Below are 57,671 nucleotides of genomic sequence, written 5' to 3' on the forward strand. Positions count from 1 at the left end.
TGACAGGTTGACTGTCACACCAGCAGTTGACGACGCATAGCTCACCGTATTGGAACCGACACCACCATCGAAATTATTTGCTGCCAGGCTCGCTACGAAAGTATCGTTACCGCTACCACCAGTCGCATCCTGGATATTGGTGTAGGTGTCACCGGCTGCCATGCCGCCGGAACCGCTACCTGCCGCTACACCCGATGCGGTCTTGTCGGACAGGTTAACAATAAGATCAGCGCTGTCATTCGTATAGCTGACGCGGTTATGCGCGCCACCACCGCCGTCAAAGGCATTCGCTGCCGCGTTGGCGATGAAAGTGTCATTACCCAAACCGCCTGTGATGTCCTGGATATTGGTGTAGGTATCACCTTGTGCATTACCGCCCTGGCCAATCGCTCCGGCATTAAATAAATCAATCGTCAGATTTGCCGTATCGGTCGCATAGCTGACACGGTTGTGTGTACCGCCACCACCATCGAAATTATTCGCAGCTGCGCTGGCAATAAAAGTGTCATTGCCGAGACCACCGGTAACGTCCTGGATATTGACGTAGGTGTCGCCTTCGGCATTTCCACCTATGCCTGCCACACCGGCATTCAGCAAATCGATCGTCAAATCAGCCGTGTCGCTGGCATAACTAACGCGATTGTGCGAAGTGGCAGTGCTCACGCCACCATCGAAACGATTGACTGCGCCATTTGCAATAAACAAATCATCGCTGGCACTACCAACCACGTTTTGGATTGAAATGTAGCGATCATCTTGCGCATACCCGCCGGTACCCAAACCCGTTAACAAGTTGACCGTCACACCACTATCCGAAGCAGCATAACTGACCGTGTTCGAGCCCAGTCCGCCATCAAAGGTGTTCGCCAGATTGCTGGCAACGAAGGTATCGTCGTAGCTGGTACCCGTTGCATTACGGATGCCGTCATAACGGTCACCTTCTGCATAACCACCGGTACCTACGCCTGCATTCAAATCTACCGTGACGCCATTGCCGTCGGTCGCCTTGATATAGCTGACGGTATCCACGCCACCGTTGCCGACAAAGGAGTTGGCAACATTATTCGCGATGAACAAATCGTTGCTGGTGCTGCCTTTGACGTTCTGGATATTGCTTAAGGTATCGCCATCCGCATAGCCGCCAGTGCCTGTACCGGTAACCAGGTCTACCGTCACACCGACGTCCGAATATTCATAGCTGACCGTATTTGTACCCAGCCCGCCATTGAAGGCATTGGCTACATTGCTGGCGATAAAAGTATCGTTGCCGCTACCACCGGTCGCATCCTGGATATTAAAGAATTTATCGCCGTCAGCCAGGCTGCCTGCACCGGAACCCTGGCCATTCACCAGGTCGACCGTCACGCCCACCGTATCGTTGGCATAGCTGACGCGATTATGATTGCCGCCACCACCATCAAAGGTATTCGCAGCCGCGCTCGCAACAAATGTATCGTCAAATACACTGCCGATGACGTTTTGGATATTAATGAATTTGTCGCCCTGCGCAAAGCCGCCGCTGGTACCGACACCGTTCCCATGGAACAGATCTACCGTCACAGCACCGGTGGTCGATGCACTGTAATCGACAGTATTGGAACCTGCGCCGCCGTCAAATACATTGGCGGAGTCATTAGCGACAAAGGTATCGTTACCGCTGCCGCCTATGACGTTTTCAATATTTGCCAGCGTATCGCCGTCAGCAAGACTACCGGCACCGGAACCTTGCCCGGTTACCAGGTTAACCACTACCCCTACAGTGTCTGCCGCATAGCTGACCGTATCCACGCCACCCAGGCCGTCAAAATTGTCGGCGCGATTGCTCGCGATAAACAAATCGGAGTAAGCAGTGCCGACGAATTTATCGATATTCGCATAGCTGTTGGAGTAGGTTGCGGGGGTATTCCCGACCGCAGGCGTAAGTTCAATGCCACCAACATTACGCGATGCATCGACGACGACACCTGACAAATACCGTTCATAGCTAACCGTATCACTGCCACCCGCACCGCCATCAAAATTCAGGCTATCGGTATCGGCAACAAACTTGTCATCGAAAGAACTGCCGATTACGTTCTGGATATTTTTATAGGTATCGCCGGTTGCATTGCCACCACTACCCTGGCCTTTGTAAAAGTCCACTTCAACACCGGTTGCTGAACCTGCGTAACTAACCGTATTGACGCCACCCATACCATCAAAATTGTTGGCTTCCTGATTTGCAACAAAGGTATCGTTATACGCACTACCGATCACATTCTGGATATTGATGTACTTGTCACCCGTAGCATCGTTGCCACTACCCACGCCGTTCAGCAAATCCACAGTCACACCGGCAGTCGAACTCGATGGGGAATTTGCATAAGAGACGGTATTTGAACCGCCGGCACCACCATCAAAAATATTCGCAACGCTGCTCGCGATGAAAGTATCGTTGTAACTGCTACCGACCACATTTTCGATATTTTTAAAAACCACATTTTGTGCATAGCCACCGGTACCTGTACCAGTAGTCAGGTTCACAGTGACTCCTGCATTCGATGCAGAAAAATCTATCGTATCGTTACCGGCAGTACCACCATCCACCCCTTTGGTGTTGGCACCAACGATGAAGGTATCATCATGTGCGCTACCTATTACTTTTTGGATATTCTGCAGCGTATCGTGTCCGCCGAAACCGTCCAGCGCATTGCCGGTATTCAGGTCTACCAATACACCCGAAGTCGAATTCGTATAGCCGACGGTGTTAATGTTGGTTCCACCAGTATTCACGCCACCGACTATTTTGTCGTCGCCAGCACCGCCCTGGAAATAGGTATTTCCCTTGCCGCCGTACAGCGTGTCATCCCCGGTACCGCCGTACAAAAAGTCATTCGCATTGCTACCGTAAATCGTCGTACCGGCGTTGTCACCGGCGTGTACGACGTGTGACAGACCTTGCGCCGGCAATACCAGCGCGCTTTCACCGGTGACCGGGTTGGCATAGTTCAAGTCATCTGCGGTAGTCGCATCCTTGAGCACGACCTGCCGCACACTATTCAGTACCTGAATGCCATCGGTGGTTGTAACCGTCAATTCAAAGTTCAGTTTGAAATCTTGATGGATAGGTGCATTTGCATTGGGCTCAACCGTTTCGTAACGCAACTCCAGTTTGTAATTTTTGGTATCCGGGGATACGGCAATTTGGTAAACACCATTACCGAGGAAAGTCGCGCCAACGATGGTCATATTGGCCGGCACACCCGATATGGTCAGACTCTGTACCTTGCCGTCACCGGTAATCTGTACATCGAGGACTTTACTAAATGTATTGCTAGGCGTAGTGGCATTCAGCGGTGCCTCACCATTCGCCCAGATCTCCCGCACGTCATTAGCGGCATTGATAATTTGCGGTGCAATTTGCGCGATATTTGAGGTATTCGTATCCGAATTGAAGGCGCTGCTGCCGCCACTACCCTTCAGGGTAGTGCCGTCCTGCGTCGTACCTATCGTATTCGTTAAATGCACAGAAATCGCCGGCGCATTCGGTCCGATCACAAACTCCTGCGGCGTAACACCCGGACGTTCCGGCAATACCTGGGCGACAGGTTTGATCAATGGCTGCTGTTGCGAAGCCTGGCCTTCATAATTCGATTTGAAGTTATTGACCGGTTGCGCATTGCTTTGCACCACGTTCGCCAGTTGCACCATCGCCTTGCTGATAGCGGAAATCGCCGCATTCGCGGCTTGCGCCTGTGCTGCCAGATCCTGTGCACCTTCGGTCTGGCGGTAGGATGCATCTTCCTGCATATTGCCGCGACCATCCGATTCTCGCGGCTCGGTACTCAAGACACGTGGCTGATCGAGTTTTTGCAAAGGAATGATGCCGACCTGGTCCATCATATGGGCGGCACTGTCGCGTCCATTGCTGAAATCGACCATTACACTGTCGTCCATCGCACCGATCGCGCCACCGGCCAGCACCAGCTTGGTGCCGTCGTTCAGGTAGAGCACCATGTCGACGTCGACGATATGGACCTTGGCGATATCGCCCTTGCCAATTTTCAGTTGGAAGTTACCCTGCTGATCCGGCGTGACGACGCGGATAGGAGCGCCATTCTTATCCAGCGCAGGCTGGTTATTAGCGGTTTTGGAAACAGGAGCGGTAGCCATCTGAGTGTCCCTTCATAGTGAGAGCCGGATTTCAACGGCCCGTCAAACTTGTTTACAGCAATATTTGAGCCCGTGGGCCATCGGCAACAATCTTGCCGTCATGAATTACGATGATGCGATCCATCTGCTTCAACAGCACCGGACTATGTGTTGCCACCACCAGCGTACGCGTGGCGGCAAACGCGACCAGTCTTTCGATAATCTTGTTTTCCGTTCCCTGGTCGATCCCAGTCGTCGGTTCATCCAGCAACAGCACATTCGGCGTGCTGGCAACTGCCCGCGCCAATGCCACCATCTGGCGCTGGCCACCCGACAGATTTCCCGGCGCCACCAGCAACTGGTCCAAGCGCAGCTGGCCGCCGGCCAGTAGCTCATCCATGCACGATACATGCAATGCCGTCTGGTAAATCGATGTACTGATGGTGTTATCCACAAAAATATTGGAAGCCAGCGTGCCATCGAACAGGAAAGGATCTTGTGGCTTGTAGGCAATTGAACGCATACGTACCTCTTGCGGATAAGCCGCAACCGAGATGCCGTCCATCAAGACTTGCCCGGTATCCGGCGCATGCACACCTGCGAGACAGCGCAGCAAGGTCGACTTGCCTGAACCGGAACGACCAACCAGACCTACTTTTTCACCAGGATTAATCACAAAGGAAATTTGTTTCAACATTGCCGGCTCACCCGGTTTGATACTGAAACCCAGGTTGGCTACCTGTATCTTTCCTTCTATCTGCTGCCGATCGACTTCATTCGTCGGATTTGTATTCGGTGCTTCAACAAATAACTCCTCAAACGAATTACGTGCCTGTTTAAAAGCATCGATACGTCCCAACACCATCGCGACCGAAGACAACATGGAAGCGGCACGACCAACCAGCATTGAAGAGGCAATCAAGGCACCCACGGTAAGTGCATTGGCTTCCACCATATACACACCGACCACCAGGGTAGCCACGGTCATTAACGTATAACCACTGGATGAAATCGTAAATCCGACGGAAGACCAGAAACGACTTTTTGCCTGCGTTACGCCCGAGTCTTCCGCATCCTTTGTGAAGAGTTCGAATACGCGCTTTTGCAGGGCCGAGGTCTTCAGCGTTTCTATGCCGTATACCAATCCGGCCAGTTTATCGGTCTTCGTCGCGCCTACCATCATCGCGGTCCGTGCGTAGTCATTCGCCGGAATTTTGCACAGCAATTGCGCCGACACCAGCAAAGCGCCGCCGACCAATACCACCCACACGATAGGCCCGCCTATCAAACCGATCGCCAGCAAATACAGCAACAGGAAAGGAAAGTCGATGATGACCAGCATATAGTTCGACGACAATAAATCGCGTGCGCCGGTGATATCGCGGTACTTTGCCAACACCACGCCGACCGGCCAGCTCACGCGTGCAGCGAGCAATTTCTTGACCACTGCCTGGTCGAAATCGATATCGAACTTGCCAGCCAGTTGTTCAACATAGAAAGTACGTATCACGCGCAATACAAATTCCAGTGCGAGGAACAGCAACATGCCCAGCGTCAGTGCCCACAAGGTATCCGGAATATGATTGCCGATTACCTTGTCGTACACCAGGCGCGAATAAATCGGCAGCAACAAACCGAACACATTGATCAGGAAACCGGCAATAACGATTTCCACCAGGCGCTTGCCGTACGCACGCAACATCGTCACATACATAGGATCGCGCGTGATCTCACCCAAGGCTTCGCGCAATACACCAACGTCGCCCTCTGCCGGGGTGGCAGTATTGGCGGCGGGTATCGCGGCGTCAGGAAGATCGGGCAACTTGCTCATATGCTTGGCTGTTTTCTTTATTTGCTATCGCTGCGATTCGACAGTTCGCGCATCGCTTCACGCAATTCCAGGCGCAAATCCTTGATCATGGTCTGGCGACCATTACGCATCTCTTCAATAATGGTTTGCGACATCACGTTTTGACGAACCAATGCTTCACTGATATTCGCCAATGCCTGCGGAATCGCATCCAGGCCCTTGATACGTTCATTTTGCATCGCCATGTGTTTTGCCAGGTCGATCTGCAATTGACGTGCAGCCAGTGCATCGCGGGTGATGTTGGCGGAGTTTTCGCCGATCACGGTACCCAGTTGACCCAGGCGCGTTGCGACGTTCGAATGGATTTCCGCCTGATGCTGGATCGCATTCAGTTCATCGCCGAGGCGTATCGAAACCTGTGACAGCAAGCCCGGCAATTGCGCGATATGTTGCGCAGTTTTTTCATGTACGTTGGCGACGTCCGACTGCTGCGCCTGCAAGGACGACATGGCGGATGACAAGGCGGTTTGTCCGCTTTGCATCGCACCGACGATTTGCGGCAAGACATCGAAGCTGCGCAAGGCGATATCGCCATTTACGCTGAGGCGCTCATTCAGCAGCGACAGGCTTTGGGTAATATCCTGCGTCGATTCCAGCTTTTGGTTGATCATCTGGCCCAGGCCGCGAATTTCTTCCAGTGTCTGCTGCCCTACTTCATGCATACGCGGTCCGAAGGTCACCAGTTGGCGTATATTTTTTGATTCATCGATGCTTTCCTGGAACAGGCGCGCCACGGTCGACAGCCGTTCATTCATCGCTTCCAGCTTCATGCCGGCCTGCAACGAAGCATCCGAGCTATTACGCGAAGTCAGTACCGATTCGCGCTGCAAGACCATCAGGTCGTGCAGGAACTCGGTCAGGAATGATTCGGAAATGCCTTGGCGTTGCGAGGCACCAGGACCGGACATCTCATGCACCACATGCTCAACCATCACGCTAATGCATTCACGCGCCGCCACTACCAGGCGCTTGCCCGCGCCGCGCAGACACACCAGGGTCAGGCCCAGGGTCAGCGAACCGATCAAACCAAACATCGATGCACTGAAAGCGGTACCCATACTCGCCAACGGCTTGTTCAGGTCAGTCACCAGGGTGGCAAACGATGCATCCATATCGCTACCCTGGGTCGCCTGGCCGAAACCGTTAATCAGGTCAGCCGTACTCACCAGGGTTTCCAGCAAACCGATAAAGGTACCAAGCAAACCCAAGGCAATCATGAAACCGGTCAGGTATTGTGGAAACTCCATACGCGCTTCCAGATGCGCGTGCAATTCAGACAGTGAGCGCTCTATGGTTTCCTGTTCAATACGGGTGGTCAGGCGACCTTTGGTATTGGCTACACTGACCAGCACCTTGGCAATCTCCGTACCGGCGAAAGTCGGATCCTTGACCAGGTCTTCCAGCGCCTCCCCTGCCTGCGAGCGCGCGTAAAACACTTTCAGCTTGTTGTATTCCCAGCTGACCTTGTAGATGTCGTACATGATCAGTGCCACACCGAACACGGCAACGCCGATGATGAACAAGTTCAGCACTGGATTGATATGTATCGCGTGGAGTACGAACTCCCTGAACATTATTCCGCCCGTCAACAAGACTAGGGAGGGAATCAGCGCAAGAACGTAGTATTTGCGTAGCGTTTTCATGGTGCTGGATATTCCGATCGGGTAATTGAAATTAAATTTTTGTTATCAGGATCATCGCGGTTCACGCAAAGCGGTTTGCGTAAAACGATTAATTGGGGACATCAGGTATTGCCATACAGTGCGGCGACCGACCACGATATCTGCGGTGGCCGTCATACCCGGCATCAGGGGCAGGCTATTGCCGGCACTCTTGATTTGTTCCGGATCACGTGTGACTTCAATCTTGACGCGGTAATGACGTTCGCCTTTTTCTTCCGGAACAGTGTCAGCACTGATCTCGGTCACCTTGCCTTGCATCGAACCAAACACACCGTAGTCGTAAGCAGTCACCTTGACGCGTGCCGGCTTGCCGATTGCGAGCTCAGCACGATCGGTAGGATTGATATTCGCTTCCACTACGACCTTGTCATCGATAGGTGTCATTTCCAGGATAGGGTCGCCCGGCTTGACCACACCACCTACGGTGTTGACGAAGATGCGATTGACCACGCCATCCATCGGTGCCTTGACCTCGGAACGCAAGACGCGGTCATTGCGCGACTTCATCTCTTCCGACAAACGCGCCAACTCGGTTTCCGCCGTCGTCAGGTCGGCACGTGCTTCAGCGCGGAAGCGCGAAACCCCGTCCGTTACCTTGGCTTGCGCTTCGGAAATGGCGGCACGCAAACGCGGGATCATGGAGCTTGCGGCATTCAGTCGGCTGCGCACATCCTGTGCACGCGATTGCGCCTGGATATCTTCCAGTTGCGAAGCAGCACTCTTCAAATACATCGCATGTACCAATTGGTACTGCTGCTGTACCAATGCATATTCATCGGTCAGGCTTTTTTGCCGGCTGATGGTTTCATTCAATTCGGCCTGGCGCTGCGTCGTCTGTTCACGCAAGATGCTCAACTCGCCATTCAGCTTGGCCTGGCGTGCCGTGAATGCAGCCTGCTCGCTTTGCCCCGCAGGATCGGCCAGCATATCGGCAGGCAGGTTCAGTTGCGCGGAACCGCTGGCCTCCGCCGTCAGGCGCGCCACCCGTGCGCGCAAGCCCAGCAGTTTGACGCGACCTTCACCCTGGTCCGAGCTCGCACGTACATCACGTATCGTGATCAAAACCTGATTCTTGCGTACCGCAGCGCCTTCCCGTACCACGATCGCGGAAACGATGCCGCCTTCCAGATGCTGGATGATCTGGTTGTGATCCGAAGGCACGATACGACCCTGTCCGCGCACCACCATATCGATAGGGGCGAAGTAAGCCCATATCACCAATAACAACATGGCAACTAACAAGGCCAATACAAACACCTTCGGCCCCGGCATGTCGCGATACGCATCTATCCCGCGATCCAGCGCAGGCACGGCCTTACGCGTCGAAGTTTCGACGCGCTTCAGGCACTTGCCTATAAAGCTGGATAGACGGGTAAATTTCATTTGGCCGATGCTGAGTATTGGATTACGACGCTTGAATCACTTTCCGCGTTTTCATTGCCTGGCACCACGCGACTGATCACACTGCTGGGTGCCACACCCTGATCAATCAGATAGTTACGCACGGCGATAGTCCGGTAATAGGCGCGACGACGGCCTTCGGTGTATGCCAGCGTACCGACCACGCCGGTCACCACCAGCTTGCCCTGGCGCGTTTTAATTTTTTCAGTCCAGCCCTTGAGATTGGCTTCCAGCGCTGCCGTCGCCTTCTTGTCGAGTTCAACGCCATCGGTATCAAAATGCAGGGTCACTGCATCATTGCGACCATCCAGCTTGAGTCCGGCGAGCGTATCACTCGCAGTCGAAGTACGCGATTTTTCAATCTGGATCGCCTTGGTCGGCGCACCCTCATCGCTACGCAAACTACCTTGCAATGAAGTGCTGCTATTGTTCAGCTTGGCTTGCAGCAAGGCGACCTGCCCTTTCAGCGCTGCGATTTCCTTGATCTGTTCCTGGCTTTCCTGTTTCAGGCGCGCAGCATCAGGATTCTGGCCATCATCCAGGCGGCTGATATTCGGCTGGTTCTTGGATGGCGTTACCACCTGTTCCTGCAATTCTTTTTTCTCGATGAATTTCACTGCCTTGAATGCCGCCAGCTTTTGCGAATAATAGAACAGCGTGACCACGAAAACGACGACGACGAAAATCATCACCAACACAACGTTGGATAGCGCGTCTACGAAGCCCGGCCAGAAATTCTGCTCCCTTCCTCCTCCACCTTCCATCTTTCCCCCTGGGTTACTGCATTAAGGCTGCTGCATGCCTTCCACGAAGGAAGAAGCGCGCCCGGTGTTGCGTAAAATTTGATAGCTGATATCGGCCTGCAGGAACAGCAACTGCGACAATTCGACCCGCGACAGATAAGCCTGTTGATAAGCATCCAGCACGTCCAGCAATTGCTTGTTGCCGATCGCCAGTTGCTCGAGGAAGACGTCTGCCACGTCGGCATTGGTCTGGTAAGCCTGGCGCGCAACGGCGATACGCTTCCTGACCGCATCCAGCGTACGGTAGTTGATCTCGATCTGTTCTTTGAGCTTGCGTTCGATATCGGATGCGGTATTCGCTTTTTCCACGTACTTGCTGCCAATTTGCTTTTGGTAGTAGTAATCGGAACCGCCATTGAGCAGGTTCATATTCATCACCAGCATGTAACGCCTATCCGTGGTGAGCCTGCCATCGCCGCCGGCATTATCGGTTCGTGCTTGCGATACTTCCACCGAAAAGTTGGGCGAGAAACGCGAACGTGCTGATTTCAACTCTTCGTTCGCAGCAGCAGCGTCCTGGCGTGCCGCCCGCACCGCCGGATTGTTTTCATAAATTTGTTCGAGCGCGAGGCGTGATGACGTCGGCACTATCGGCATCATCTTTGAAGGGATACCAAGCTGCTGCGAGCGTACACCTGTCAACTGAGCCAGCGTTACCATCGCACTTTCGAGCACACCTTCCGCTTCAATCATCGTCGAGCGGGCAGTCAGCGCACGACCGCGCACCCGTTCGAAATCAACCTTGCTCGCACCGCCGCCCTGCATGCGTTTGTTCATGTAATCCTGCAAGGTATCCATGCGTTCGGTGTAACTACGTGCAAACGTCAGGCCGACATAACTACGCAACAGATCGTAGTAAGCCTTGATCGTTGTGTAATACAGCGCTTCGCGTGCATCTTCCTTGCGCAAATCGGCTGCATTCGCCAGCGAAGCCTGCTTGCGGTATTCATAGTAAGAAGCCGGGGCGAACAGCGGCTGGCGCAGAATGACGCTGTTATCCCAACGGATATGCGTATCGCTGCTATAAGCACGACCAGTGGCTGGATTGATCAGGGACGCCGGTGCCGAATATTCGCGACCACGTTGCGCACGCACATCGAGGGTCGGGCCAAGTTGGCCCAAAGCTGCGTTCTTGCCGTAGACCGCGCCTTCGGCCACTGCACTGGCGGCCGCATAGCTGTAGCTGTTTTGCAGCGTACGCGCGAGCGCTTCTTCCAGCGACAACATGTTTTGCAAAGGGCCGTCGCTCAGCGCGGCAATACCATCCGGCAGAGGCACGGCGGGACTGGAGAAAGCCTTGTCCGACTGGCGCAGCAACTGCAGGATTTCGTCATCGCGTGAACCATCCGACTGGATATTCTCGGATGCTTTGGCGGCGTTGCTGTTGTCGTTCTTGGTCCGTTTCGGTACATCGGAAGGTATGCGCAACACCGGTGGGGTCGCGATCGGCGCCAGCTCTTCAGTCGGCGTCGGCGTCTGGCGCGGTATATCTTGCGTGAAAGGTTGCTCGCCTGAACCAGGACGTGAGCGAAATACATTCGATTGGGCAAGGACATCTGAAGACGGCGGGGCCGCAAATGCCAACTGCGATGCAATTAGGAATGGAAGACTGGAGTGAAATCTGAATTTCAAGATACTGGTCATCTAACAACTGCCGATCAATGCCGCCAACCGGCGATTGTGCTGCAAAAGAATGCATGCAATGCATTACTGCATCTTGCCCCTGGATATTCTAAAAAACACATATTTTTTTTGTATTTATATGCGGAAATCATTATATGGGAACTTGCCTCTGACCCGAGCAGCCAAAATACAATAAGTTGTAGCTTCACAACTGTAAATTTGCGCGATAAGCCCTTGATTTAACAATTGTTTTCATTATGACTAAAGTTTCAATTTTGAAATTTAACAAGAAAAAACCTGTTGCCCGCCGGGAATCCATTGCGTCGCAACAAATTTCACAGGAAAAATAGTCAAAAGCATAGACAAATATTTAACAAATAATTGCCCTGAAAAAAATATCTGAGGAAATCTGAGAAAATTTCCACAAGGCAAGTATTTGATTTCTATGGAGAAATAATAATTTCCATGAGGAAATTAAATTCCGACTTTGCGTCGGAACGTCCATGTTTTTTCATTTGATGCACCTGCATCAAATGCATAGCCGTCAACATCAAAGGATTTCAGTTCTTCCGGACGTTTTATTCCCTTGGTTGCGGCATATCGCGCCATCAATCCGCGCGCCCTTTTTGCGTAAAAAGAAATGATTTTGTATTGCCCGTTTTTCCAATCCTGGAACACCGGTGTGATCACGGGAGCCTTGAGCAGAGCAGGCTTCACAACTTTGAAATATTCTTCCGAAGCCAGGTTGATCAATGCTTCCGATTGCTGTTCGGCGATGCGCTGATTCAGCGTATCCGTGACAGTATTGCCCCAGAATGCGTACAAGTCCTTGCCGGCGGGGTTGGTCAAACGGGTACCCATTTCCAGCCGATATGGTTGCATCAGGTCCAGCGGACGCAATACACCGTACAAGCCGGATAAAATACGGATATGCGATTGCGCATACGCCAATTGCCCGGCATCCAGGCTGGCTGCATCCAGTCCTTCATACACATCGCCGTTGAATGCCAGCATCGCCTGCTTGGAATTTTTCTGTGTAAATTTGGGCGACCAGGCGGCAAAGCGATTAGCATTCAGGCTCGCCAGCGGATCAGAGATACGCATCAGGCTCGCAATTTGGGCCGGCGATGACTGCCGCAGGATATCGATCAATGCTGCTGATTGTTTGATGAAGTCAGGTTTGCTGCTGATTTCGGTATGGGCTGGCGTGTCGTAATCAAGGGTTTTGGCAGGCGATAAAACAATAAGCATTTCTAATCCGGGCAAGAATAATTTTGACAATGATACCGAAGCTGATTCCTCAGCGCATCGTACTCGACACAAATGTCTGTCTCGACCTGTTTGTCTTTCGCGATCCGCGTTGGACTAAGCTGCTGGCGGCAATGCAAAACGGCCAGGTCGAAGCCGTCACGCGCGATGACTGCCGCAAGGAATGGAGCATCGTGCTCGGCTATCCGCATTTGAAACTGGATGAAGCTGCACGCGTACAAGTCAGCGCAGAATTTGATGCACTGATACGCTGCCATCCGATGCCGGATACAGATGAAGTTCCCGTCAGGCTACCAGTCTGCAAAGACAGGGACGATCAAAAATTCCTGGAACTGTCGCGCGATGTCAAAGCCGATGTGTTGATCACCAAAGACAAGGCACTATTAAAACTCGCACGAAAAACTCACCGTGATGGCTTGTTCGCTATCATGACGCCGGAAGCGTGGATGCTGGCAGCAAGCCAGCCGTCACAAGCGCTAGAATAAGCAGCTTCACCTATTCCAGCGCCCCTCAGCCATGTCCAGCCAGCCAGCTCCTGCATACCCGACGCCCGTCATCCAGAGCAAACTGCCGCAAGTCGGCACCACCATTTTCACCCTGATGTCGGCCCTCGCTGCCGAAAAAAAGGCCGTTAACCTGGGCCAGGGTTTCCCCGACTTCGAATGTGATCCGGCGTTAATAGCAGCGGTTAACAATGCGATGCAAAGCGGCCTGAATCAATATCCGTTAATGACAGGTGCGCCTGCCTTGCGCGATGCAATCTCCAGGAAAATTGCGACGCTATACGGCCACCACTACCATCCGCAAAATGAAATCACGGTGACCGCAGGCGCAACACAGGCATTACTGACTGCAATACATTGCTGCATCCGTCCGGGCGATGAAGTCATCGTGATTGAACCTGCTTTTGATAGCTACTTGCCGGCGATCGCACTGGCCGGCGGCACGGCGGTTTGTGTGCAAATGGAGCTGGGCGACAATGGCTATATCGTGCCGTGGTTCAAAGTTGCCGCTGCCGTGACTGGCAAGACGCGTCTTATCATGATCAACTCACCGCACAATCCGACCGGCTCTGTCCTGCTCCCCGCCGATATGCAGGCATTGGCCGACATCGTACGCGGCAGCGATATCCTGCTGCTGTCGGATGAGGTGTATGAACATATGGTGTATGACGGCATCCCACATGAATCCGTCAGCCGCCACCCGGAACTGGCGGCACGCACCTTTGTGGTTTCCAGCTTCGGCAAAACCTATCACGTGACCGGGTGGAAAATCGGCTATGTCGCTGCCCCTGCCGCCCTCACTGCAGAATTCCGCAAGGTGCATCAATACAATGTGTTCTCGGTCAACACACCGATGCAACATGCGATCGCGCAGTACATGGCTGATCCGACGCCCTATCTGAACCTGCCGAAGTTTTACCAGCGCAAGCGCGACCTGTTCCGGGATGGTTTAAAAAACACGCGCTTCCGCCTCTTGCCGGCAGACGGCACCTACTTTCAATGCGTCGACTATCGCGCCATATCCGATTTGCCGGAGAACGATTTCGCGCAATGGCTGACAGCGGAAATTGGTGTTGCCGCGATTCCTGTTTCCGCTTTCTACGAGAATGGCAAAGACGCCGGCATCATACGTTTTTGCTTTGCGAAGAAAGATGAGACCTTGCACACCGCACTGGAGCGGCTCAACAAACTGTAATATCGCCGGATCGGTGCACGGATAGACAGCAGGAACAGATACGAGTGGCCGGTGCCGGATTTACGCCTCCCGGCGGCGCTTCCTGTATATTCTTATGCAATTCCATCCACTTCTCACGACCGCCATGTCTGCAGAAATCCAAGCATCCCGCCACGAAGCGACACTGATCCTTACCATTTCCAATCCGGGTGCAAAGAATGCATTGCACCCGGATATGTTTGCCGCTGCCGTAGAAGTCCTGTCCACTGCAGAACGCGACGATTCGATACGCGCAGTCATCCTCACCGGTGCCGACAATTTTTTTTGCGCCGGTGGCAACCTCAATAAGTTGCTCGAACATCGCGCCATCGATAAAACCGGGCAAGGTGATGCGGTCGATAGCCTGCGCAGCTGGATAGAAGCAATACGCGATTGTCCGAAGCCTGTGATCGCAGCAGTTGAAGGTGCTGCGGCCGGTGCCGGCTTTTCGCTGGCACTTGCGTGCGACCTGATCGTCGCCGGCAGCAACAGTAAATTTGCCATGTCTTATTCCAAGGTCGGCTTGACACCGGATGGCGGCGCGTCCTGGTTCCTGACTCAGGCTTTGCCGCGTCAACTGGCAACCGAGATCCTGCTGGAAGGCAAAGCGGTCGCGGCAACACGCTTGCATGAGCTGGGACTGATTAATCGTCTCGTACCTGATGGCAGTACGCTCGACGCAGCACAACAGTGGGCCGATGAACTCGCCGAACTGTCGGGCCATGCGGTTGAACGCATCAAATCGCTGGTACGCGAAGGCGGCAGCAATTCACTCGCCCAACACTTCGAATCAGAAAAATTCCATTTCGTTGAAAGCCTCAACCATCGCGATGCGCTGGAAGGTATCAATGCATTCCTTGAAAAAAGAAAACCGCATTACAAATGACAAGTACGAAGAGACGGCGTATCTATCTGATGCGCCATGGCAATGTCACTTACTTTGATGCGGATGGCACCGCCTATCCGCCAGACGAAGTACCACTGAATGAAAAAGGTCGTGCGCAAACCACGGCAGCCGGCAAAGTATTTGCCGAACTGGGCATCCGGTTTGACCGTGTCATCACTTCCAATCTGCCGCGCACCATAGAGTCCGCGACCCGCGTGCTGGCAGCAACCGGACAGCACATCGAAATCGAACCGTGGCCCGAATTCCAGGAAGTACGTGGCGGTGTGCTCGAAGTTATCCATGACGATGACCTCGAAGCGGCTTTCACGCACGCCTTCGCCAGCATGGCTGCCGAACACAAGAAATTCCTTGACGGTGAAAGCGTAGGCGAATTACTGGATCGTATCCATCCGGCCATAGACAAGCTGCGTGCCGATCCGGGCTGGGATACTGTCTTACTGGTGCTGCACGGTGGTGTGAACCGTGCCTTCCTGTCGTATGCCATCACCAGCCAGCGCATCTTCCTCGGCAATATCGAACAGGCCCCGGGTTGTATCAATGTGCTGGACGTCGGCGCGCGCAACAATGACTGGGTCATACAAAGCATCAATTACTCGCCGCTGCTGCCGCTGCAAACCGAATCACGCCTGAGTACGATGGAAGAAATGCTGCATCAATACCGCAAGTCGCGCGTACGTTAAGGCATACCCATTCAGTCGTTGCGGTTTTTCATGCGTCGCGCAGCAAGGAATGCTGAATTTCTGCATAATCTGGTTCGACATATGCATCGTTGCGCACAGCCCTGCACTTACCCTTAGTTTCATCCCTGGAGAAGAAATTGATAGACCTTTATTCCACCGCCACGCCTAACGGCCACAAAGTCCACATCATGCTGGAAGAATGCGGTCTCGCTTACCGCAGCCACCACATCGATATCGGTAACGGTGACCAGTTCACCCCTGAATTCCTGAAAATTTCACCGAACAACAAAATCCCCGCCATCATCGATAGTGACGGTCCGGACGGCAAGGAAATGTCGCTGTTTGAATCCGGCGCCATCCTGGTTTACCTCGCCAGCAAAGTCGGCAAATTCCTCGGTGATACCGACCGCGAAAAATTCACCACGCTGCAATGGCTGATGTTCCAGATGGGTGGCGTTGGCCCAATGCTGGGGCAAGCCCATCACTTCCGCATCTATGCACCGGAAAAAATTGAATACGCAGTCAATCGCTACACCAATGAAGCAAAGCGCTTATATGGCGTGATTGATCGCCGCCTGGCAGAAAGCAAGTACCTGGCAGGCGATAGCTATACCATCGCTGACATCGCGACTTTCCCGTGGCTGCGTTCGTGGGAAAAGCAAGGCATCGTCTTGACTGACTATCCGCATTTGAAACGATGGTTCGATGCAATCAACGATCGTCCTGCAGTCAAGAAAGGCACCACCATGTTTGTCGACGTGCGCAAACCTATCGCCGATGACAAGTCCAAGGAAATCCTGTTCGGCGCGACGCAATACGCGAAACGCTAAATAAAAAAGGCGATGATCACTGCCTGTTTCCAGCAATGATCATCGCCTTCATCCGGGCTGATGAATTTGCTTAGCCGTAATGCCGCAGTATCAGCTCCGCCACACACACCGGCTTAGTGCCGTCCTCCGCTTCTACCGTTACTTCCCACACCATCTGTACGCCGCCCTCGATCTCTTCCAGCGCTTGCAATAGCATACGCCCGCGAATTTTTTGACCTACCAATACCGGTGCCGGAAACCTGACCCGGTTCAAACCATAGTTCACTGCCAGCTTGCATGGCGGGAAAGCCATGGCGGTCGACAGCAACATCGGCAACAAGGATAAGGTCAGGAAGCCATGCGCGACCGGCATGCCATACGGCGACTCCCGCCGGCAGCGCTCCGCATCAACATGTATCCATTGATGGTCGCCACTGGCCAGCGCAAATTGATTGATGCGCTCCTGCGTCATCTGCAGCCAGTCGGATACTGCCACCTCTTGCCCGGCCAGTACCTTCAGTTCGGCCAGCGATGCAATTTGACGCATATCATTTCCGATCGATAATTGGAGTGTCTGTTTAAGGGGAGCAGGCAACGGCAAAGCCACCACGTCTATGCCCTCTTCCGCCAGCTCAGTACATTCTTCTACTGTCGCCACGCCGCGTATGGCCTGTGCGGGTACTTCCTTGTAATGGATGCGCCGCGCTTCTTCGGCAAACTGGTCACCTACGTCGACAGTACTGGCAACGACCTTGAGCGCATACGCCAGCAACTGTTCCTGCACACGCGCAGCACTATTGTCGCTCACGCGCGCGGTCGCACCGGATAAATTTAAACGAGGGGAAGATGGCAGGCGTTTGATCTGGTGATTGCCGCACAACGGGCATGCGATCAATTCCTGCGCGGATTGTGTGAGGAAATCAGCTTCGGAAGAAAACCATCCTTCGAAGCGATGTTCTTGCTCACAACAGAGGTCATAGACTTTCATGAGTATGGTGCCCGGGACCGGAATCGAACCGGTACACCGTTACCGGCGAGAGATTTTAAGTCTCTTGTGTCTACCTATTTCACCACCCGGGCATGTCACGATTCTAAAACAAGATCAAAAAACAAAAGCGCCCGCGGCGCTTTGGAAAAAACTGGAGGCGGGGGTCGGGATCGAACCGGCGTAAACGGCTTTGCAGGCCGCTGCATAACCACTTTGCTACCCCGCCATGGGGCCGTATTGTACCTTGCAAGCAGTATTTCCGCATGCCCGGGACAAAACGAATACAAAATATGAAACTATCAGCGAATAAAAAAGGAAGCTGGACTGCGAGCTTCCTTTTGGAAATCCGGCGTCGGAAAGTTTTTCCGACAGCGCGTATTATGCCCTAGTATGGCGCAGCTTTGCAAGACGTACCGCTACGCAACACCCGGAATCGGCCACAACAGCGCCCTGGCAGGCTCGGCATGACCGTTACCACCATCGCCAGCAGCCAAATACATGCCTGCTGGTCAGGTACAAACTCTTTGCATAGAATGCTGCTTTCTTATCGCGACCGAATCGGAATTGTTTATTCATGAATAGAACACATGCGACGCCGTCCCCGCTCGTACTGGTGGTAGAAGACGAACCCGAGCTGTCCGACATTCTGGTCGCTTACCTGCAACGCGACAACCTGCGCACCATATTGGCGGCGAACGGGCCGGATGCATTGCGCCAGTTCCGCGAACATCAGCCGGCCATCGTGCTGCTCGATATACGCCTGCCAGGCAAGGATGGCGTGGATGTACTGAAAGAGATTCGCCAGGAGAGTGACACACCTGTCATCATGACAACGGCGCTGGCGGATGACCTCGACAAGATGCTCAGCCTGCGTCTCGGCGCCGACGATTACGTGGTCAAACCTTACAATCCGGCCGAAGTCATAGAGCGGGTGCGTGCAGTATTGCGTCGTACCTTGCGGACCCAGCAAACCAGGCAAGAAGCACCGCTGCGCATAGGCCAGATTGAGATCGATGCCCAAGGCTATACCGCACGCGCCTACGATGCGCAGGAAAATCCGATCGCGTTGCCGCTGACACTGACCGAATTCCGTATCCTCGCTTGCCTGGCCAAACGCCCGCGCCGCTGCTTTTCGCGCGCCGAACTGATCGAAGCCTGCCTGCCGGAAAGCGATGCGCTGGACCGGGTGATTGACTCCCATCTCAGCAAACTGCGACGCAAACTCCAGGATGCAGGTTGCGACGATCTGATTGAAACCGTACGTGGGATTGGATATCGCTTATGGCGCGATTCCTAGACCGCATCTGGATCCGTTTCGGTCTCGGCATTGCCGCCACGGTGCTTGTCACCATGGGCGTCATGGCGCTGACCAGTTTCGTTTACGGAAAGATAGAATTCGAACGTTTCCACGCCAGCCTGCCCGAAACAGTCCGCGTTGAATTTGACTTGTTGAATGCCCGCGACCTCGACGACAGCCCGCGCGCGATCGAAATCTATAAGCAATACTGGCAAGGCAATGACTGGGACACCGATATTTATGCCGTCATTATCGATTTGCTGGTGTGCCTGCCCTTCGGCCTGGTGGCCGGTTTATGGACTTCCCGCATGGTGACGCAACCGGTGCAATCGATCGCAGAAGCCGCGCATCGGGTGGCGCTCGGTGACTTCAGCGTACGTGCCCATGCACGTGTTAGCGGTGGTGAAATGGGTAGCCTGGTCAATGACTTCAATCATATGACGGATGCACTGGAGACGCTCGAACGTGAGCGTAAATCCACGATGGCAGCCATTTCCCACGAATTGCGTACACCACTGGCCGTGCTGCAAGCCAGGCTGCATGCCATATGCGACGGGGTCATCCCGGCTGAACCGAAAGAATTTTCACGCCTGCTGGAACAGGTGCGTCACCTGACGCGCCTGGTCGAGGACTTGCATACACTGTCGGTGGCCGATGCCGGTCGCCTGTCCCTGCACCGCAAAGAACTGGATCTGGTGGTACTGACAAAAGATGTGCTGGACAAGTATGCGAGCCGACTGATAGCACATGGCATGCAGGCCGAGCTGACACTGCACGGCGACATTCCGCACATCCATGCCGACCAGGACCGCATGCACCAGATGCTCAACAACCTGATCGAAAATGCCTTGCAATACGCGCAAAGCGGCGGCTGGCTCGGGATTGAACTGCAGCAAGAAAACGATTATGTGGTCCTGTCCGTCAGTGATGCCGGCGAAGGCTTGCCGGAAGACAGCCATGGGGAAGTCTTCAAGCGCTTCCAGCGCCTCGATCCGTCCCGCAACCGCGCTACCGGTGGCAGTGGCCTTGGACTATCGATAGTCCGGACCCTGGTGGAATTGCAAGGTGGCCACATTGCAATTGATAAAGCCGAGCGTGGTGGCGCTCGTTTTATCATTAAATTGCCAATTCTGTAAGCCGGTAAGCATCCCTCCATCATTTCTCCACAATTCCTGCATGGCAGCGCAATCTTGCGCCGCCAGAATCGGGTTTTTGGCAACAAACGGGCCATGTCGCCCCTTGCCACCCTTTTCAAGCGGATATCCATTTGTTGCGCTTTCCTCTCTCCAGATTTGCGGTCCCATGCGTCGTGCTGCTGGTATCAGGCTGCGCACAAGTCGATATGCCGGCGCTGCCCAAGCTATTGCCATCACACTGGACACACCAGTCAAGCACCCCGGTCCCGCCTAAAGACATCCCGGCAGTAGACCTGACGAACTGGTGGAAACGCTTTGGCGACAGTGAGCTCGACGCCCTGGTCGAGCACGCGCTGAATTCGAATATGAGTTTGCAGCAAGCCAAGCTCAGGCTGCAAGCGGCACGCGCCCTGGCAGGCAACGTCAGCAAAAGTTATCTGCCGCAATTGGGCTTTAGCGCATATGGCACCGAAGATGCCGCCGCTATCGACGCCTACTACCAGCTCAGTTTGAATGCGACGTGGAAGCTCGGTTTATTTGGCGACCTGGAAGGCATGAAACGACAAGCCGTTGCTAGTGTGGAGCGCGCTGCTGCTACCGAGCAGGAAGCCAGGGTAAGCCTGGTAGCGGAAATCGTACGCAACTACCTGGAGCTGCGTGCCGCGCAACAGCAAATTGCCAATGCGGACGAATTGCTTGCCATCGACCAGCGTACGCTGGAATTGACAGACGTCCGTATCAAAACACGTTTGGCCGGGCCGGAACAACGCCTGCAATTGCAGGCACGACTGGCGCGCGCGCAAGCTGCTTCTATCGTACCCAAACAAGCCGAAGCCCGCGCCTTGCACGCCCTCGCCGCATTGACGGGCCAAACCCAGCCTGATGCGGCATGGCTCGAGCCGCGTGCCATGCCGTCCTTGCAAGCCGGCAGCATCACGCAGTTGCCGAGCGACCTGTTGCGCAGTCGTCCTGATATGCGCATCGCCGAAGCTGAAGTGTTGCAAGCTGTCGGCGAACTCGGTATCGCCAAATCAGCCTTGTACCCGCGCCTCGCGATCGGTGCCACCTATCTGTACTCCTACAATCTGACGCAGAATCGCCGGGGCTCGCAAAATGGGGTGCCGGCCATCGGCCCGATGATTGATTTGCCACTGTTTGACTGGGGCCAACGCAAAGCCATCGCAGCCGCGCGTCAACACGAGGTTGACGCAACCCTGGCTGCGTATCGCCAGGTCTTGCTCGACAGCGTCGCGCAAGTTGAAACCGGCATGGCGTTGCTGACACTAGCGCAGCAACGCGTACAACATTTGCGCAACGCGCTGGCGGCAACTGAAGCCAGTGCGGAAAAAGACCGTTCGCTCACACGCCTGGGCCTATCCAGCGAATGGAACGGTCTCGAATACAAACATGAAGTGGCACAAGCCAGGCAATCCCTCACCGCCGCCGAGGCTGACTACGGGATTGCATTTGCCACCCTGTTCCGCGCCCTGGGTGGTGCACCGCTGCCAGCCGAGGGTGAGCCGCAATCATGATCCCATTGGCACGCAAGACCATGTTGCATGAATGGCGACGCTTCATCCCGGCGGTGATGGCAGTCGGCTTTTCAGGCGTCTTGCTGGCGGTACAGGCAGCGTTGGTATTGGGTATTTTTGGCAGTGCTGCGGTGTATGTGACCGCGTCTTCAGCGGATCTGTGGGCCGGTTACCCCGGGACACAAAGTGTCAACTTCGGCCGCAGCATCGGTGCCGACGTGGAAATGCGCTTGCGCATGGATCCCGAAGTGACGGCGGTGGAACCCTATATCTGGGTGGATGGCGATTGGCGCGGCAGCACCGGCAGCAGTGGTATCTCGGTCTATGTCTCGGGCATCGATACGCAAGGTTCCATGATGTTTTCACACATCCTCTCACCCGGATTACGCAAGCTGTTGCGAGAACCTGGCGCGGTGATCGTCGACAAGAGTGAACGCGAACAGTTAAACGTCGGCAAAGATGGCAAGGCATGGATCAACGGACAGCCGGTGCATATCATCGCGACCCTGGCCGGCTTGCGCGGCCTCGGCGGCGTCAATGTCATCAGCTCGCTGGATACGGCAAAGATGTTGCAAAGCGATGGCGGCCAGGGTGCGACCTACTACGTCGCCAAACTCAAACACGCGGCGGATGCCGAGACTGTCGCCACACGTTTGCAGCCGGATATCCGCTTCGGGCCATTTTCCGTATGGACGGCTGAAGCCTTCGCCAAACGTTCACAACTGTATTGGCTGTTCGATACCGGTGCCGGTGTCGCCGTCCTGTTCATGGCAGTGATTGTCTTGCTGGTAGGTGCGGTCATCACCAGCCAATCCCTGCTGGGCGTCATCGCTTCTTCTGCACGCGAGTATGCAATGCTGAATGCGCTTGGCGTCAGCCACCGCTCACTCAGCCGCATCGTCATCGCGCAATCCGGCTGGATCGGTGGTGCCGGTTTAATCGTGGCAACGCTGGCATCGGCACTATTGCTAATGGCTGCCGCCGGTTATGGCGTACCGATCCACATGAACCTGCCGGTCGCTTCGATTTGCGTGGCGCTCGTCATCACGCTGGCACTGGTTTCCGGTTTGTTTGCACTGCGCGGACTCATGCGCGCCGACCCTACGCTGCTGCTGAGATAAACCCATGGTGCCTGAATTCCTTAACTCTCAACCCAGCCTCGCGGCGCAGCGTGTCAGCAAATCATTCCTGTCCGGCATGGTGCGCCTGAATGTATTGCAACGATTGTCGATCTCGATTTACCCCGGTGAGCTGACATTGATAGCCGGACCTTCAGGTTGTGGCAAAAGCACCCTGCTGTCGCTGCTGAGCGGCCTGCAAAACCCGGACGAAGGCCGCGTCACGGCACTGGGAGAAGAGCTCGGCAATATCAGCCGCCACGAACTGGAGCGCTTCCGCCTGAAACATACCGGCTTTGTATTTCAGGGCTTCAACCTGTTTCCGGCGCTGACTGCTTGTGAACAAGTGCAACTGCCGCTGGGTTACCTGGGTATGAGCGATGCAGCAGCTTACAAAAGCGCGATGACAGCATTGGAAGAAGTCGGTATGTCACATCGCGCCGACGAACGTCCGGCCAAGTTGTCCGGCGGTGAACGGCAACGGGTTGCGATTGCACGCGCGATTGCAAAGCAACCGCAACTCCTGTTCGCGGATGAACCGACCAGTGCGCTGGATGCAGACAATGGCCAGAACGTGATCGACATCCTGCACAAGATCGCGCACAGCCACCAGGCCACCGTACTGTGTGTCAGCCATGACCCACGCCTGATAAGACATGCGGACCGCGTGCTGGAAATGGAAGACGGCCTGATACGCAAGGACTGGCGTCATGACCGCAATTCCGACTACATACGGCCTGCGTCACTTTACCAAGAAGGACAAAAATGATGAATGCCCCGCGGCATATTTACGCGTTGTTGGCCCTCGGCACCTGCCTTGGCCTGAGCGCCTGTACCGATGACAATCCACCGGCAAAACCAGCCGCTGCGCTTAAGGGCGAACACGCTTATGTCGCGATTGCCCGCGGCAAGATTGAAGCGCAAGGCGGCTTGGTCACCATCCAGCCGGCGCAAGACGGACATATCGTGCGCCTGCCGGTCAGCGAAGGACAACAAGTTGCAGCAGGAGCCGTGCTGGCCGAACTCGACAGTCGCAATGCGCAAATCGAATTAAACGAAGCAGAAGCACGCTTGCAGCAAGCGCAGGCACAAGCACAAGCCGCGAGTCTGCCGCTGGCGGCTGCACGTGACCTCGCACAACGCCTGCGTCAGGCCGCAGAAGCAGGTGCCAGTGATGTACAACGCGCCGACGAAGCGCAACAACGGGCCCAGCAACTGCAGGCTGCGGCAAGCGTTGCCGGCAGCGAACTGGCGATTGCCCGTGAGCGACTGGAGGCGGCCAAACAACATCTGGCGGTACGCACGCTGCGCGCGCCGCAAGCCGGCACCGTCATCCAGCTGGATGCCACCATCGGCACCCAGGTACTGGCGCAAGGCGGCAAACCATTGATGACAATACTGCCGGCCAAGCCACCACAAATCCGCGCCGAGCTAAATGAAAGCTTTGTGGCCCAGGTCAAGCCCGGCATGCGCGCCGACATCAGTATCGAAGCCGATCCGCAACGCAAGCCTTTGGCGGCGCGCGTGCTGCGGGTCGGCCAGGTATTCGTCAACAGCCGTTTAGGCGACGATGGCAATCCACGCAGCAACCTGCGCGTGGTCGATTGTGTGCTGACATTCGATGAAGTACAGGATGTGCGCATAGGACAAAACGTGAGAGTGAGCTTCCATGAATGAGATCAAAACCTCCCGGACTGCCATGTCCGTGCGCCAACAAACTGCTTCCGATGCTGCGGAATGGGCGATCCAGTGCGACTTCGATGGCACCATCAGCACCATCGATGTGACCGATTCCCTGCTCGGCCGCTTCGCCCGTCCTGGCTACGAAGAATTGGAAGAGGCATGGGTCAACGGGGAAATCGGCTCCCGCGTCTGCATGCAAAAACAAATTGCCTTGCTCGATATGAGCATTGAAGAATTGCATACGCACCTGGACAAGATCGAGATCGATTGGGCCTTCCCGTCTTTTGTACAAGTTGCCGCCGCGCAGGGCTTGCCTCTGCAAATCGTCAGTGACGGCATGGATTACGTCATCCGCTATGTGTTGCAACGCCATGGCCTGGGCCACCTGCCGGTACTCGCCAATCACCTGGTGCAAACCGGCCCGCGTAGCTGGCGCCTGGAATCGCCGCACGCGAACGCGGCATGCGGCCGTAACAGCGGCACTTGCAAGTGTGCGCTGCTGGCGACACAAAAGCTCAAACACCCGCGCGTACTCTTCATCGGTGACGGCACCTCTGATTTCTGCGTATCGGGCCAGGCTGACTTCGTCTTCGCAACCAGTCGCCTGCTCGATCATTGCCGCAAAAATGACTATCCGCATATCGCCTTCGCCGACTTTAAACAGGCGATTACGCTACTGCAGCAAGTTGTCAGCAAAGAGGAAGTGCAGGCATGACAGAACATGAATTTTTATTTGAGGGTGGCAGCACCGGCGTGTTGTTGATTCATGGCCTGACCGGAACCCCAAATGAAATGCGTTTGCTCGGCAAAGGCCTGCATCGCGCCGGCTACACGGTGTACGGCATGCAACTGGCCGGCCACTGCGGCAGCGCGGACGACCTGATTGCCACCAGTTGGGAAGATTGGTATGAGAGTGTGCGTGTTGCCGCCGATTTCCTGCGCACGCGCGTCGACCGCATGTTTGTCATGGGACTGTCCATGGGCGCATTGCTATCCCTCAAACTGGCCGCCGAACAACCGGAAAAAGTCAGCGGCGTCGCAGCACTGGCGACCATGTTCCGGCATGACGGCTGGAGTATGCCGCTGTACACCCGGCTGTGTTTCCTGCTGCGTATTTTTAAAACCTTGCGCATCGGTCGCAATGGCTTTTTCACCGAACAGCCACCTTACGGCATCAAGGATGCCAGCTTGCGCCGCCATATCGTTGAACAAATGCAGGCTGGTGACAGCGCGGTTGCCGGACTGCCGGGCAATCCATGGTGGTCGGTTGCCGAACTGTATGCGTTAGCGGCAAACGTACGCCGTCGTTTACCCGCCATCACTGCGCCTTGCCTGCTGGTCCATGCCACGGAAGATGACATTGCGAGCCTGAAAAACAATGCCTTGCTGGTACAAAACAGCGTCAGCGGGCCGGTCCAAACCTTATGGCTGGAAGACAGCTATCACATGGTCACGATAGACCGTGAACGTCGCCTGGTCATACAACGTGCTTGCGATTTTATTGCACAAACACTGGGGGCGAATACCCTCGCACATGATGTGAAACCCGCGCATCTGGTTGCCGCATGAGCGGTACCAGTTTGCCCTGGCTGGCTATCATTCTATGGATCGCCAATGTCATCGTGGATAGCGCCGGCCAATTGGCATTCAAGGCGGCCGCCATCAATGATGCGGATGCCTCCGGCCTGGCCCGCTGGACACGCATGGCGCAGCATCCATGGTTATGGCTGGGCATCAGCTGCTATGTATTCGAATTCGTCCTGTGGCTCGCCTTCCTGTCGCTGGTCCCCTTGTCGCAAGGTGTACTGATGGGTTCCATCAATATCGTCGCGATCATGCTGGCCGGGCGCTGGATCTTCAAAGAGCGACTCACGCGCTTGCGCGTGATCGGCATCCTGCTGGTGTCGCTGGGTGTCGCGATCGTGGGCTTGCCGGCATGAAAACACGCTTTTACATATTCGGCTTCCTCGCCCTGCTCGCCTTCGATACGCTGGCGCAACTGAGCTTCAAATACGCAGCCATCCATGCCTTGCCACTACAGGCGGACCTGGCATGGTTGTTCCGGGTCTTTGGCATGCCGTGGATTTATGGCGCTTTCATAGGCTATATCGGCGCTTTCTTTAGCTGGATGACCTTGTTAAAACATGCGCCTATCGGCCCTGCCTTTGCAGCGTCACACCTGGAAATCCTGTCCGTCATGTTGCTATCCGCGTGGCTATTCAATGAAAAAATCGGCTGGCCGCAAATCCTCGCCGCGATCCTGATCGTCGCCGGTGTAATCTGCCTTGCCTGCAGTGAAAGTGAAGCCCATCCGGCAGAAAATGATAGTGAGGGCCATGCAGTTCGCTGACAATCCACAAGCCTGGCATGAAGTACCACCGACCGCAGGGCTACCGCTACGACTAAGCGATTTATTGCCCGGGCGCGCCAAGCTCGCAACTGCCATCGCAGATTTCCTGCAGATCGAATACGCACAACTGGAAAGTTCGGGGACGGCGGCTTTAGTGATTGCCCTGCATGCCCTGCATGGCATGGCACCACAACGCAATGTCGTGATTATCCCGGCTTATACCTGTCCACTGGTTGCCTTGGCCGTTGCACAATGCGGGCTGAATTTGCGCATCTGCGATTTGCAGCCTGACAGCCTGGCCATGGATCCCGTCATGCTGGCGAGTTTATGCGACAGCAACACGCTCGCCATCGTCCCCACTCATTTATGCGGCAGGATCACTGCCATCGCAACAGCCCAGGCCTGTGCCAGGGACTGTGGCGCCTGGGTCATAGAAGATGCGGCGCAGGCGCTCGGCGCAAAGGTCGGTAGTACCAGCGTTGGCAGCAATAGTGACCTCGCCATTTTCAGCCTCGCCGTCGGCAAAGGTTTGAGTATTTATGAAGGTGGCATCCTGACTGCACGCGACCCGGCAATACGTGCCGCTTGTGCCGCTGCCAGCCAGCGCCTGGCGCCAACACGCCCATGGCTCGAAGTACAACGGGCGAGTGAGCTGGCCGCCTACGCACTGCTGTATCGGCCAGCCCTGCTGCCGCTGGCTTATGGCAGGCCATTACGCCATGCGCTGCATCTGGATGATTGGCTGGCCGCTGCCGGCGATCGCTTTCCCGTCCAGACGATATTGCATCGTCCCGGTAGCTGGCGACAGGCAGTCGGCGCTCGTGCACTGAAGCGACTGCCGGCCTTTCAGGCCAGGCTGCATCAACAGGCAGTGCGCCGCCTGCCGCTTTTGCGTGCCATCAGTGGAATCAAGGTACTGGAAGATGAAGAAGGAAAAGGGGTCTGGCCGGTTTTCACCGTGCTGATGCCGGATCGCACAGCGCGTGATGCAGCACTACAAGCGTTGTGGGGCAGCGGCTGTGGTATCAGCCTGCCCTTCGTACATGCCTTGCCCGATTATTCGTATCTCACGGAAATCATGCCGGCTGCAGCGCTGGAAAAACGCGCATTGCCTAACGCCCGCCACTTTGCTTCCCGCGTGCTAACGATCAGCAATAGCCCATGGCTGGATGAGGCAAGCTTTTCCTATATCTGCGCCAGCCTCGCTGCTATCTGCAAACCAGGCTAAGGCGGCGAATTTTCCATTACCGCCTGCAAACGCGTTACCAATCGTCGGTTCAAGGCTTGCTGTTGCTGCTGCCATTCCAGCAGTGTCGCAGCCGGAATGACCAGGGTCTGCTCATCACCGGCACTTAACCAGCGCTTCCATGCGCTGGGATGACGATACTCCGAAACATCACCGGTAATATCGCTGGCAATCAGCTGTCCTTGCAGCAGGTCTATCATTTGCATCAACTGCGCTTCCTGCAATTGCCCCTGATCCCAATTGGTACGCACCACTTCCGGACTGAAGGCATCCTTGTCGATCGACAAATAGGTATCTTCCCTATTCTCCGCCAGCATGCTGCAAACGGCTTCTGTCAACGTAGCCGCACTATCGAAGTTGCGAAAGGCCTGCTGCATCCCGAGCAGGCGCGACCAGCCGGTATCCACGCCTATGCTCCAATAACTCAGTTTCCCTGCCAACAGGGGCGTCAGGTAATTTTCCCATGCATGGCCACGACCGATATCAGCCGAAGTAATGCCAAGCACATGTACATGGCTGACGTTCGGCAACATCGCGACACGCCGTACCCAGGAGCCACAATGCACACCGAACAGATAACGCATATTGTCGGGATGATTGTCGACCACCAGCAAACGCAAGGGCCGTTGACGTTTTTCCGTCAGGCGTTTGACCAGGGGCAGGCTGAGATGATGGAAGTCACCGCTGCCCATCAATACGGTACCGTATTCTGGCGGCAGCAAGGTGTCGAGGTGACGCTCAAATGCACTCAACACACTACGCCCGCAACCAAAGCGCAAACGCGCTTGCCAATCCTGCAAAGCCAGGTGTATCGCGCCATCCGGGATACCGCTGGAGCCGTCAAGGTCCAGCACAATTGGCGGTTTAGACATGATGCTGTTCACTCCACTGGCGGTCACTCTCAAAATGGGCGGCAAAGCGACGCGCCAGCGCACGCAAAAACCGATTGCGAATATAGACTGCGTGCCGGGTGTAAGTGAAAGATGCCCCCAACTCCGCTTTTACCTGCGGATCAGTCCAGCCCGCCACATAATGCGTCAAGCCGCGCTCCAACGCATATTCAAGATTGACGAACCAACTGACAAAATAAAGATTGTTTTCACGCGCCTGCGGGTAACGGAGGCCGATGTATTTATCGATCAGGCGTCCCTCATGTTCGAAACAAAGGTTGTAACCGATTAACTCACCCGCATGCCGGTACTCAAAGCTGATCCCATTATTCTTCGGGTCACGCAGCATCGCGGCAAAAAATGCCGGCGTCAGCAAATCAAAATGCACTTCACTCTGTTTGTACACATCCAGGTACAGGGCGTAGTAAGTATCTACGATGTTGTCATCGTCAAAAACCGGACTGCCGGTATGAACACGATCAATTTGCAAGCCATCGCGCTTGCGTAATTTGCGACGCAGATTCTTGCGGCGGCTATTCGACAGACGCTGCAGGTAAGCATCTATGCTATCGAAATCAATTGCCACATAGGCCAAAGCCTGCCCCTCGACCAGCAAGAAACCTTGCTCCTGGCACACGGCGACAAACTGCTCTGCACGCGTATTGGCGTAAGCGGCTAACAAGGGCGAGCGCTGCGGAATGTCTTTAACGATGACGAGCTTATGCGCACGTCCGGCCTGGGCGCGCAAATCTTCCAAGAAGAAGCTGGCATCGCAATCCGGCAAGAGCGTGTATTCGGTAACGGTGGTACCGACGAAGGCCGTACGGATATGTAGCCAGGGTAACCAGCGACGCGCGAATGGCAGCGCATGGACACGCCGCCTCAGGGTTTCATCAGCAGTCGTCAATAAATCAAATGAAGCCACGAAAGCCGGGATGCCGCAAGCCGCAGTAAAAGGTACAAAGCCATGCGGCGGATGCGCGTCAAACAGGTTGACCAGCGCATCCGGCTCCAGCTGATTCAGGCGCGTACGGGACACGCCGTCGTGCATATCAGGCACGTTTGGCGCGGGTCAGGAGTTGATCCAGCAACACCATAGCTTCATCAATCTCGTCGCGGCTGATCATCAGCGACGGCGCGAAGGTAATGACGTTTTTGTAGTAACCGCCAACGTCCAGCACCAGGCCACGTTTCTGGCCTTTGTACTCGAGCGACCCTTCCAGTCCCATGTCGACCATCTTGTCGAGCAAGGCACGATTCGGCGTGAAGCCGTCGTCGGTACAAATTTCTGCGCGCAGGGCCAGGCCCAGGCCGTCGACATCACCGATTTCCTTATGACGCTTCTGCAAATCCTTCAAACCTTCAAGGAAGTAAGCACCGCTATCGCAAACCTGTTTACCGAAATCAACTTCATGCGTCATCTTCAACACTTCCAGTCCAATGGCGGTACCGAGTGGATTCGATGCAAAAGTCGAGTGGGTCGAACCCGGTGGGAAGATCGTCGGATTGATCAATTCTTCACGTGCCCACAAACCGCTGAGTGCGTTCAGGCCATTGGTCAGTGCTTTCGCGAATACCAGGACGTCAGGTTGCACGCCAAAGTTTTCAATCGACCACAACTTGCCGGTACGCCAGAAGCCCATCTGGATTTCATCCACGACCAGCAATACACCGTGATCGTCCAACACCTTCTTCATACCCTTAAAGTAGTTCGGTGGCGGAATCACATAGCCGCCGGTACCCTGGATAGGTTCGATGTAAAAAGCGGCGTACTCACACTGGTTGGTCTTTGGATCCCAGATCGCGTGATATTCATTTTCAAATTTACGGGCAAAATCCTTGACCAGCGACTCACCGTACTCTTCCGCAGTCATGCCCTTAGGGCGGCGGAATGGATAAGGGAACGGCAGGAAGTGCGCACGGTCACCGAAATGGCCGTAACGACGGCGATAACGATAGCTGGAAGTAATGCTGGAAGCACCCAGTGTACGGCCGTGATAACCACCTTCGAAGGCAAACATCAGGCTTTTGCCGTTACTCGCATTACGTACCACCTTCAGCGAATCTTCAATCGCTTGCGCGCCGCCGACGTTGAAGTGCACGCGACCTTCACGGCCCCACTTCTGTTCTGCATCCTGTGCAATCCATTTGGCCAATTCAATTTTGGTCGGATGCAGATACTGGCTCGCGATCTGTGGCAACACATCGAGCTGCTTCTTCATCGCGTCTTCCAGACGCTTGTTCTTATAGCCGAAATTGACGGCCGAATACCACATTTGCAAATCCAGGTAGCGCGTATCCTGCGCATCGATCATGTAGCTGCCTTCGCAGCCTGCGAAGATCTTCGGCGGATTAACGTAATGGACAGTGTCGCCGAAGGAACAATATTTTGCTTCGTCAGCCAGCAGGTTTGCGCTCATGCATACTCCAGATTGTGCGTTGAAAAGTCGCTGCAAACATTCAACGCAACGACAACTGGCTTCATTCTGGAATGACAATCTTTAGCGACTGTCGAGGAATTGTGTGGAATTTGTGGAGGAAAACAGGGAGTTTGTTTTCTTGCCGGCGCCAGATGGGCGCGGTGACACTTGATAACACGGGGAAAAGCGAGCGGAAATGAAAAAAGGAGCACTAAGCCCCTTTTTTTACACCTGATGTCTGCACTATCATGCAGTGAATCTGGAGCGGGAGAAGAGTCTCGAACTCTCGACCTCAACCTTGGCAAGGTTGCGCTCTACCAACTGAGCTACTCCCGCATAAACTTTTTACTACCAACTGCTAAAACCATCGAATGACTTTGTCGCTTGTCATTCCGCTTGTCTTCAATAAAAAAGGAAGCTTGTGCAGCTCCCCTTAAAAATCTTTGGAGCGGGAGAAGAGTCTCGAACTCTCGACCTCAACCTTGGCAAGGTTGCGCTCTACCAACTGAGCTACTCCCGCATCGACAGGTGCACATTATAGAGGAATGCCTTTGCATGTCAAGCATTCCACACAGCAAAAATTACAATAAATGTCCTGCGCTTTCTTTAATCAGTGGCCAGGCCTTGCGCAAATAATAAAACATTGACCATACAGTCAGTACCGCTGCGACCCATAACAGGATGTCACCCCAGAATTGCAGATTGATGCCCCAAATGGTTTCGTAATAAAGAAGCATCGGTATCGCCACCATTTGGGCGATCGTTTTGATCTTGCCGAGCGAGCTCACGGCGACCGATTTGGATGCACCGATTTGCGCCATCCATTCGCGTAATGCCGAAATCGTAATCTCGCGCCCGATGATGATGAAGGCAATCACTGCATTCACGCGATTAAGCTCTATCAGTACCAGCAAGGCACCGGCAACCATCAGTTTATCCGCTACCGGATCGAGGAAAGCACCAAAGGCCGAAGTTTGATTCCAGCGGCGCGCGAGGAAGCCATCTATCCAGTCGGTCAGCGCGGCAATGATAAAAATCAGGGTAGCAGCCAGGCCCTGGGTCTTATTAAACGAACCCAGCCAGGCATCCGGAATATACAACACGCCTACCATCAGCGGAATCAACGCGACGCGTAACCAGGTAAGAAGAATAGGAATATTGAAAGGCATATCAAACTTTACATTTTCATGAATGTGCACAGGCATTTGCATGCGCACCCGTAATCTAATGCAATTGCTTGTAAATGTCTTCAGCCAATTGCCTTGAAATGCCCTCGACCGAGGCTAAATCCTCGATACTGGCATCCACCACGCCCCGCAAGCCACCAAAACGCGCCAACAGCTTCTGTCGACGTTTGGCACCAATCCCTTCGATCTCTTCCAGCCGCGAGGTCTGGCGTGCCTTGGCACGCTTGGCACGCATGCCTGTGATGGCAAAGCGGTGCGCCTCGTCGCGGATCTGGGCAATCAGCATCAGCGCCCCCGATTCCTTGCCCAATTCCTGGGCCGGACGGCCATCGACGAAGACCAAAGTCTCCAGGCCCACCTTGCGCCCCTCACCTTTGGCCACCCCGACGATCAGGCTGATATCCAGCCCCAGTTCGACAAATACCTGCCGTGCCATTTCGACCTGGCCTTTACCACCGTCGATCAACACCACATCCGGCATCACGCCATCACCGTTCGCGACCTTTTCATAGCGCCGCAACAGCACTTGCCGCATCGCCGCGTAATCATCGCCCGGCGTAATATCGTTGATATTGTAGCGACGGTATTCGCCATTCTGCATCGCATGATGATGGAATACCACGCACGATGCCTGCGTCGCTTCACCCTGAGTATGACTGATATCGAAACACTCAACACGAAAGCTTTCCAGGTCCGGCACGTCTATCCCGAGTGCATCGACCAGCATACGCGTGCGTGCCTGTTGCGAGCCCTGCTCCGACAACAGGCGCGCCAGCGATATTTCAGCGCCCTTGTGCGCCATCTCCAGCCACTGGCGACGTTGCCCTTGCGGCTGGAACACCAGGTTGATCCGATGGCCGCATTGCTCCATCAGCGCCAGCATCAGCTCTGGCTCATCCAGCTCCGTATTCAGGATCAGCGTACCCGGAATGAATTTTTCTATGTAATGCTGTGCGAGGAAAGCCTTCATCACCTCGGTCGCGATCGATTCTTCCGCACTCGCCAGCGCATTGTCGACATGTGTCGGGAAGTAAGCACGATCACCCAGATGGCGGCCACCACGCACCATCGCCAGGTTGACGCAGGCACGACCACCCTGCACGATCACCGCGATGATATCGATATCTGCATCGCCACCGGTTTCCATGCTTTGCTGGTGCAGGACGCGCGATAAGGCATTGATCTGGTTACGTACCAGCGCCGCCTGTTCGAACTTCAATTCTTCGGCATAGGCCAGCATCTTGCCTTGCAGGGTTTCCAGCACTTCGCTCTGGCGACCACGCAGGAATTTGGCGGCATTTTCTACATCAAGTGCGTAATCGTCCTTGCTGATAAAGTTGACACAAGGTGCGCTGCAGCGATGGATCTGATGCAAGAGGCAAGGCCGCGTACGGTTCGCGAAAACCGAATCTTCACAAGTGCGCAGCAAGAAAACTTTTTGCAATATCTGCATCGATTCCTTGACCGCCCAGCCACTGGGAAAAGGACCAAAGTATTGATTCTTCTTGTCTACCGCGCCACGGTAGTAGGCCATACGCGGATATTCCTGCCCGGTGATTTTCAGGTAGGGATAGGATTTATCGTCGCGGAACAGGATGTTGTAACGCGGCTGCAAAGTCTTGATGAGATTGTTTTCCAGCAGCAAGGCTTCGGCCTCGCTACGTGTCACTGTCGTTTCCAGACGTGCGATGCGCTCCACCATCAACGCGGTGCGCGGACTCGCCAGGTTCTTCAGGAAGTAGCTGGAGACACGCTTTTTCAAGTCGCGCGCCTTACCGACATACAGCAGATTGTCTTCCGCATCGAAATAGCGATACACGCCGGGTAAATTCGGCAGCTTCGCAACCGTTTCCAGCACGATTGCCCGCGGATCTGGTGCGTCAGTCTCGGACATCTTTTTTACACGCTCGGTCAAGGCTTACACAAGTATCGCATTTAAGCCACAGCGAGCGCTTTTGCCGCTTTCTTTGCCGCGATATAACGCGCATCCTGCTGCAAGGCATCCCATGTGAGGGCCGGCGACTGTGGCGTCAATGCGGCGATGCGCACTGCGGACTCCTGTGTCGCCTTGTTATCCTTGAGCTGCAAGCCGGCCAGCAACTGATCGGCTTTATCCGGTGAATTGCAAATCAGCACCATGTCGCATCCCGCATGCAAGGCGGCATGCGCACCATCAATCACTGTACCTGCGACACTCGCGCCTTCCATACTGAGGTCATCGCTGAAGATCAAGCCATCAAAGCCAAAATCCTTGCGCAACATCGTCAGCCATTTGCGTGAAAAGCCGGCCGGATGTTTATCGACTTTCGGATAGATTACATGCGCCGGCATCACGCCTGCCAGGCTCAGGCCCAGCCAGTCGTATGGCGCCGCATCTTCGGCCAGGATTTGCTCCAGCTCGCGCTCATCGACCGGGATTTCCAGATGCGAATCCGCTTTGACAAAACCGTGGCCGGGAAAATGTTTACCGCAATTGAGCATACCCGCCAGCATCAGGCCATGGTTCAGGCTCTTGGCCAGCATCGTCACTACCCGTGCATCGCGATGAAAGGCGCGGTCACCGATTACCCCTGATTCGCCATAGTCCAGGTCGAGTACAGGTGTAAACGACAGGTCAACGCCGCAAGCGCGCAATTCTGCCGCCAATACATAGCCGACATCGGTCGCCGCCTTGGTCGCAGCCAATACATCCTTGTCCCATAAAGCACCCAGCTTGCGCATCGCCGGCAGATGGGTAAATCCATCTGTCTTGAAGCGTTGTACGCGACCACCTTCATGGTCGACCGCGATCACGATGCCCGGGCGTGCTGCATGGATAGCAGCCGTCAACGCTGTCAGTTGCGCGCGGTCGGTATAGTTGCGTGCAAACAGGATCACACCGCCGGTGAGCGGATGCTGGATACGGCGGATGTCATCTGCGCTCAGGGTGGTGCCTACGACGTCGAGCATCACCGGACCGAATTTCCCTGCTGAATCTGAAACTGCTGAATTTAAAACCGCTGCGTTCATTTTTTCTCCACAATCACAAAAGCGACCGCATATTCGACTTCATCCGTAATCGAAACCTGTGCGGTCAGACCGTTTTCCTGCATGAATTCTTCCAGCTTGCCGCTGGTTACCACGATAGGTTTGCCGCTCGGCGCATTCAGGATTTGCGCGGCGCGCCAGGTCATCGGCATGTGTATGCCCAAGCCTATCGCTTTGGAAAATGCTTCCTTGGCAGCGAAGCGCGTCGCCAGGAAGCGCAAGCCGCGTGCTTCCACCTTGGCTTTGCGCCGGTGATATTTCTCCAACTCTTCCTTGCCCAGGATGCGTTCGGCAAAACGATCACCGTGGCGACCAAGTGCCGCTGCTATGCGATCTATTTTGATGATGTCAGTACCGACGCCGTAGATCATTTTTTCATTCCAGCCAGACGCGCGGCTATCATGATCGCCTTCATTTCGCGCACCGCATTTTGCCAGCCAACGAATACCGCATGCGCAACGATGGCATGACCGATATTAAGCTCGGCGATATCCGGAATCGCTGCAATCGCCTGCACATTGGTGTAATGCAAACCGTGACCGGCATTCACCTTCAAGCCACGCGCCATGCCTGCTGCCACACCGCGCCGCACACGTTCTAATTCAACCTGCTGTTGCGCGGCGTCATGCGCATCCGCATAACGTCCGGTATGCAACTCAATCACTGGCGCACCCGCCTCAGCCGCCGCCTGGATTTGTTCGGCATCGGCATCAATGAAGAGGCTCACGCGTATACCTTCAGCTTGCAATTGCCGGATCGCAGCAGCAACCACATCGAAATATTTAACGATATCCAGTCCGCCTTCAGTCGTCACCTCTTCGCGTCGTTCCGGCACCAGGCAAACGTCTTGCGGTTTGATGCGGCAGGCGAAATCAACCATCTCGGTCGTCACAGCCGACTCGAGGTTCATGCGCGTCAACAACTCCGGACGGATCAATTCAACGTCGGCATCCTTGATATGCCGACGGTCTTCGCGCAAATGCAGCGTGATCGCATCGGCACCGGCTTCTTCCGCCAGCAAGGCGGCTTGCAGCGGGTCCGGATAGACGGTACCGCGTGCATTACGCAAGGTGGCAACGTGGTCGATATTAATGCCGAGGTCGATGATGGTTGAAGCCGGTTGAAGAAAGCTCATGAATGTTATTCCGTTAAAGCTGCAGCAAATCGATCAATATTTGACGCGTGTTCAGCGGTGCGCCGTTCAGATGATGCGCCAACAGGAAACGCATCAGGAATTTACTTTGCGTTTGCGTCTGCGCATCTGTGTAATCTTCATTTTCCATGTCCAGCAAGGTCTTGCCCGAGACCCGTGGCCAGACATCTGCCGGACGTGCGGGACGTGGCCCGCGTTCAGGATCCAGTACGTAAATTTGTTCCAGAACGATCGCCTTGCCACTTGCGGTACACACACGCCAGTCGCTGGCGACGCCGGTTTCCTTCAGCAGCGCGCGTTCGAATTTGCGCAATACGATAGCTGCCGGTTCATCATGCGCCAACTGATTCAGCGCGCTTACATAATGATCGAACAAGGCCGGATGCGGGTCATCCCGTGCCAGCAATTTCACCAGTAACTCATTCAGGTAAAAGCCACACAACAAGGCCGATTTTTCCAGCGGCAGCAAGCCACCAACCCACTCAGCTGCTGTCAGCGTGCGCACTTCCGCCTTGCCGCTCCAGCCTACGGACAAGGGCTGGAAGGTTTGCAATACACCGCGCAATTTGGAATGGGGACGCTTGGCACCTTTGGCGACCAGGGCAATACGACCGTGATCGCGCGAAAAAACATCGACGATCAGGCTGGTTTCTTTATATGGGTAACTGTGCAGCACAAAGCCGGGCTGATCGGCGATGCGGAATTCTTTTTCCGGGGTACGGGCGCGGCGTGGCGCCGCTTTGGTCGACTTTACGACTTTAGCAGCAGGTGCTTCTGCTGCGACTTCTTCTGCACGCACCGCCGTCTGTTCTTCGGATGAAGAATCGCTGGAAGAATTGACGTCGGCGATGAGTGCAGCCATTTAGGTAGATATTATTCGTATCCGTATGCGCGCAGACCAGCTTCATTATCAGCCCAGCCTGATTTGACCTTGACCCAGATTTCCAGATACACCGGGCCACCGAACAGGCGTTCCATATCAAGACGCGCCTGGGTGGAAATGTCTTTCAGACGGGCACCCTTGTTACCGATAACCATCGATTTATGGGTATCGCGCTCGACCAGGATCGCAGCGAACACGCGGCGCAGATTACCTTCGACTTCAAATTTCTCGATCAGTACGGTGCTGGTGTAAGGCAATTCATCACCGACGAAACGGAAAACTTTTTCCCGTACGATTTCAGCGGCGAGGAATTTTTCGCTGCGATCGGTAATGTCATCTTCGCCAAAGATAGGCGGGCCTTCAGGCAGGTATTTTTTGATTTCGCCCTGCAAGCCTTCAAGCTGGAAACGTAATTTGGCCGAGACCGGCACCACTGCGGTGAAATCACGCTTGGCGGCGATTTGCTGCGCAAACGGCAGCAAGACCGCCTTGTCCTTGACGCGATCCGACTTATTGATCACGAGGATGCAAGGAACGTTCTTTGGAATCAGGTCCAGTACCTGTTGATCGGCCTGCCCAAAAGTACCAGCCTCGATCACGTACAGGATCACATCCGCAGCTGTCAGCGTATTCGTGACGGTGCGATTCAGGGTTTTGTTCAGCGCATTCGAATGACGGGTCTGGAAGCCAGGCGTATCTACATACACAAACTGCGCATCTTCCACAGTCTGGATGCCGGTGATGCGATGGCGCGTAGTTTGCGCCTTGCGCGATGTAATGCTGACCTTGGCACCGATCAGCTCATTCATCAGGGTCGATTTACCGACGTTAGGGCGACCGACGATCGCGATATAACCGCATCGAAAGTGAGACAGTGCGGCAGATTCAGTCATGCAATTTTGGAATGGGAAGTGGTAGGAGTTTTTGTTGCTGCATCATCGGATGCGACATCAGTCGTTTTCGCGGCATCAGGCTCGGCGATCAAACTTTTTTGTCCATCGTTGACGGGTGTTTCAGTTGCTTCGGCGACGGCTTTTACTTCCGCCTTGGTATTTTTTGCATCAGCTTTACCCGGCGCTTTCGCAACAGCCTTGTCGGCGTCATCGAGCTGCACGGTTGCGATACCGGCCAGCTTCAATTGCGCGGTACGCGGCTTGGCTTTACGGCTGGCGGCCGGTGTTTTGACGAAAGCGGCCTGCACTGCTTCCAGTGCCAGCTTGGCTGCTGCCTGCTCACCGGCACGACGGCTGCCGCCCGTGCCAAACACCTGGATATCCAGTTTAGGAACCAGGCATTCGATTTCGAACTCCTGATTGTGGGCGGCACCGTGGGTCGCCACCACATTGTATTGCGGCAGTGCGATCTTTTTACCCTGCAGATATTCCTGCAACAGGGTCTTGGCATCCTTGCCCAAGGTCTTCGGATCCACACTATCGAGGATAGGAATGTACAAGGCACGGATCACATCACGTGCGGTGTCGAAACCGGCATCGAGGAAAATTGCACCGAACAATGCTTCCAGGGTATCCGCGAGAATCGATGGACGGCGGAAGCCGCCCGACTTCAATTCACCCTCGCCCAGGCGCAGGAAATGCGATAGTTCCAGGCGCTGCGCAATTTCGTACAGCGATTGCTGTTTGACCAGATTGGCGCGCAAACGTGACAGATCGCCTTCATCTATCTTGCTGTAACGATCGAACAGCAGCGATGCAACCACGCAATTCAAAATGGAATCGCCGAGGAACTCCAGGCGTTCGTTATGTACGCTTCCGTGGCTACGATGCGTCAAAGCCTGCTGCAATAAAACAGCATCCTTGAAAGTGTGGCCCAGCCGGTTTTGCAATAACGTTAAATCCATTTTTCTGTCGCTTATTTCTATCGCTTCATCGCCTTAAGGGATAACTTTCTTTGCCCTGCCATTGCTGGTCGAACCAGCGTAATCGATCAGCAAGCTGACCGGCCCGCCGAGCGGGATCACCTTTTGGTAGGCGAAACTGATTTCAGTGCCGTCACCATTCTGCACGATGTCCAAATCCTTACCGTCGATCGCATCGATATATCCGACTTCGGTCTGGCGATTAAACGCCGCGCGCATTTCCGGCACCGATCCACCGTTGGCCTTGACGCTGGCAATCGCTTTCTTGATCGAAAAATATTCGGTAACCGTAGGGGTTACTTTAAGCGCTAATACGGCAATTGCACCAATCACAGCCAGGACCAGAATCAGGCTCACCAAAGTGATGCCTTGTTGATAACGACTGCTCTGCAACGGGTATGCCATGTACGCGCTCCTGATTCAAATTACTGGAAATTACCGATACGACCCAGGTTGCTCGGGAAGTTGTTCAAATTCAACCAAATAAAAAATGCCTTTCCGACAATATTTTTATCCGGAACGAAACCCCAGTAGCGACTATCGAGGCTGTTATCCCGATTATCACCCATCATGAAATATTGTCCAGCAGGGACCTTACAGGTAAATCCCTCTACGTCGTAGTTACACAATTCCCGGTTCGGGAAGTCGTGCGGATTCGCCACATAGGATGGTGCACGCGGATTATTCAGGATTTGATGGGCGACGCCATTCAAATCTTCGCTCAAATGCTTGGAATAGCTCAGCGTCTCTTCATCCAGGTAGTCCGGCAAAGGTTTGTAGGACACCGGCTGGCCATTCACGATCAGGCGTTTGTTGCGGTAGGTCACAGTATCGCCCGGCACGCCGACGACACGTTTGATGTAATCCAGCGCCATGTTTTCCGGATACTTGAAGACCATGACGTCACCACGTTGCGGATTGCCGACATCAATGATTTTCTTGTTGATGATAGGCAGGCGTATGCCGTACTGGTATTTGTTCACCAGGATCAGGTCGCCGACTTGCAGCGTAGGCACCATCGAAGTCGATGGGATCTTGAACGGTTCGTACAGGAAGGAGCGCAGGAAAAACACCAGCGCGATCACCGGGAAGAAGCTGCCCGAGTATTCGATCCAGGCCGGTTGACGCAACAGGCTGGCTTCAAGTGCGGCACGACCGGTGTTATCCGCCTTGATACCCTCGCCTGCCAGTTTTGCATTGCGTGCGTCGAATTCAGCCAATACTGCATCTGCCTTGGCACGACGCTGTTTTTTCAGGTACAGCACATCGAGGAACCAGACGATACCGGTTCCTACCATCAGGATGAAAAGAATCAGCGAGAAATTGCCTAAGATGTCTTGGAACGTCATTTGTCATCCACTTGTAAAATTGCCAGGAACGCTTCTTGTGGAATCTCTACCGAGCCCACCTGTTTCATGCGTTTCTTACCGGCTTTTTGTTTCTCCAGCAGCTTGCGTTTACGGCTGATATCACCGCCATAGCATTTCGCCAAAACGTTTTTGCGCAAGGCCTTCACGTTTTCGCGCGAAATGATATTGGAGCCGATAGCTGCCTGGATTGCGACGTCAAACATCTGGCGTGGAATCAATTCACGCATCTTGGCCGCGACCGCACGACCGCGATACTGGCTGTTGGCACGATGCACGATAATCGCCAGCGCATCGACTTTCTCACTGTTAATCAGCATGTCGACCTTGACCACGTCGGACGAACGGTATTCCTTGAATTCGTAATCCATCGACGCATAGCCGCGCGAAGTGGATTTGAGCTTATCGAAGAAATCGAGCACGATCTCCGCCATCGGCATTTCATAGATCAGCTTGACCTGTTTACCGTGGTAGCTCATATCCATCTGGATACCGCGTTTTTGCGTACACAGCGTGATCACCGACCCCACATACTCTTGCGGCATGTAGAGGTTGACGGTAACGATAGGCTCGCGAATTTCTTCGATCTTCGACGGGTCCGGCATCTTCGACGGGTTATCCACCATCAGGATGGAACCGTCACCCAGGACCACTTCGTAAATAACGGTAGGCGCAGTCGTGATCAGGTCCATATCGAACTCGCGTTCGAGGCGCTCCTGCACGATTTCCATATGCAACAAACCGAGGAAGCCGCAACGGAAGCCGAAGCCCAGCGCCTGCGATACTTCCGGCTCGTACATCAGTGCTGCATCATTCAATTTCAATTTTTCCAGCGAGTCGCGCAAGGCGTCGTACTGGTTGGCCTCGACCGGGAACAAACCGGCAAACACTTGCGGCTGTACCTCCTTGAAGCCAGGCAAAGGTTCGGCGGCCGGACGGCTGACCAGGGTCACCGTATCGCCGACTTTTGCCGCTTTCAATTCCTTGATGCCGGCGATGATGAAGCCTACCTGCCCGGCTGTCAGCGAGTCGCGCGAAATCGATTTCGGCGTGAACACACCGACGCTTTCAACCAGATGCTGCGATTCGCTGGCCATCAGCAAAATTTTGTCTTTCGGACGCAAGGTACCGTTCATCACGCGTACCAGCATGACGACACCGACATAGTTATCGAACCATGAGTCAACGATCAAGGCCTGCAATGGCGCAGTCGCATCACCCTTAGGTGGCGGCACCTTGGTAATCAGTGATTCCAGCACGTCTTGCACGCCGAGGCCGGTTTTGGCCGAGCAATGCACCGCTTCACTGGCATCAATCCCGATCACTTCTTCAATTTCAGCAATCGCGTTGTCCGGATCGGCCGATGGCAAGTCAATCTTGTTCAGCACCGGCACCACTTCCACACCCAGATCCAGTGCGGTGTAGCAGTTCGCCACGGTTTGCGCTTCCACGCCTTGCGATGCATCCACTACCAACAGGGCGCCTTCGCAGGCGGACAGCGAACGGCTGACTTCATAGCTGAAATCGACGTGGCCCGGCGTATCGATCAGGTTCAGGTTGTACACCTGGCCGTCGCGCGCCTTGTACATCAGGGCCGCAGTCTGGGCCTTGATGGTAATGCCACGCTCACGTTCAATATCCATGGAATCAAGGACTTGCGCCTCCATTTCGCGATCAGACAAGCCGCCGCACAATTGAATAATGCGGTCGGCAAGGGTCGATTTACCGTGGTCGATATGGGCGATGATGGAAAAGTTGCGAATGTTGTTCATTAACCAAGTGACAATTACAAAAAAAGCGCTCCATGCTGGGATAATTTCCCCAAGCGAGCGCCTTGTTACAGAGGGATGACGGCCACGGCATTTTACCGGATTTCAGAGGGGAAATCCCGTAAATTCCCGGCTTCGGCATTTGCTGTGACAATTTCGTGCGAAATGGCATTCCCCGGGCGTATCAGCGTCATACAGTTTATTAATCAGCAATAAAGGCCCTGACCGCCGCCTCATCCAGGAAATAGTGGCAAATCTGCCGCGCCGCCTGCCCTTCCCTATGACCTACCAGCACCGGTACCAGTTCATCATATTGCGCCACCAATGCTTCATCGGCATCCACATCCAGCACATTGATCGGGTAGCTGTCCGGCCCGAGCAGCGCCTGCAAGGCGTGCAACATGTCATCGCACAAATGACAGTAGGTCCGGGAGTAAAGGGTGAACTTGATCAAAACAGGCTTTCGGCAGGCAAAAGAAAAGGCTGCAAGCTTTTCAGCAGGCAGCCTCGTCTTCGATTATCGGTTTATTGCGCCAGAGGCTTGATCGTCACGAACTGGGAAGAGTCGCCACGACGTACCAGCAGCAAAGTGGTTTTCTTCGTATCCAGCTTCGCCACCAGCCCGTTGAATTGGCGCGCATCCTTGATGTCCGTGTTATTCAAACGCAAGATGATGTCACCGGCACGCAAACCGGCACGTGCTGCCGCACCTTCCGTTGCTTCGATCAGGATGCCACCATCGATCTTCAGCTCTTTCAGCTGCGCCGCATTGAGGTCACTGACGATCATGCCAAGTGCATTCGCCACCTGCTCAGCCTTCGGTTTCTTGTCCGCCTTCTTCACGACATTGTCTGCTTCCAGCTCAGTCACGACCAGGTTCAGGTCGCGCATTGCACCTTTACGCCAGACCGTCATGACCGAACGCGTACCCGGCTTGGTGCTACCCACCAGCCGTGGCAAATCGCTCGAACGTTCGATACCGACGCCATTGAATTTCAGGATCACGTCACCGGCTTCCACGCCGCCTTTTTCCGCCGGGCCGCCTGGTTCAACACGTTGTACCAGTGCACCTTGCGGACGGCTCAAGCCGAGTGACTCCGCAACATCTTTCGTTACTTCACCGATCTGCACGCCGACCCGGCCACGTGTGACCTTACCGCTAGCGCGCAACTGATCCGACACGCGCATCGCTTCATCGATAGGCACGGCAAACGAGATACCCATGTAACCGCCGGAGCGGCTATAGATTTGTGAATTGATGCCGATCACTTCACCGCGCATATTGATCAGCGGGCCGCCCGAATTACCCGGGTTCACAGCGACGTCAGTTTGAATCAATGGCAGGTAATCACCGGTATCGCGCGCCTTCGCCGACACGATGCCGGCGGTCACGGAATTATCCAGGCCGAATGGCGAACCGATTGCAATCACCCATTCACCGACACGTATCTTGTTCGAATCGCCCATCGTCAGGCGTGGCAAATTGCTGCCCTCAATCTTGACCAGCGCCACATCGGTACGCGTATCGGCACCGATGATCTTCGCCTTGTATTCACGCTTGTCCGTCAAGGTGACATACACCTCGTCGGCACCGTTCACCACGTGCGCATTCGTCATCACATAACCGTCGGCAGAAATGATGAAACCCGAACCGACACCACGCGGCACTTCCTCTTCCCCATCAGGTGCCGCCTTGCCGCGTCCGCGCGGTGCAGGTTGCTGCTGGCGCGGCGGAATCGGTGCGCCGAAGAAACGGCGGAAAAATTCCTGCATTTCCTCATCGTCTGTCGCTGCATTACCTTGCTGGACTTTGGCTTTTTCCGTGGTACGGATATTCACCACGGCCGGACCGGTTTTTTCAACCAGATCGGTAAAGTCGGGCAAGCCTGCCACGGACGGTGCCGCTATCGCTGGTGCGATGCCTGTAACTGCCGGGATAAAGAAGGCACTCGCAACACCGAATAAAACTACGGAGAGCTTTTTGTGCACGAGGGGAATTGTTTTCATAAATTCAAAGATATCTTATTTAGACTTGAACTCTATCGAATTGGCGACTTGCTTGATCGCTGCAGCCGGCACTTCACCCACCACCGTCAACCAGTAATCGCCCTGGCGCTTGCCAACGATGTTCATTGCGCCCTGCTGCATCGAACCTTCGGTCCGGCTTTGCGTACCCGACTCGATAAAGACCGAAATTGCGGCCAGGCCATCCGAATAAACAATTTGCGAAACTTCACGTTGCGTAGGCGGAGTATTTTCCGCTGCGTTCGCAGGTGCCGTATCAGTGATCAGGCGTTTCATTTCGCGTATCTTTTTGAAGCCGGGTGGAATGTCTTTTACCGTCCAGCCGGACAAATTGGTTTCGCTCATGACCGCATTTTCAACGCGCCATCCCTGGGTATTCGGGAAGCTCGATTTCACACGGCTGGGATCGACATGGCCGATCGATAATTGCGTGAAGGCAATCTGCTCGACCACATCATTCTTCTCATTCACGGTTTGCGCCTTGAGCAAGAGGCCGGTCGACTTTTCCGCCCACAGCTTGTAGCCGTAACGCAGCTTGTCTTTCGGTTCCAATATGATGGCCTGGCAGTCATAACCGGCGACACGACCGGTTTCGCCCTTCTTCAGATTGTAGTGCTCGGCCAAATCGGCCGGGCTGGCACCCAGGATGGCCGGGAATACATCCTTCGTTACGCGCTTTTCTACACGTATCGATTTGTTTTCCGGCACATAGCAGGCAATCTCTTCATTATTGCGGATGTACTCGCGCGGCTTGCCGTCGAGGATTTCGAGTTTTTCAAGCTCGTTCTTGCCATTGAAGATATGCGTGATACGCGAAGTGCGGACCTGGCTGCCCTGCTGATACACAAAGGTGCCCGAGTAATTCAACTTCTGTGCTGAAGACTGTATCTTCTTCAGCCACACTTGCGTATCGTGCGCATCATGTTCATGGCTCGCGCCGACGTTTTCTGCCTGGGCTGTAAACGCAATGACGCTGGAAAAAAGCACAACGAATTTAAAAAAACCTAATGTCTGCCGCATATCTATTACTTGTCTGAGTCAACAGCGAACGTAGCTGCGCGCGCATATTGTGCACTGCTGTACACAGAAGGTGAAAAACGTTGGTGGGCCAACAGGTAATCGTCGATACGCGGATCACGCAGCACTTCGCCATCCTTGCTCGCCACGGTGATCGTTTCCGGCGCCACGGCGGCGGTGACCACCGGTGCGTTGGTCGTCATCATTTGCGGCACGGTCAGGAAAGCCGCTACCGCGACTGCAGCGGCCATACCGGCCGGCATCGCAAAGCGCCTGAAAGCAGCATCCTTGGCCACCGCTACACGCTTGTCTGCAGGCACCATGATGGTGGCTTCTGCATCCAGCAGTGCAAACATGCGGGTGTTGAAATCCGCACTCAATTGCGTATTCAAATCGTCAGAACGCAGGGCGTCGCCGATTTGATGATACATATTCCACGTATCGCGTCCTTCTTGCTGGCGCAATGCAGCCAAGGCGATATCGACATGCCCATCAGACAATTCGTTATCGGCAAAAGCTGATATTTGTTCCCGCGTCATATTCGTCGTATTCATCACTACCTCGAAAAAATTAAGGCTACCCCTATATTTGCAGCAAAAAGCGTTTCTTTATTTATTTTTCACCAACGTTTATCGAGTGCCGTATCCAGCAACGGCCTTAATTTTTCCGAAATGGCTTCACGCGCCCGGAAAATCCGGCTGCGTACCGTACCGATAGGGCAACCCATCGATTCAGCTATCTCGTCGTAACTCAGTCCTTCGATCTCTCGCAAGGTAATCGCCATACGTAACTCTTCCGGCAACTCTTCCATCGCCACATTCAAAGTCTGCGCGATTTGCTTGGTTGCCAACAAAGATTCCGGTGTATTGATATCTCTTAGGTGGTCTCCGTCGTCAAAAGTTTCTGCTTCTTCGACATCTGCTTCAGTTGATGTCGGAGCACGACGGCCCTGGGTGACCAAATAGTTCTTCGCGGTGTTGATGCCGATACGATATAACCAGGTATAAAACGCCGAATCGCCGCGAAATTGCGGCAATGCGCGATACGCCTTGATGAATGCTTCCTGTACTACGTCCTCGGCCTCAGCCTGGTCGCGGACAAGCCGCGACACCAGTCGCATCAATTTCCGTTGGTACTTGATCACTAATAGCTCGAAAGCTTTTTTGTCGCCACGTTGTACACGCTCGACAAGCTGCTGATCAATATCGCGTTCTGTCGTCAATCCATTCCCTTGTTATTCTGCAACACGCACGCGGCTCGCCTAATTGACTGGACGAAACTTGTTTGGTTCAAAAAATTCGTAACTAATTCCCGCTGAAACGCCGCTTATCGGCATCCGCATGTCGCATAACGATCCAGCGACAAGCGACCAATAAGGCCCTGAAACCCTCTGCTGAAACCGAATCCGGCAGTATGACCACATTATGCGTCTGCCGCTGCTCATTTTGTAGACGTAAGAGTAACAAACCTGGCCATAAAGTCGAGTCCGGCAGCAATTCAACCAATTCACCTTCATCAAGCGCCCCGGCCTCGGTTTCAGGCCGGACTGCGAGGCGGATCTGACCGCTGCCCGATACGTGAATCTTATATATTTTTCTACTCTTTAGAGTCCGGAAAAACACATAAGATCCAAATGCGAAACATGCCACCGCCAGCAAGCTCCTGGCACCAATAGACAACTCTCCGACCTGCGCAAACAGCAGCAACCCGGCAATCCAAAGCAATCCCGCACACATGAGCATCAGCAGCCCGGACAACAATCTGGACTGCTGGACGACGGTAGATACCGCGATAGACATACGGGGGTGGAAGTAAAAAATCCGATTACCCTTACGGGATAATCGGATTTTGATCAGACTTTACCAAAAATCAAGGTACCGTTCGTACCGCCAAAACCGAAGTTATTTTTCATGGCGTACTGAATCGGAATCTCGCGCGCTGTGTTGGCGCAGTAGTCGAGATCACATTCCGGATCCTGATTGAAGATATTGATCGTAGGCGGCGAAATCTGATGATGCAGCGCAAGCACGGTAAATACCGACTCAAGTCCGCCGGCACCACCGAGCAAGTGACCTGTCATCGATTTTGTCGAGTTGACTGTCAACTTCTTCGCCTGTGCGCCGAATGCGGCTTTCACTGCATCTGTTTCGTTTTTATCGCCCAATGGGGTCGACGTGCCATGCGCATTCAGGTACTGCACTTGATCGGCGGCGATTTCCGCGCTCTTCAATGCATTCGTCATGCTGCGACGTGGGCCATCCATGTTTGGAGCAGTGATGTGATAAGCATCGCCACTCATGCCGAAACCAACCAGCTCAGCATAGATTTTTGCACCGCGTGCTTTCGCATGCTCGTACTCTTCCAGCACCATCACACCGGCACCCTCGCCCAGGACGAAACCGTCACGGTCTTTATCCCATGGACGGGAAGCCGTAGCAGGATCATCGTTGCGCGACGACAAGGCACGTGCGGAAGCGAAACCACCCAGGCCCAGCGGCGAAATCGTCGATTCAGCACCACCGGCAATCATGACATCCGCATCACCGTATTCGATCATGCGACCGGCAGCGCCGATCGAATGCAAACCGGTGGTACAGGCTGTCACTATCGCCAGATTCGGTCCTTTCAGACCGTAAATGATCGACAGGTGACCCGAAATCATGTTGATGATGGACGCAGGCACAAAGAACGGGCTGATGCGACGCGGGCCACGATTGGTCAATTCAGCGTGGGTATCTTCGATCAGTGGCAAGCCACCGATACCGGAACCGACGATGACGCCAATACGTTCGGCATTCTCTTCCGTCACAACCAAGCCGCTGTCTCGCATTGCCTGCATGCCAGCTGCCACGCCGTAGTGGATGAATGTATCCATGTGGCGCGCTTCTTTAGCGGGGATGTAGTCCTCGATATTGAAGTTTTTTACTTCTCCAGCAAAATGTGTGCTGAAGGGTGACGCATCAAACTTGGTGATGGTTGCAATGCCAGATTGCCCTGCAAGAAGCGAATTCCATGCGTCTGCGACAGTGTTGCCGACGGGAGAAATACAACCAAGACCAGTGACGACGACACGACGTTTACTAGAGCGGCTCAAGCAATTCTCCTAGAGTCGTTCAAAACAACTTACGCTTTTACGTGTGCCTTGGCGTAATCAATCGCCTGCTGCACTGTAGTGATTTTTTCAGCTTGTTCGTCAGGGATTTCCATTTCGAATTCGTCTTCGAGTGCCATTACGAGTTCAACGGTATCCAGCGAGTCAGCGCCCAGATCGTCAACGAAGGACGATTCGATTTTGATGTCTGCTTCAGCGACGCCCAGTTGTTCAGCGACGATTTTCTTAACGCGTTGTTCGATATCCGACATGTTTTAACTCCAATGGGTGGTTACAGAAAGTGCGCGCATTTTAGCAGGTTTGCGCACCGAAAATTCATTTTTAGCTTTTGTCATCAAGAAACCTGAAACTTCGGCTAAAAGTGACTAATTACAAATTTAGTTCATATACATACCGCCGTTGACGTGCAACGTGGTACCAGTAATGTAACTCGCCTGAGGCGATGCAAGGAAACTCACTGCAGCAGCGATGTCTTCCGGCACGCCCAGACGTCCTAACGGAACCTGTTGCAGCAAGGCAGCAATTTGCTGCTCGCTCAGGGTTTTCGTCATATCCGTATCAATAAAACCAGGTGCGATGCAATTGACGGTAATGTTGCGGCTACCGATCTCACGTGCCAGAGCACGACTCATGCCAGCCACACCAGCCTTGGCCGCAGCATAATTCATTTGCCCGGCATTGCCGGACGAACCGACAACTGATGTTATGTTGATAATACGACCGGTTTTAGCCTTCATCATGCCGCGCAATACCGCACGCGACAAGCGTCCTACCGCAGTCAGGTTGGTCGCAATGACGCTATCCCACTCTTCGTCCTTCATCCGCATCGCCAATTGATCCTGGGTGATGCCGGCATTATTGACGAGGATGCTGACTGCGCCGAATTCCTTTTGGATTTCATCGATCAGGGCGACCGAGCGCGCGGCGTCATTGACGTCCAGCACGACACCCTTGCCGCCATTGCCCAGGTATTCGGAAATCGCTGCAGCGCCGGATTCCGACGTCGCGGTACCAATTACCTTGGCGCCCAGCTTAGCCAGTTCCTGTGCAATCGCACGACCGATACCACGCGAAGCGCCGGTTACCAGGGCGACCTGGCCACTCAAATCAACTGTAGTCATTATTTCAAAAGCTCCAAAACCGCGTCCAGCGACGCTTGATCGACAATCGCGTGTCCGGTCAACTCACCGTTGATACGCTTGGTCAAACCGGCCAATACCTTGCCTGGACCGCATTCGACGACATCGGTAACACCTTCAGCCGCCATTTTTTGCACCGACTCAACCCAGCGTACCGGATTCGCAGCCTGGCGCACCAGTGCGTCCTTGATACCGTCCACATCGCTGACAATCGCGACATCGACGTTATTGATCAATGGAATCTGTGGCGCATTGAAAGTCAGTGTTGCCATATATTCGCGCAAACGATCCGATGCAGGCTTCAGCAAGGACGAATGGAAAGGTGCGGACACCGGCAGCGACAATGCGCGTTTTGCGCCCTTCGCCTTGGCCGCTTCGCATGCACGTTCGATCGCAGCCTTGTGACCGGCAATCACGACTTGTGCCGGTGCATTGAAGTTGACGGCTTCGACCACATCGCCTTGCGCCGCTTCTGCACACACAGCCAATACATCGGCATCCGACAAGCCCAGGATCGCAGCCATACCGCCCTGCCCGACCGGAACCGCTTCCTGCATCGCTTTGGCGCGGAAACGCACCAGTGGCACTGCATCCTTGAATGCGATCACGCCTGCGGCAACCAGCGCCGAGTATTCACCAAGGCTATGGCCGGCCACCAGTGCCGGTGTCTTGCCGCCGGCGGCAATCCATGCGCGATACATCGCGACGGCTGCGGTCAGCATCACAGGTTGGGTATTGGTCGTCAGGTCCAGCTCTTCCTTCGGACCTTCGGAAATCAGTTTGGCCAGGTCGAACTGCAATGCGTCCGATGCTTCTGCCAGTGTTTGCTGCACCACTGCGTTGTCAGCGAAACCATTGAGCATACCGATCGCTTGCGATCCTTGCCCTGGAAATACGAATGCGAATTTGCTCATGCTTGTTTTCTAGTTTTAATCAAAAAAACGATTGGTGTCCCTATCCCCCGGGATCACATCCGTGCCAGCACCGCGCCCCAGGTAAAGCCGCCGCCCACGCCTTCCATCATGACGTTCTGGCCCGGCTTGATACGACCATCGCGTACGCCAACGTCGAGCGCCATAGGAATCGAGGCAGCCGAAGTATTACCGTGCTGGTCAACGGTCACGATCATCTTGTCCATGCCGAGGCCGAGCTTCTTGGCCGTGCTTTGCATGATGCGGATGTTTGCCTGGTGCGGAATGATCCAGTCGACTTCGGAAGATTGCATGCCGGCGATTTCCAGCGCTTCGTGCGCGACTTTATCCAGCACCGATACTGCCAGTTTGAATACTGCAGGACCATCCATGTACAGGAAAGCACTGCCTTCGACCACACCCTTGCTGACCTTGCCAGGCAGGCACAGGATATCGCCGTAATTACCATTCGCGTGCAATTTGGTCGCCAGTACGCCCGGCTCTTGCGACGCGGTCATCAGCACTGCGCCCGCGCCGTCGCCGAACAGGACGCAAGTAGTGCGATCTTCAAAATCGATAATGCGCGAAAACACTTCCGCGCCAATTACCAGAACGTTCTTGTGTGTACCGGCTTTGATAAAGTTATCGGCAATCGATACCGCGTAAACGAAACCGCTGCATACCGCTTGCACGTCCACCGCAGCGCAATCATTGGTGATGCCGAGCTTGCGTTGCACCACGCAGGCAGTGCTTGGAAAACCGCCGAAGAAATCCGGTGTCGAGGTAGCGAGGATGATCAGGTCGACATCGTCAACGCCGAGCTTGGCCATCTCGAGCGCGCGCTTGGCCGCTTCCACTGCCAGGTCACTCGATTGCACACCCGCATCTGCGTAATGGCGTGCCGAAATACCGCTGCGCGACACTATCCATTCATCCGAGGTTTCTATGCCATTGCTGGCTAGTTGCGCGGTCAATTCCTGGTTGGTCACACGGTTAGGTGGCAGATAGCTGCCTGTACCGATAATTTTGCTGTAAATAGTCATGCGATTTTTCTATTCTATGGTTCTATTGTTGCATTAGGTATTGCACCAGCGGAATCTTCCGGCGTCGCTGCAGACTGCGGCATCAGATCGGCAATCTTGGTCGAAATGCGCGTCAATACATCGTACTTGGCGGCGTCAAACGCACGCTTGATGGCCCACTGATAACCATAGGCATCAGCCCCGCCATGGCTCTTGAATACCAGGCCACGCAGGCCCAGCAAGCTGCCGCCATTGTAGCGAGAAGGATTCATTCTTTGGGAAATTGCTTTCAGGGCACCGCGCGCAATCAAGGCGCCCAGCATATTCAGCGGACTGCTTTTGAATTCGGTGGTCAGCACGCTCTTGACGAAGCGCCCGAGACCTTCGGAAGCCTTCAGCGTGACATTGCCGACGAAACCATCGCAGACAACGATGTCGGTCGTACCCTTGAAGATGTCATTACCTTCCACGTTGCCGTAGAAATTCAAGCGGCCCAATTCATGGTCGGCGCGCAGCAGGACTGCGGTTTGCTTGACCACTTCATTACCCTTGATATCTTCTTCGCCGACATTCAGCAAACCGACAGTAGGACGCGGATTGCCTTCCATCGCCGACACCAGCGCAGAACCCATCAATGCGAATTGATGCAAATGCTGCGGCTCGCAATCGACATTGGCGCCGAGGTCGAGCATATAGGTAGGGCCGTCTTTTTGATTCGGCAGGATGCTGCAAATAGCGGGACGATTCACACCGGGCAAGGTCTTGAGCACATAACGCGAGATCGCCATCAGGGCGCCCGTGTTACCGGCCGAGACGCAGGCGTCGGCATTGCCCTGCTTGACGAGATTGATCGCGACGCGCATCGAAGAATCCTTCTTGCGGCGCAAGGCAATTTCGAGGGGGTCGTCCATCGTCACGACCTCGGTCGCATTCACGATCGATAGACGCGGATGTTCGCTGGCCTTGTGTTTTTTCAGTTCGGCCAAAAGCGTTTCTTCCAGCCCGACTAAAATAAGCTCGGCGTCTGGCTCGCTCTCGACAAACGAAATAGCGGCGGGAATGGTGACTGAGGGGCCGTGATCGCCACCCATACAGTCGATAGATATTTTAATTGTCATTGGATTGACTCAGGGCGTCACTCTAACCGCATTATGGGCCAGATTCAGCTTGATTCAAAATGACGGAATGTGCTGTTTTAGCATATTAAAAAACGGCGCAAAGTCATGAACTTACAGCGCCGCTTTCTTTGCCTGAAAGACGAATGATTATTCGTCGTTTTTGGTTTTCAGGACTTTACGGCCACGATAAAAGCCGTTAGGGCTGATATGGTGACGCATGTGTGTTTCACCGGTGGTTGGCTCAACGCTCAGTTGCGGAGCAACCAGGAAGTCGTGCGAACGGTGCATACCGCGTTTCGACGGTGTCTTTTTGTTTTGTTGAACAGCCATGATAACTCCTAAACCTTAAGTTCTAAAATTCTAACACATCCGTTTTGCAAACTCACGGCAAAACCGATAATCCTTACTACAAAATCTCAATATGCCCGCTTAAGGCCTCACAGCTGCAGCGAATCTATTGCTTCATACCTTTCAGCACGTCGAAGGGCGATGGCTTTCTTGCACTCATCGCACTTTCAACTGCTGCATTGTCGGGACACACATCGTGCTTAGGCGCCAGAGGAATCGCCAACAAAGCCTCATCCTCAATCAGATCGCTGACATTCAATGTCTTCGATCCGACAATCACGTCTATGGTGTCGTCTGCCAGCAACGCGTCTATCTCATCAGCGTGCTCATCGTTTTTCGCAAGAATCAGCACTGATTCCGATGCAATATCGAGTTTCAGTGGCGTCATGCAACGCTGGCACATCAAATGAATTGAGCCGGATACCGACATAATCAGTTGCGGGTGGCCCAGTCCATCAGTACCACCATGCAAAGACCAATGCAGCGATGCAGGCATATTTACGGATTCTGCAGCAAGCCGCGGCAAATCAGCGATTACAACGTCGCCTTCACGCTGCTCTCTATGCCGACTGAACTCGAAGGCGTCAATTACAAAAGCATTCATAGGCTTAGCCGAACCCGGAAAACCTGCGATAATAACAGGCTTTTCCTTTATTCGTCAAAGCCTTAGCGCACTTTTTTTGAGCGCTCATTCAAATAAACGTCAAATAAATGCCCTCTTTATCCCCGCCAGCACGCCTGATCCTCGGTTCCAGCTCGGTTTACCGCAAGGAATTGCTATCCCGGCTGGGCCTGCCCTTCGAGGTCATGTCGCCGGATATCGATGAAACTGCGCTGCCGGGCGAGACTCCGGCCGCCACGGCGTTGCGATTAGCACAACAAAAAGCCACGGCGATTGCCGCCAAGGCACCGGATGCGCTGGTCATCGGGTCGGACCAGGTCGCCACGCTGGACGGCGCACAGATAGGCAAACCGGGCAATCACGCGAATGCCTTGCAGCAATTACAAACTATGCGCGGCCGCGAAGTGATCTTCCATACCGCGCTATGCCTGTTCGATGGCCGCAGCGGTATCTCATCGCCGCAGATCCAGCTGGACAATATCCAGACCTTCGTCACTTTCCGCGACTTGCCGGATGCCGAACTGGATGCCTACCTGCGCATAGAACAGCCCTACGATTGTGCCGGCAGCGCCAAGAACGAAGGTTTGGGCATCGCCATCCTGGAAAAAATCAGCAGCAGCGACCCGACCGCCCTCACCGGCCTGCCGCTGATTGCCTTGACCGGCATGCTGCGTCGCGCCAACATCAGCTTCTTCAACAATTAAAACCGGCCGGCGCCTGCAGCGCCGCCTTCACGACAGATAAAACATGCCAGGCATTCTCTACCTCATACCAAATACGCTGGGCGAGACCCAGGTCGCCGACACTGATCCGCTGGCCCACATCATTCCGCAAGACGTACAAAACATCACCGCCAGGCTGGATTACTTCGTCGCGGAAAACGCCAAGACCACGCGCGCCTTCCTCAAACTGATAGGTACCAGGAACACACTGGCCAAACCGATACAGGAAATACGCATCGCCGAACTCAACGTCAATACCGAAGCGAAAGCACTGCCTGCGCTGCTCGAACCCTTGCTGGCGGGGCAAGATGCTGGCCTGATATCGGAAGCCGGCGTGCCGGCAGTTGCCGATCCGGGCGCGAACCTGGTGCGACTCGCGCATGCGCGCGGCATCCAGGTCAAACCATTGGTTGGCCCGTCTTCCTTATTGCTGGCCGTGATGGCGAGCGGCCTGAGCGGACAGAACTTTGCCTTCAACGGCTACTTGCCCATAGATGCAGCGGCACGCGGCAAGCGCATCAAGCAACTGGAAGATCGCTCGCGCCAGGAAAAACAAACACAGTTCTTTATCGAAACACCGTATCGCAATGCCGGCTTGCTGGAAACGCTAGTCAACACCTGCAATCCGAATACGCTGATCAGCGTCGCCACCAATCTCACCCTGCCGTCGGAAACGATCAAAACGCAAACCGCCACGCGCTGGAAAGCCGAACTGGCATCCGGCAAGACGCCTGACTTCCATAAAAAACCTACGGTGTTTTTATTGCTCGCAGATAGCTGAGCAGAAATGCAAAACGGCGATGTTTCATCGCCGTTTTGCCTGTCTCCGAAGGAGACATTAGGAGAGGTCGAAGACCTTCATTTTTCCAGCATAGACACGCTACCGAAATGCGAGCGGATGCCCCTTAGCAGTTGCAGACGTTGTTGCATTCACATCTCCAGATGCTGATAGCGCATTTCCAATATAGACAAGCGCAAACAGATTTCAAGCTCGGTTACATTCTTGCAGCAACGCACTACTGTCTGCTTTGCTGCACTGCGCATTTCTTGATTTAATACGCAGTGCAGCAATTTTCAATACGGAATTACTTCAGGACAGGCGCTGCACTCTCAGTGATCGCCTTGATGGCCGAAGCACCCGCTGCGGCACCAAACTTGCGCAGTACACGATCCGACAAACCTTCGCGCTGTGTGTAGTCGACGATATTCGTCGATTTGAATTCATCACGCGCCACACTCTCCACCGTACCGAAGCCGTCGGCCAGGCCCAGCTCTATCGATTTGGCACCAGTCCAGACCAGGCCGGAGAATGTTTCCGGTGTTTCTTTCAGGCGCTTGCCACGGCCCTTGCGCACCACGTCGATGAATTGCTGATGGATTTCATTCAACATGTCTTGCGCATAGTGTTTTTGCGTTTCGGTTTGCGGGCTGAACGGGTCCATAAAACCTTTATTACTACCCGCGGTCAGCATGCGACGTTCGACGCCGAGCTTTTCCATCGTGCCGGTAAAGCCGAAACCATCCATCAACACACCAATCGAACCGATCAGGCTGGCCTTGTTGACATAGATACGATCGGCCGCCACCGCGATGTAATAACCACCGGATGCGCACATTTCATTGACCACGACATACAAGGGTTTTTGCGGATACTTTTTACGCAGGCGCGTGATTTCATCATTGATGATGCCAGCCTGCACCGGGCTGCCACCCGGGCTATTGATTTGCAAAATCAAACCGACCGAGCCGGGATCTGCATATGCTTTGGTCAATGCAGAAATGACCGAATCGGCATCGCCGGCACCCTTCGCCTCTATCGTGCCGTCGATCTTGATCAGCGCGGTATGCGGACCGACGTTTTCCATATCGCCGACCGATGGGCCAAAGCTCATCCATAGTGCGAAAGCAATCAGCGCGACTGTGACGAATTTAAAGAAAATGCCCCAACGCCGACGTGCCCTTTGCTCCTTGAGCGTAGCAAAGGCCAGCTTTTCCAACACCTCGCGCTCCCAGCCTTCCTTCTTTGGCGCTGGTGCGGCAGATGCCTGCCATGCGGATGACTGATTCAAATTGTCGTTATCGTTGCTCATGATGTAGTGTGTTTTGTTCCGCGCTGCTTATGCGCGCGCGGGTCTTACGAATTCGTCTGCCTGCCAGAATACCTGATTATCTTTTTCGGTGACGACAATTGTGCGCAAGCGCCCGCCGCGACAGGGCCCTCCTGCGCAGCGACCGGTTTCCGGCAGGTAAATCGCGCCATGCGTGGAGCAAATAAGGTAACGCCCTTCCGTCTCGAAAAATTCGCCGTTATTCCAGTCCAGTTCAATCGGGATATGTGCGCAACGGTTCAGGTAACCATAGACCACACCGTTATAGCGCACCACAAAACCGGTCGCATCTTCGCCGCCCGCCGTCAGCGGGAAACGTACTCCCGTACCGCCGTCTTCCAGGGCCGCCGAGTCACAGATCAGGATGTCGGTAGTCAATCTCGCTTATCCGTTTTCATTGAGCCAGGTGTGCAACTCCGCCACCGAAGTTGCTGAATACAAGGGATTGAGCGCCTGCAACTCGGCCGGGGTATGCGCGCCGTAATGCACGGCCACACCGGCCGCACCGGCATTTTGCGCCAGTAACAAATCGTGCGTGGTATCGCCCACCATCACGGTACGCTTCATATCCTGCCCCAATTCGCGCGTCAGTTCCTGCAACATCGCCGGATGCGGCTTGGAAAAGGTTTCGTCGGCACAACGGGTCGCATCGAACAAGGACAGCAGCTTGGAAACATCCAGCGCGCGATTCAGGCCGACCCGGCTTTTACCGGT

At 54.4% G+C, this 57,671-nt stretch carries 58 protein-coding genes, 4 tRNA genes and 2 pseudogenes (1 of these 64 cut by a window edge); 19 read left to right on the forward strand and 45 right to left on the reverse strand.

All coding sequences use genetic code 11. From position 1 onward, the window contains the following. From ACFQPC_RS07005 to ACFQPC_RS07035, 7 genes and pseudogenes are all read right to left on the reverse strand, one after another. Positions 1–4,152: beta strand repeat-containing protein (locus ACFQPC_RS07005; protein WP_382271082.1), on the reverse strand; the 4,152-nt coding region annotated here is incomplete at its 3' end. A gap of 52 nt (positions 4,153–4,204) precedes the next feature. Further along, the gene (locus ACFQPC_RS07010) at positions 4,205–4,828 is read right to left on the reverse strand and encodes an ATP-binding cassette domain-containing protein (RefSeq protein WP_382271879.1); all 624 of its coding nucleotides are present in this window, start codon (positions 4,826–4,828) and stop codon (positions 4,205–4,207) included. 213 nt (positions 4,829–5,041) lie between these two features. Further along, positions 5,042–5,962: pseudogene (locus tag ACFQPC_RS07015) on the reverse strand (ABC transporter transmembrane domain-containing protein); the annotation flags it as partial. 17 nt (positions 5,963–5,979) lie between these two features. Next, entirely contained in the window at positions 5,980–7,644 is a 1,665-nt protein-coding gene (locus ACFQPC_RS07020; RefSeq protein WP_382271083.1) for a biopolymer transporter ExbB, read from the reverse strand. A 51-nt stretch (positions 7,645–7,695) separates the two neighbouring features. Then, a complete protein-coding gene (locus ACFQPC_RS07025) occupies positions 7,696–9,066 on the reverse strand; it encodes an HlyD family type I secretion periplasmic adaptor subunit (RefSeq protein WP_382271085.1) in 1,371 nt (456 codons plus the stop codon). Continuing rightward, positions 9,063–9,848 (reverse strand): OmpA family protein, encoded by a 786-nt coding sequence (locus ACFQPC_RS07030; protein ID WP_382271086.1) that lies wholly within the window; start codon positions 9,846–9,848, stop codon positions 9,063–9,065. The genes ACFQPC_RS07025 and ACFQPC_RS07030 overlap by 4 nt, the downstream gene beginning before the upstream one ends. A 21-nt stretch (positions 9,849–9,869) precedes the next feature. Beyond that, on the reverse strand, positions 9,870–11,531 hold the full coding sequence (locus tag ACFQPC_RS07035) for a TolC family protein (RefSeq protein WP_382271087.1): 1,662 nt from the start codon (positions 11,529–11,531) through the stop codon (positions 9,870–9,872). Between ACFQPC_RS07035 and ACFQPC_RS07040 the strand changes: the two genes are divergently transcribed. Next, positions 11,502–11,753, forward strand: coding sequence for a hypothetical protein (locus ACFQPC_RS07040; RefSeq protein ID WP_382271906.1), 252 nt, complete (start codon positions 11,502–11,504; stop codon positions 11,751–11,753). The genes ACFQPC_RS07035 and ACFQPC_RS07040 overlap by 30 nt on opposite strands. Before the next feature lie 231 nt (positions 11,754–11,984). On the opposite strand, the gene yaaA is transcribed toward ACFQPC_RS07040, so the two are convergent. Beyond that, complete coding sequence (gene yaaA / locus ACFQPC_RS07045) at positions 11,985–12,761, reverse strand: peroxide stress protein YaaA (protein ID WP_382271089.1); 777 nt, start codon at positions 12,759–12,761, stop codon at positions 11,985–11,987. Positions 12,762–12,790: 29 nt separating this feature from the next. On the opposite strand from yaaA, the gene ACFQPC_RS07050 reads away from it, so the two are divergent. The 5 genes from ACFQPC_RS07050 (at position 12,791) to ACFQPC_RS07070 (ending at position 16,912) form a co-directional block, all read left to right on the forward strand. Then, complete coding sequence (locus tag ACFQPC_RS07050; RefSeq protein ID WP_382271880.1) at positions 12,791–13,264, forward strand: putative toxin-antitoxin system toxin component, PIN family; 474 nt, start codon at positions 12,791–12,793, stop codon at positions 13,262–13,264. 31 nt (positions 13,265–13,295) lie between these two features. Next, positions 13,296–14,477 (forward strand): pyridoxal phosphate-dependent aminotransferase, encoded by a 1,182-nt coding sequence (locus tag ACFQPC_RS07055; protein WP_382271091.1) that lies wholly within the window; start codon positions 13,296–13,298, stop codon positions 14,475–14,477. Between the two features lie 124 nt (positions 14,478–14,601). Continuing rightward, positions 14,602–15,381: an oxepin-CoA hydrolase, alternative type gene (locus ACFQPC_RS07060; RefSeq protein WP_382271093.1), complete on the forward strand. Its 780-nt coding sequence runs from the start codon at positions 14,602–14,604 to the stop codon at positions 15,379–15,381. Further along, positions 15,378–16,082, forward strand: a complete 705-nt coding sequence (locus ACFQPC_RS07065; protein ID WP_382271095.1) for a histidine phosphatase family protein — start codon at positions 15,378–15,380, stop codon at positions 16,080–16,082. Before ACFQPC_RS07060 ends, ACFQPC_RS07065 begins: the two co-directional genes overlap by 4 nt. 137 nt (positions 16,083–16,219) lie before the next feature. Beyond that, on the forward strand, positions 16,220–16,912 hold the full coding sequence (locus tag ACFQPC_RS07070) for a glutathione binding-like protein (protein WP_382271096.1): 693 nt from the start codon (positions 16,220–16,222) through the stop codon (positions 16,910–16,912). A gap of 70 nt (positions 16,913–16,982) precedes the next feature. On the opposite strand, the gene ACFQPC_RS07075 is transcribed toward ACFQPC_RS07070, so the two are convergent. The 4 genes and pseudogenes from ACFQPC_RS07075 to ACFQPC_RS07090 form a co-directional block, all read right to left on the reverse strand. Next, positions 16,983–17,438 carry a MaoC family dehydratase gene (locus ACFQPC_RS07075; protein ID WP_382271881.1) on the reverse strand — a complete coding sequence of 152 codons (456 nt, stop codon included), beginning with the start codon at positions 17,436–17,438 and terminating at the stop codon, positions 16,983–16,985. 54 nt (positions 17,439–17,492) lie between these two features. Beyond that, positions 17,493–17,879: pseudogene (locus ACFQPC_RS07080) on the reverse strand (DUF1178 family protein); the annotation flags it as partial. 5 nt (positions 17,880–17,884) lie between these two features. After that, positions 17,885–17,971: transfer RNA gene (locus ACFQPC_RS07085), tRNA-Leu, on the reverse strand. A 60-nt stretch (positions 17,972–18,031) separates the two neighbouring features. Next, positions 18,032–18,105 (reverse strand) — tRNA-Cys (locus ACFQPC_RS07090). 348 nt (positions 18,106–18,453) lie between these two features. Between ACFQPC_RS07090 and ACFQPC_RS07095 the strand changes: the two genes are divergently transcribed. From ACFQPC_RS07095 to ACFQPC_RS07145, 11 genes are all read left to right on the forward strand, one after another. Next, entirely contained in the window at positions 18,454–19,176 is a 723-nt protein-coding gene (locus ACFQPC_RS07095; protein WP_382271098.1) for a response regulator, read from the forward strand. Further along, the gene (locus ACFQPC_RS07100; RefSeq protein WP_382271100.1) at positions 19,161–20,312 is read left to right on the forward strand and encodes an ATP-binding protein; all 1,152 of its coding nucleotides are present in this window, start codon (positions 19,161–19,163) and stop codon (positions 20,310–20,312) included. Before ACFQPC_RS07095 ends, ACFQPC_RS07100 begins: the two co-directional genes overlap by 16 nt. Positions 20,313–20,485: 173 nt before the next feature. Next, positions 20,486–21,844, forward strand: coding sequence for an efflux transporter outer membrane subunit (locus ACFQPC_RS07105; protein ID WP_382271101.1), 1,359 nt, complete (start codon positions 20,486–20,488; stop codon positions 21,842–21,844). Continuing rightward, the gene (locus ACFQPC_RS07110; RefSeq protein WP_382271103.1) at positions 21,841–22,965 is read left to right on the forward strand and encodes an ABC transporter permease; all 1,125 of its coding nucleotides are present in this window, start codon (positions 21,841–21,843) and stop codon (positions 22,963–22,965) included. The genes ACFQPC_RS07105 and ACFQPC_RS07110 overlap by 4 nt, the downstream gene beginning before the upstream one ends. Positions 22,966–22,969: 4 nt before the next feature. Beyond that, positions 22,970–23,731: an ABC transporter ATP-binding protein gene (locus tag ACFQPC_RS07115; protein WP_382271105.1), complete on the forward strand. Its 762-nt coding sequence runs from the start codon at positions 22,970–22,972 to the stop codon at positions 23,729–23,731. Continuing rightward, positions 23,728–24,639 (forward strand): HlyD family secretion protein, encoded by a 912-nt coding sequence (locus tag ACFQPC_RS07120; RefSeq protein ID WP_382271107.1) that lies wholly within the window; start codon positions 23,728–23,730, stop codon positions 24,637–24,639. The genes ACFQPC_RS07115 and ACFQPC_RS07120 overlap by 4 nt, the downstream gene beginning before the upstream one ends. Continuing rightward, complete coding sequence (locus ACFQPC_RS07125; RefSeq protein ID WP_382271108.1) at positions 24,632–25,360, forward strand: MtnX-like HAD-IB family phosphatase; 729 nt, start codon at positions 24,632–24,634, stop codon at positions 25,358–25,360. The genes ACFQPC_RS07120 and ACFQPC_RS07125 overlap by 8 nt, the downstream gene beginning before the upstream one ends. Next, positions 25,357–26,214 carry an alpha/beta hydrolase gene (locus ACFQPC_RS07130; protein ID WP_382271110.1) on the forward strand — a complete coding sequence of 286 codons (858 nt, stop codon included), beginning with the start codon at positions 25,357–25,359 and terminating at the stop codon, positions 26,212–26,214. Before ACFQPC_RS07125 ends, ACFQPC_RS07130 begins: the two co-directional genes overlap by 4 nt. Further along, complete coding sequence (locus ACFQPC_RS07135) at positions 26,211–26,585, forward strand: DMT family transporter (RefSeq protein WP_382271111.1); 375 nt, start codon at positions 26,211–26,213, stop codon at positions 26,583–26,585. The genes ACFQPC_RS07130 and ACFQPC_RS07135 overlap by 4 nt, the downstream gene beginning before the upstream one ends. After that, on the forward strand, positions 26,582–26,995 hold the full coding sequence (locus ACFQPC_RS07140; protein ID WP_382271113.1) for a DMT family transporter: 414 nt from the start codon (positions 26,582–26,584) through the stop codon (positions 26,993–26,995). The genes ACFQPC_RS07135 and ACFQPC_RS07140 overlap by 4 nt, the downstream gene beginning before the upstream one ends. Further along, positions 26,982–28,223, forward strand: a complete 1,242-nt coding sequence (locus ACFQPC_RS07145; RefSeq protein WP_382271114.1) for a DegT/DnrJ/EryC1/StrS family aminotransferase — start codon at positions 26,982–26,984, stop codon at positions 28,221–28,223. Before ACFQPC_RS07140 ends, ACFQPC_RS07145 begins: the two co-directional genes overlap by 14 nt. Here the strand turns inward: ACFQPC_RS07145 and ACFQPC_RS07150 are convergent. The 30 genes from ACFQPC_RS07150 to ACFQPC_RS07295 form a co-directional block, all read right to left on the reverse strand. Beyond that, entirely contained in the window at positions 28,220–29,113 is an 894-nt protein-coding gene (locus ACFQPC_RS07150; protein ID WP_382271116.1) for an arginase family protein, read from the reverse strand. The genes ACFQPC_RS07145 and ACFQPC_RS07150 overlap by 4 nt on opposite strands. After that, entirely contained in the window at positions 29,106–30,182 is a 1,077-nt protein-coding gene (locus ACFQPC_RS07155) for a GNAT family N-acetyltransferase (protein ID WP_382271882.1), read from the reverse strand. The genes ACFQPC_RS07150 and ACFQPC_RS07155 overlap by 8 nt, the downstream gene beginning before the upstream one ends. A gap of 1 nt (position 30,183) precedes the next feature. After that, positions 30,184–31,551 (reverse strand): aspartate aminotransferase family protein, encoded by a 1,368-nt coding sequence (locus ACFQPC_RS07160; RefSeq protein WP_382271117.1) that lies wholly within the window; start codon positions 31,549–31,551, stop codon positions 30,184–30,186. A gap of 260 nt (positions 31,552–31,811) precedes the next feature. Continuing rightward, a tRNA-Gly gene (locus tag ACFQPC_RS07165) sits at positions 31,812–31,887 on the reverse strand. A 108-nt stretch (positions 31,888–31,995) separates the two neighbouring features. Continuing rightward, a tRNA-Gly gene (locus ACFQPC_RS07170) sits at positions 31,996–32,071 on the reverse strand. A 61-nt stretch (positions 32,072–32,132) separates the two neighbouring features. Beyond that, positions 32,133–32,720, reverse strand: coding sequence for a CDP-diacylglycerol--glycerol-3-phosphate 3-phosphatidyltransferase (gene pgsA, locus ACFQPC_RS07175; RefSeq protein ID WP_012079233.1), 588 nt, complete (start codon positions 32,718–32,720; stop codon positions 32,133–32,135). Between the two features lie 55 nt (positions 32,721–32,775). Then, positions 32,776–34,632, reverse strand: coding sequence for an excinuclease ABC subunit UvrC (gene uvrC / locus ACFQPC_RS07180; RefSeq protein WP_382271119.1), 1,857 nt, complete (start codon positions 34,630–34,632; stop codon positions 32,776–32,778). Positions 34,633–34,673: 41 nt separating this feature from the next. Next, positions 34,674–35,747: a beta-N-acetylhexosaminidase gene (nagZ, locus tag ACFQPC_RS07185; RefSeq protein WP_382271121.1), complete on the reverse strand. Its 1,074-nt coding sequence runs from the start codon at positions 35,745–35,747 to the stop codon at positions 34,674–34,676. Then, positions 35,744–36,136, reverse strand: coding sequence for a holo-ACP synthase (gene acpS / locus ACFQPC_RS07190; protein WP_076591681.1), 393 nt, complete (start codon positions 36,134–36,136; stop codon positions 35,744–35,746). The genes nagZ and acpS overlap by 4 nt, the downstream gene beginning before the upstream one ends. After that, positions 36,133–36,900 (reverse strand): pyridoxine 5'-phosphate synthase, encoded by a 768-nt coding sequence (pdxJ, locus tag ACFQPC_RS07195; protein WP_382271123.1) that lies wholly within the window; start codon positions 36,898–36,900, stop codon positions 36,133–36,135. Before pdxJ ends, acpS begins: the two co-directional genes overlap by 4 nt. Before the next feature lie 13 nt (positions 36,901–36,913). Beyond that, complete coding sequence (gene recO, locus ACFQPC_RS07200; protein WP_382271124.1) at positions 36,914–37,780, reverse strand: DNA repair protein RecO; 867 nt, start codon at positions 37,778–37,780, stop codon at positions 36,914–36,916. A gap of 11 nt (positions 37,781–37,791) precedes the next feature. After that, positions 37,792–38,694 (reverse strand): GTPase Era, encoded by a 903-nt coding sequence (gene era / locus ACFQPC_RS07205; protein ID WP_012079227.1) that lies wholly within the window; start codon positions 38,692–38,694, stop codon positions 37,792–37,794. Continuing rightward, the gene (gene rnc / locus ACFQPC_RS07210; protein WP_382271126.1) at positions 38,691–39,659 is read right to left on the reverse strand and encodes a ribonuclease III; all 969 of its coding nucleotides are present in this window, start codon (positions 39,657–39,659) and stop codon (positions 38,691–38,693) included. Before rnc ends, era begins: the two co-directional genes overlap by 4 nt. Before the next feature lie 33 nt (positions 39,660–39,692). After that, complete coding sequence (locus tag ACFQPC_RS07215; RefSeq protein WP_382271128.1) at positions 39,693–40,082, reverse strand: DUF4845 domain-containing protein; 390 nt, start codon at positions 40,080–40,082, stop codon at positions 39,693–39,695. 20 nt (positions 40,083–40,102) lie between these two features. After that, positions 40,103–41,026, reverse strand: a complete 924-nt coding sequence (lepB, locus tag ACFQPC_RS07220) for a signal peptidase I (RefSeq protein ID WP_382271130.1) — start codon at positions 41,024–41,026, stop codon at positions 40,103–40,105. After that, a complete protein-coding gene (lepA, locus tag ACFQPC_RS07225) occupies positions 41,023–42,816 on the reverse strand; it encodes a translation elongation factor 4 (RefSeq protein WP_382271132.1) in 1,794 nt (597 codons plus the stop codon). The genes lepB and lepA overlap by 4 nt, the downstream gene beginning before the upstream one ends. Before the next feature lie 199 nt (positions 42,817–43,015). Next, a complete protein-coding gene (locus ACFQPC_RS07230; protein ID WP_382271133.1) occupies positions 43,016–43,267 on the reverse strand; it encodes a glutaredoxin family protein in 252 nt (83 codons plus the stop codon). A 71-nt stretch (positions 43,268–43,338) separates the two neighbouring features. Further along, positions 43,339–44,820 carry a DegQ family serine endoprotease gene (locus tag ACFQPC_RS07235; protein ID WP_382271135.1) on the reverse strand — a complete coding sequence of 494 codons (1,482 nt, stop codon included), beginning with the start codon at positions 44,818–44,820 and terminating at the stop codon, positions 43,339–43,341. Positions 44,821–44,835: 15 nt separating this feature from the next. Then, a complete protein-coding gene (locus ACFQPC_RS07240; RefSeq protein ID WP_382271137.1) occupies positions 44,836–45,858 on the reverse strand; it encodes a MucB/RseB C-terminal domain-containing protein in 1,023 nt (340 codons plus the stop codon). 5 nt (positions 45,859–45,863) lie between these two features. Continuing rightward, positions 45,864–46,409: a sigma-E factor negative regulatory protein gene (locus ACFQPC_RS07245; protein ID WP_382271139.1), complete on the reverse strand. Its 546-nt coding sequence runs from the start codon at positions 46,407–46,409 to the stop codon at positions 45,864–45,866. A 65-nt stretch (positions 46,410–46,474) separates the two neighbouring features. Beyond that, a complete protein-coding gene (rpoE, locus tag ACFQPC_RS07250; protein WP_124575132.1) occupies positions 46,475–47,077 on the reverse strand; it encodes an RNA polymerase sigma factor RpoE in 603 nt (200 codons plus the stop codon). An 82-nt stretch (positions 47,078–47,159) separates the two neighbouring features. Further along, positions 47,160–47,654 (reverse strand): protein YgfX, encoded by a 495-nt coding sequence (locus ACFQPC_RS07255; RefSeq protein WP_382271141.1) that lies wholly within the window; start codon positions 47,652–47,654, stop codon positions 47,160–47,162. A 53-nt stretch (positions 47,655–47,707) separates the two neighbouring features. Then, positions 47,708–48,949, reverse strand: a complete 1,242-nt coding sequence (gene fabF, locus ACFQPC_RS07260) for a beta-ketoacyl-ACP synthase II (protein ID WP_382271143.1) — start codon at positions 48,947–48,949, stop codon at positions 47,708–47,710. A 29-nt stretch (positions 48,950–48,978) separates the two neighbouring features. After that, positions 48,979–49,218, reverse strand: a complete 240-nt coding sequence (gene acpP / locus ACFQPC_RS07265; RefSeq protein WP_009664389.1) for an acyl carrier protein — start codon at positions 49,216–49,218, stop codon at positions 48,979–48,981. 126 nt (positions 49,219–49,344) lie between these two features. Next, positions 49,345–50,088: a 3-oxoacyl-ACP reductase FabG gene (fabG, locus tag ACFQPC_RS07270; RefSeq protein WP_012079215.1), complete on the reverse strand. Its 744-nt coding sequence runs from the start codon at positions 50,086–50,088 to the stop codon at positions 49,345–49,347. Then, a complete protein-coding gene (gene fabD, locus ACFQPC_RS07275; RefSeq protein ID WP_382271146.1) occupies positions 50,088–51,020 on the reverse strand; it encodes an ACP S-malonyltransferase in 933 nt (310 codons plus the stop codon). Before fabD ends, fabG begins: the two co-directional genes overlap by 1 nt. Positions 51,021–51,073: 53 nt before the next feature. Further along, a complete protein-coding gene (locus ACFQPC_RS07280; RefSeq protein ID WP_012079213.1) occupies positions 51,074–52,060 on the reverse strand; it encodes a beta-ketoacyl-ACP synthase III in 987 nt (328 codons plus the stop codon). A gap of 14 nt (positions 52,061–52,074) precedes the next feature. Continuing rightward, positions 52,075–53,157: a phosphate acyltransferase PlsX gene (gene plsX / locus ACFQPC_RS07285; RefSeq protein WP_012079212.1), complete on the reverse strand. Its 1,083-nt coding sequence runs from the start codon at positions 53,155–53,157 to the stop codon at positions 52,075–52,077. A 147-nt stretch (positions 53,158–53,304) separates the two neighbouring features. Then, positions 53,305–53,487: a 50S ribosomal protein L32 gene (gene rpmF / locus ACFQPC_RS07290; protein ID WP_012079211.1), complete on the reverse strand. Its 183-nt coding sequence runs from the start codon at positions 53,485–53,487 to the stop codon at positions 53,305–53,307. Positions 53,488–53,611: 124 nt separating this feature from the next. Then, entirely contained in the window at positions 53,612–54,109 is a 498-nt protein-coding gene (locus ACFQPC_RS07295) for a YceD family protein (RefSeq protein ID WP_382271149.1), read from the reverse strand. 107 nt (positions 54,110–54,216) lie between these two features. Between ACFQPC_RS07295 and ACFQPC_RS07300 the strand changes: the two genes are divergently transcribed. After that, positions 54,217–54,831: a Maf-like protein gene (locus tag ACFQPC_RS07300; protein WP_382271150.1), complete on the forward strand. Its 615-nt coding sequence runs from the start codon at positions 54,217–54,219 to the stop codon at positions 54,829–54,831. Between the two features lie 43 nt (positions 54,832–54,874). Beyond that, positions 54,875–55,630, forward strand: coding sequence for an SAM-dependent methyltransferase (locus tag ACFQPC_RS07305; protein WP_382271151.1), 756 nt, complete (start codon positions 54,875–54,877; stop codon positions 55,628–55,630). A 304-nt stretch (positions 55,631–55,934) separates the two neighbouring features. Here the strand turns inward: ACFQPC_RS07305 and ACFQPC_RS07310 are convergent, their stop codons facing one another. The 3 genes in view from ACFQPC_RS07310 to ACFQPC_RS07320 are tightly spaced (at most 27 nt apart) and all read right to left on the reverse strand, a layout consistent with a single transcriptional unit that may run on beyond the window. Further along, positions 55,935–56,939 carry a S49 family peptidase gene (locus tag ACFQPC_RS07310; RefSeq protein ID WP_382271153.1) on the reverse strand — a complete coding sequence of 335 codons (1,005 nt, stop codon included), beginning with the start codon at positions 56,937–56,939 and terminating at the stop codon, positions 55,935–55,937. A 27-nt stretch (positions 56,940–56,966) separates the two neighbouring features. Continuing rightward, positions 56,967–57,335, reverse strand: coding sequence for a Rieske (2Fe-2S) protein (locus tag ACFQPC_RS07315; protein ID WP_382271155.1), 369 nt, complete (start codon positions 57,333–57,335; stop codon positions 56,967–56,969). Between the two features lie 6 nt (positions 57,336–57,341). After that, a protein-coding gene (locus tag ACFQPC_RS07320; protein ID WP_382271157.1) for an HAD-IIIA family hydrolase crosses the window boundary here: on the reverse strand, positions 57,342–57,671 show its 3' portion. 330 nt of this gene lie beyond the right edge of the window; only the last 330 of its 660 coding nucleotides appear in the window; its start codon lies beyond the right edge, outside the window — the gene reads right to left on this strand; it ends in the stop codon at positions 57,342–57,344.

Origin of the sequence: Herminiimonas glaciei (genome assembly GCF_042664955.1) — a bacterium.
Lineage (GTDB): Bacteria > Pseudomonadota > Gammaproteobacteria > Burkholderiales > Burkholderiaceae_D > Oxalicibacterium > Oxalicibacterium glaciei.

Coding starts and splice junctions, on each gene's coding strand:
- ACFQPC_RS07010 (WP_382271879.1), bottom strand. CDS start 4,828: ATGTTGAAACAAATTTCCTTTGTGATTAATCCTGGTGAAAAAGTAGGT.
- ACFQPC_RS07020 (WP_382271083.1), bottom strand. CDS start 7,644: ATGAAAACGCTACGCAAATACTACGTTCTTGCGCTGATTCCCTCCCTA.
- ACFQPC_RS07025 (WP_382271085.1), bottom strand. CDS start 9,066: ATGAAATTTACCCGTCTATCCAGCTTTATAGGCAAGTGCCTGAAGCGC.
- ACFQPC_RS07030 (WP_382271086.1), bottom strand. CDS start 9,848: ATGGAAGGTGGAGGAGGAAGGGAGCAGAATTTCTGGCCGGGCTTCGTA.
- ACFQPC_RS07035 (WP_382271087.1), bottom strand. CDS start 11,531: ATGACCAGTATCTTGAAATTCAGATTTCACTCCAGTCTTCCATTCCTA.
- yaaA (WP_382271089.1), bottom strand. CDS start 12,761: ATGCTTATTGTTTTATCGCCTGCCAAAACCCTTGATTACGACACGCCA.
- ACFQPC_RS07050 (WP_382271880.1), top strand. CDS start 12,791: ATGATACCGAAGCTGATTCCTCAGCGCATCGTACTCGACACAAATGTC.
- ACFQPC_RS07055 (WP_382271091.1), top strand. CDS start 13,296: ATGTCCAGCCAGCCAGCTCCTGCATACCCGACGCCCGTCATCCAGAGC.
- ACFQPC_RS07060 (WP_382271093.1), top strand. CDS start 14,602: ATGTCTGCAGAAATCCAAGCATCCCGCCACGAAGCGACACTGATCCTT.
- ACFQPC_RS07065 (WP_382271095.1), top strand. CDS start 15,378: ATGACAAGTACGAAGAGACGGCGTATCTATCTGATGCGCCATGGCAAT.
- ACFQPC_RS07075 (WP_382271881.1), bottom strand. CDS start 17,438: ATGCGTCAAATTGCATCGCTGGCCGAACTGAAGGTACTGGCCGGGCAA.
- ACFQPC_RS07095 (WP_382271098.1), top strand. CDS start 18,454: ATGAATAGAACACATGCGACGCCGTCCCCGCTCGTACTGGTGGTAGAA.
- ACFQPC_RS07100 (WP_382271100.1), top strand. CDS start 19,161: ATGGCGCGATTCCTAGACCGCATCTGGATCCGTTTCGGTCTCGGCATT.
- ACFQPC_RS07110 (WP_382271103.1), top strand. CDS start 21,841: ATGATCCCATTGGCACGCAAGACCATGTTGCATGAATGGCGACGCTTC.
- ACFQPC_RS07115 (WP_382271105.1), top strand. CDS start 22,970: ATGGTGCCTGAATTCCTTAACTCTCAACCCAGCCTCGCGGCGCAGCGT.
- ACFQPC_RS07120 (WP_382271107.1), top strand. CDS start 23,728: ATGATGAATGCCCCGCGGCATATTTACGCGTTGTTGGCCCTCGGCACC.
- ACFQPC_RS07125 (WP_382271108.1), top strand. CDS start 24,632: ATGAATGAGATCAAAACCTCCCGGACTGCCATGTCCGTGCGCCAACAA.
- ACFQPC_RS07130 (WP_382271110.1), top strand. CDS start 25,357: ATGACAGAACATGAATTTTTATTTGAGGGTGGCAGCACCGGCGTGTTG.
- ACFQPC_RS07135 (WP_382271111.1), top strand. CDS start 26,211: ATGAGCGGTACCAGTTTGCCCTGGCTGGCTATCATTCTATGGATCGCC.
- ACFQPC_RS07140 (WP_382271113.1), top strand. CDS start 26,582: ATGAAAACACGCTTTTACATATTCGGCTTCCTCGCCCTGCTCGCCTTC.
- ACFQPC_RS07145 (WP_382271114.1), top strand. CDS start 26,982: ATGCAGTTCGCTGACAATCCACAAGCCTGGCATGAAGTACCACCGACC.
- ACFQPC_RS07150 (WP_382271116.1), bottom strand. CDS start 29,113: ATGTCTAAACCGCCAATTGTGCTGGACCTTGACGGCTCCAGCGGTATC.
- ACFQPC_RS07155 (WP_382271882.1), bottom strand. CDS start 30,182: ATGCACGACGGCGTGTCCCGTACGCGCCTGAATCAGCTGGAGCCGGAT.
- ACFQPC_RS07160 (WP_382271117.1), bottom strand. CDS start 31,551: ATGAGCGCAAACCTGCTGGCTGACGAAGCAAAATATTGTTCCTTCGGC.
- pgsA (WP_012079233.1), bottom strand. CDS start 32,720: ATGCCTTTCAATATTCCTATTCTTCTTACCTGGTTACGCGTCGCGTTG.
- uvrC (WP_382271119.1), bottom strand. CDS start 34,632: ATGTCCGAGACTGACGCACCAGATCCGCGGGCAATCGTGCTGGAAACG.
- nagZ (WP_382271121.1), bottom strand. CDS start 35,747: ATGAACGCAGCGGTTTTAAATTCAGCAGTTTCAGATTCAGCAGGGAAA.
- acpS (WP_076591681.1), bottom strand. CDS start 36,136: ATGATCTACGGCGTCGGTACTGACATCATCAAAATAGATCGCATAGCA.
- pdxJ (WP_382271123.1), bottom strand. CDS start 36,900: ATGAGCTTTCTTCAACCGGCTTCAACCATCATCGACCTCGGCATTAAT.
- recO (WP_382271124.1), bottom strand. CDS start 37,780: ATGGCTGCACTCATCGCCGACGTCAATTCTTCCAGCGATTCTTCATCC.
- era (WP_012079227.1), bottom strand. CDS start 38,694: ATGACTGAATCTGCCGCACTGTCTCACTTTCGATGCGGTTATATCGCG.
- rnc (WP_382271126.1), bottom strand. CDS start 39,659: ATGGATTTAACGTTATTGCAAAACCGGCTGGGCCACACTTTCAAGGAT.
- ACFQPC_RS07215 (WP_382271128.1), bottom strand. CDS start 40,082: ATGGCATACCCGTTGCAGAGCAGTCGTTATCAACAAGGCATCACTTTG.
- lepB (WP_382271130.1), bottom strand. CDS start 41,026: ATGACGTTCCAAGACATCTTAGGCAATTTCTCGCTGATTCTTTTCATC.
- lepA (WP_382271132.1), bottom strand. CDS start 42,816: ATGAACAACATTCGCAACTTTTCCATCATCGCCCATATCGACCACGGT.
- ACFQPC_RS07235 (WP_382271135.1), bottom strand. CDS start 44,820: ATGAAAACAATTCCCCTCGTGCACAAAAAGCTCTCCGTAGTTTTATTC.
- ACFQPC_RS07240 (WP_382271137.1), bottom strand. CDS start 45,858: ATGCGGCAGACATTAGGTTTTTTTAAATTCGTTGTGCTTTTTTCCAGC.
- ACFQPC_RS07245 (WP_382271139.1), bottom strand. CDS start 46,409: ATGAATACGACGAATATGACGCGGGAACAAATATCAGCTTTTGCCGAT.
- ACFQPC_RS07255 (WP_382271141.1), bottom strand. CDS start 47,654: ATGTCTATCGCGGTATCTACCGTCGTCCAGCAGTCCAGATTGTTGTCC.
- acpP (WP_009664389.1), bottom strand. CDS start 49,218: ATGTCGGATATCGAACAACGCGTTAAGAAAATCGTCGCTGAACAACTG.
- fabG (WP_012079215.1), bottom strand. CDS start 50,088: ATGACTACAGTTGATTTGAGTGGCCAGGTCGCCCTGGTAACCGGCGCT.
- fabD (WP_382271146.1), bottom strand. CDS start 51,020: ATGAGCAAATTCGCATTCGTATTTCCAGGGCAAGGATCGCAAGCGATC.
- ACFQPC_RS07280 (WP_012079213.1), bottom strand. CDS start 52,060: ATGACTATTTACAGCAAAATTATCGGTACAGGCAGCTATCTGCCACCT.
- plsX (WP_012079212.1), bottom strand. CDS start 53,157: ATGACAATTAAAATATCTATCGACTGTATGGGTGGCGATCACGGCCCC.
- rpmF (WP_012079211.1), bottom strand. CDS start 53,487: ATGGCTGTTCAACAAAACAAAAAGACACCGTCGAAACGCGGTATGCAC.
- ACFQPC_RS07295 (WP_382271149.1), bottom strand. CDS start 54,109: ATGAATGCTTTTGTAATTGACGCCTTCGAGTTCAGTCGGCATAGAGAG.
- ACFQPC_RS07300 (WP_382271150.1), top strand. CDS start 54,217: ATGCCCTCTTTATCCCCGCCAGCACGCCTGATCCTCGGTTCCAGCTCG.
- ACFQPC_RS07305 (WP_382271151.1), top strand. CDS start 54,875: ATGCCAGGCATTCTCTACCTCATACCAAATACGCTGGGCGAGACCCAG.
- ACFQPC_RS07310 (WP_382271153.1), bottom strand. CDS start 56,939: ATGAGCAACGATAACGACAATTTGAATCAGTCATCCGCATGGCAGGCA.